Origin of the sequence: Streptomyces longhuiensis, from assembly GCF_020616555.1 — a bacterium.
Classification (GTDB): domain Bacteria; phylum Actinomycetota; class Actinomycetes; order Streptomycetales; family Streptomycetaceae; genus Streptomyces; species Streptomyces longhuiensis.
The window spans coordinates 2,901,748-2,959,418 of record NZ_CP085173.1 but is presented as its reverse complement, the minus strand read 5'-3'; the positions used below and the strand labels follow the sequence as shown (position 1 = coordinate 2,959,418).

Annotated in this window: 49 protein-coding genes and 1 tRNA gene (2 of these 50 only partly in view); 29 read left to right on the top strand and 21 right to left on the bottom strand. The window is 70.7% G+C overall.

The window, feature by feature from the left end; translation table 11 throughout:
* From hsaA to LGI35_RS13825, 5 genes are all read left to right on the top strand, one after another.
* A protein-coding gene (hsaA, locus tag LGI35_RS13845) for a 3-hydroxy-9,10-secoandrosta-1,3,5(10)-triene-9,17-dione monooxygenase oxygenase subunit (RefSeq protein WP_227294157.1) crosses the window boundary here: on the top strand, positions 1–962 show its 3' portion. Its footprint begins 223 nt before the window's first position; only the last 962 of its 1,185 coding nucleotides appear in the window; its start codon lies beyond the left edge, outside the window; it ends in the stop codon at positions 960–962.
* Complete coding sequence (hsaD, locus tag LGI35_RS13840) at positions 959–1,840, top strand: 4,5:9,10-diseco-3-hydroxy-5,9,17-trioxoandrosta-1(10),2-diene-4-oate hydrolase (RefSeq protein ID WP_227294156.1); 882 nt, start codon at positions 959–961, stop codon at positions 1,838–1,840. Before hsaA ends, hsaD begins: the two co-directional genes overlap by 4 nt.
* A gap of 62 nt (positions 1,841–1,902) precedes the next feature.
* Complete coding sequence (locus tag LGI35_RS13835) at positions 1,903–2,799, top strand: VOC family protein (protein WP_227294155.1); 897 nt, start codon at positions 1,903–1,905, stop codon at positions 2,797–2,799.
* On the top strand, positions 2,787–3,275 hold the full coding sequence (locus LGI35_RS13830; protein ID WP_227294154.1) for a flavin reductase family protein: 489 nt from the start codon (positions 2,787–2,789) through the stop codon (positions 3,273–3,275). The genes LGI35_RS13835 and LGI35_RS13830 overlap by 13 nt, the downstream gene beginning before the upstream one ends.
* A complete protein-coding gene (locus tag LGI35_RS13825; protein WP_227294153.1) occupies positions 3,272–4,939 on the top strand; it encodes an FAD-dependent oxidoreductase in 1,668 nt (555 codons plus the stop codon). The genes LGI35_RS13830 and LGI35_RS13825 overlap by 4 nt, the downstream gene beginning before the upstream one ends.
* Here the strand turns inward: LGI35_RS13825 and LGI35_RS13820 are convergent.
* The 3 genes from LGI35_RS13820 to LGI35_RS13810 form a co-directional block, all read right to left on the bottom strand.
* Positions 4,899–6,377: an ankyrin repeat domain-containing protein gene (locus LGI35_RS13820; protein WP_227294152.1), complete on the bottom strand. Its 1,479-nt coding sequence runs from the start codon at positions 6,375–6,377 to the stop codon at positions 4,899–4,901. The two genes, LGI35_RS13825 and LGI35_RS13820, sit on opposite strands and share 41 nt — an antisense overlap.
* 48 nt (positions 6,378–6,425) lie before the next feature.
* Positions 6,426–7,319, bottom strand: a complete 894-nt coding sequence (locus LGI35_RS13815) for a hypothetical protein (protein ID WP_227294151.1) — start codon at positions 7,317–7,319, stop codon at positions 6,426–6,428.
* A gap of 285 nt (positions 7,320–7,604) precedes the next feature.
* Positions 7,605–9,350: a glycoside hydrolase family 35 protein gene (locus LGI35_RS13810; RefSeq protein WP_227300297.1), complete on the bottom strand. Its 1,746-nt coding sequence runs from the start codon at positions 9,348–9,350 to the stop codon at positions 7,605–7,607.
* Positions 9,351–9,536: 186 nt separating this feature from the next.
* Between LGI35_RS13810 and LGI35_RS13805 the strand changes: the two genes are divergently transcribed.
* From LGI35_RS13805 to LGI35_RS13785, 5 genes are all read left to right on the top strand, one after another.
* On the top strand, positions 9,537–10,448 hold the full coding sequence (locus tag LGI35_RS13805) for a helix-turn-helix domain-containing protein (RefSeq protein ID WP_227294150.1): 912 nt from the start codon (positions 9,537–9,539) through the stop codon (positions 10,446–10,448).
* 11 nt (positions 10,449–10,459) lie between these two features.
* Complete coding sequence (locus LGI35_RS13800) at positions 10,460–10,804, top strand: chorismate mutase (protein WP_227294149.1); 345 nt, start codon at positions 10,460–10,462, stop codon at positions 10,802–10,804.
* A gap of 78 nt (positions 10,805–10,882) precedes the next feature.
* Positions 10,883–13,393, top strand: a complete 2,511-nt coding sequence (pepN, locus tag LGI35_RS13795) for an aminopeptidase N (RefSeq protein WP_227294148.1) — start codon at positions 10,883–10,885, stop codon at positions 13,391–13,393.
* Between the two features lie 295 nt (positions 13,394–13,688).
* Positions 13,689–15,134: a pyridoxal phosphate-dependent decarboxylase family protein gene (locus LGI35_RS13790; RefSeq protein ID WP_227294147.1), complete on the top strand. Its 1,446-nt coding sequence runs from the start codon at positions 13,689–13,691 to the stop codon at positions 15,132–15,134.
* The gene (locus tag LGI35_RS13785; protein ID WP_227294146.1) at positions 15,131–16,567 is read left to right on the top strand and encodes a lysine N(6)-hydroxylase/L-ornithine N(5)-oxygenase family protein; all 1,437 of its coding nucleotides are present in this window, start codon (positions 15,131–15,133) and stop codon (positions 16,565–16,567) included. The genes LGI35_RS13790 and LGI35_RS13785 overlap by 4 nt, the downstream gene beginning before the upstream one ends.
* Here the strand turns inward: LGI35_RS13785 and LGI35_RS13780 are convergent.
* Complete coding sequence (locus LGI35_RS13780) at positions 16,564–18,363, bottom strand: 5'-nucleotidase C-terminal domain-containing protein (RefSeq protein ID WP_227294145.1); 1,800 nt, start codon at positions 18,361–18,363, stop codon at positions 16,564–16,566. The genes LGI35_RS13785 and LGI35_RS13780 overlap by 4 nt on opposite strands.
* Positions 18,364–18,495: 132 nt before the next feature.
* Here LGI35_RS13780 and LGI35_RS13775 point away from each other — a divergent pair, with 132 nt between their 5' ends.
* Complete coding sequence (locus LGI35_RS13775; RefSeq protein ID WP_227294144.1) at positions 18,496–19,215, top strand: SIMPL domain-containing protein; 720 nt, start codon at positions 18,496–18,498, stop codon at positions 19,213–19,215.
* A gap of 154 nt (positions 19,216–19,369) precedes the next feature.
* A complete protein-coding gene (gene pyk / locus LGI35_RS13770; RefSeq protein WP_227294143.1) occupies positions 19,370–20,806 on the top strand; it encodes a pyruvate kinase in 1,437 nt (478 codons plus the stop codon).
* A gap of 14 nt (positions 20,807–20,820) precedes the next feature.
* Here the strand turns inward: pyk and LGI35_RS13765 are convergent, their stop codons facing one another.
* Positions 20,821–21,582 carry a helix-turn-helix domain containing protein gene (locus LGI35_RS13765; RefSeq protein WP_227294142.1) on the bottom strand — a complete coding sequence of 254 codons (762 nt, stop codon included), beginning with the start codon at positions 21,580–21,582 and terminating at the stop codon, positions 20,821–20,823.
* Between the two features lie 106 nt (positions 21,583–21,688).
* Positions 21,689–21,763: transfer RNA gene (locus LGI35_RS13760), tRNA-Leu, on the bottom strand.
* A 100-nt stretch (positions 21,764–21,863) separates the two neighbouring features.
* Between LGI35_RS13760 and LGI35_RS13755 the strand changes: the two genes are divergently transcribed.
* Positions 21,864–22,520 (top strand): ANTAR domain-containing response regulator, encoded by a 657-nt coding sequence (locus tag LGI35_RS13755; RefSeq protein ID WP_227294141.1) that lies wholly within the window; start codon positions 21,864–21,866, stop codon positions 22,518–22,520.
* Positions 22,521–22,596: 76 nt separating this feature from the next.
* On the opposite strand, the gene LGI35_RS13750 is transcribed toward LGI35_RS13755, so the two are convergent.
* The 7 genes from LGI35_RS13750 to LGI35_RS13720 all read right to left on the bottom strand — a co-directional run bounded on the left by LGI35_RS13750 (position 22,597) and on the right by LGI35_RS13720 (position 32,945).
* Positions 22,597–23,313, bottom strand: coding sequence for an ABC transporter ATP-binding protein (locus tag LGI35_RS13750; protein WP_227294140.1), 717 nt, complete (start codon positions 23,311–23,313; stop codon positions 22,597–22,599).
* On the bottom strand, positions 23,310–24,164 hold the full coding sequence (locus LGI35_RS13745; protein WP_227294139.1) for an ABC transporter ATP-binding protein: 855 nt from the start codon (positions 24,162–24,164) through the stop codon (positions 23,310–23,312). The genes LGI35_RS13750 and LGI35_RS13745 overlap by 4 nt, the downstream gene beginning before the upstream one ends.
* A gap of 5 nt (positions 24,165–24,169) precedes the next feature.
* The gene (locus LGI35_RS13740; protein WP_227294138.1) at positions 24,170–25,942 is read right to left on the bottom strand and encodes a branched-chain amino acid ABC transporter permease; all 1,773 of its coding nucleotides are present in this window, start codon (positions 25,940–25,942) and stop codon (positions 24,170–24,172) included.
* Between the two features lie 5 nt (positions 25,943–25,947).
* Positions 25,948–26,880 (bottom strand): branched-chain amino acid ABC transporter permease, encoded by a 933-nt coding sequence (locus tag LGI35_RS13735; RefSeq protein ID WP_227294137.1) that lies wholly within the window; start codon positions 26,878–26,880, stop codon positions 25,948–25,950.
* A gap of 192 nt (positions 26,881–27,072) precedes the next feature.
* A complete protein-coding gene (locus LGI35_RS13730) occupies positions 27,073–28,269 on the bottom strand; it encodes a branched-chain amino acid ABC transporter substrate-binding protein (RefSeq protein ID WP_227300296.1) in 1,197 nt (398 codons plus the stop codon).
* Between the two features lie 1,843 nt (positions 28,270–30,112).
* On the bottom strand, positions 30,113–30,574 hold the full coding sequence (locus LGI35_RS13725; protein WP_227294136.1) for a PaaI family thioesterase: 462 nt from the start codon (positions 30,572–30,574) through the stop codon (positions 30,113–30,115).
* Positions 30,575–30,653: 79 nt separating this feature from the next.
* The gene (locus LGI35_RS13720; protein ID WP_227294135.1) at positions 30,654–32,945 is read right to left on the bottom strand and encodes an FdhF/YdeP family oxidoreductase; all 2,292 of its coding nucleotides are present in this window, start codon (positions 32,943–32,945) and stop codon (positions 30,654–30,656) included.
* A 123-nt stretch (positions 32,946–33,068) separates the two neighbouring features.
* Here LGI35_RS13720 and polA point away from each other — a divergent pair, with 123 nt between their 5' ends.
* Positions 33,069–35,795, top strand: coding sequence for a DNA polymerase I (gene polA / locus LGI35_RS13715; RefSeq protein WP_227294134.1), 2,727 nt, complete (start codon positions 33,069–33,071; stop codon positions 35,793–35,795).
* 127 nt (positions 35,796–35,922) lie between these two features.
* On the opposite strand, the gene LGI35_RS13710 is transcribed toward polA, so the two are convergent.
* Positions 35,923–36,801, bottom strand: coding sequence for a DUF4184 family protein (locus tag LGI35_RS13710; protein WP_227294133.1), 879 nt, complete (start codon positions 36,799–36,801; stop codon positions 35,923–35,925).
* A gap of 215 nt (positions 36,802–37,016) precedes the next feature.
* On the opposite strand from LGI35_RS13710, the gene LGI35_RS13705 reads away from it, so the two are divergent.
* From LGI35_RS13705 to pgfA, 3 genes are all read left to right on the top strand, one after another.
* On the top strand, positions 37,017–38,738 hold the full coding sequence (locus LGI35_RS13705) for a lytic transglycosylase domain-containing protein (RefSeq protein ID WP_227294132.1): 1,722 nt from the start codon (positions 37,017–37,019) through the stop codon (positions 38,736–38,738).
* 173 nt (positions 38,739–38,911) lie between these two features.
* Complete coding sequence (locus LGI35_RS13700; RefSeq protein WP_107489191.1) at positions 38,912–39,046, top strand: SPW_0924 family protein; 135 nt, start codon at positions 38,912–38,914, stop codon at positions 39,044–39,046.
* Between the two features lie 21 nt (positions 39,047–39,067).
* On the top strand, positions 39,068–40,069 hold the full coding sequence (pgfA, locus tag LGI35_RS13695; protein ID WP_116502675.1) for a cell envelope lipid trafficking protein PgfA: 1,002 nt from the start codon (positions 39,068–39,070) through the stop codon (positions 40,067–40,069).
* On the opposite strand, the gene hrpB is transcribed toward pgfA, so the two are convergent.
* Together hrpB and LGI35_RS13685 are read right to left on the bottom strand one after the other, a co-directional pair.
* Complete coding sequence (gene hrpB, locus LGI35_RS13690) at positions 40,059–42,578, bottom strand: ATP-dependent helicase HrpB (RefSeq protein WP_227294131.1); 2,520 nt, start codon at positions 42,576–42,578, stop codon at positions 40,059–40,061. The two genes, pgfA and hrpB, sit on opposite strands and share 11 nt — an antisense overlap.
* Before the next feature lie 43 nt (positions 42,579–42,621).
* Positions 42,622–43,563, bottom strand: a complete 942-nt coding sequence (locus LGI35_RS13685; RefSeq protein ID WP_227294130.1) for a class I SAM-dependent methyltransferase — start codon at positions 43,561–43,563, stop codon at positions 42,622–42,624.
* A gap of 224 nt (positions 43,564–43,787) precedes the next feature.
* Between LGI35_RS13685 and rpsA the strand changes: the two genes are divergently transcribed.
* Positions 43,788–45,290 carry a 30S ribosomal protein S1 gene (gene rpsA, locus LGI35_RS13680; protein WP_116502678.1) on the top strand — a complete coding sequence of 501 codons (1,503 nt, stop codon included), beginning with the start codon at positions 43,788–43,790 and terminating at the stop codon, positions 45,288–45,290.
* 86 nt (positions 45,291–45,376) lie between these two features.
* On the opposite strand, the gene LGI35_RS13675 is transcribed toward rpsA, so the two are convergent.
* Positions 45,377–46,342, bottom strand: coding sequence for a right-handed parallel beta-helix repeat-containing protein (locus tag LGI35_RS13675; protein ID WP_227294129.1), 966 nt, complete (start codon positions 46,340–46,342; stop codon positions 45,377–45,379).
* Positions 46,343–46,556: 214 nt separating this feature from the next.
* Here LGI35_RS13675 and LGI35_RS13670 point away from each other — a divergent pair, with 214 nt between their 5' ends.
* The 4 genes from LGI35_RS13670 (at position 46,557) to LGI35_RS13655 (ending at position 49,007) form a co-directional block, all read left to right on the top strand.
* Positions 46,557–47,495: a PAC2 family protein gene (locus tag LGI35_RS13670; protein ID WP_227294128.1), complete on the top strand. Its 939-nt coding sequence runs from the start codon at positions 46,557–46,559 to the stop codon at positions 47,493–47,495.
* Positions 47,496–47,536: 41 nt separating this feature from the next.
* Positions 47,537–48,139, top strand: coding sequence for a dephospho-CoA kinase (coaE, locus tag LGI35_RS13665; RefSeq protein WP_227294127.1), 603 nt, complete (start codon positions 47,537–47,539; stop codon positions 48,137–48,139).
* Between the two features lie 13 nt (positions 48,140–48,152).
* Positions 48,153–48,536: a DUF3592 domain-containing protein gene (locus tag LGI35_RS13660; protein WP_227294126.1), complete on the top strand. Its 384-nt coding sequence runs from the start codon at positions 48,153–48,155 to the stop codon at positions 48,534–48,536.
* 102 nt (positions 48,537–48,638) lie between these two features.
* Positions 48,639–49,007: a tetratricopeptide repeat protein gene (locus LGI35_RS13655; protein ID WP_116502684.1), complete on the top strand. Its 369-nt coding sequence runs from the start codon at positions 48,639–48,641 to the stop codon at positions 49,005–49,007.
* Between the two features lie 45 nt (positions 49,008–49,052).
* Here LGI35_RS13655 and LGI35_RS13650 read toward each other — a convergent pair whose 3' ends face one another.
* Positions 49,053–49,316, bottom strand: coding sequence for a DUF6343 family protein (locus LGI35_RS13650; protein ID WP_227294125.1), 264 nt, complete (start codon positions 49,314–49,316; stop codon positions 49,053–49,055).
* Between the two features lie 264 nt (positions 49,317–49,580).
* On the opposite strand from LGI35_RS13650, the gene LGI35_RS13645 reads away from it, so the two are divergent.
* The 3 genes from LGI35_RS13645 (at position 49,581) to LGI35_RS13635 (ending at position 51,755) form a co-directional block, all read left to right on the top strand.
* Positions 49,581–50,525, top strand: coding sequence for an acyltransferase domain-containing protein (locus LGI35_RS13645; protein ID WP_227300295.1), 945 nt, complete (start codon positions 49,581–49,583; stop codon positions 50,523–50,525).
* Between the two features lie 8 nt (positions 50,526–50,533).
* Positions 50,534–51,211, top strand: coding sequence for a class I SAM-dependent methyltransferase (locus LGI35_RS13640; RefSeq protein WP_227294124.1), 678 nt, complete (start codon positions 50,534–50,536; stop codon positions 51,209–51,211).
* A gap of 97 nt (positions 51,212–51,308) precedes the next feature.
* Positions 51,309–51,755, top strand: coding sequence for a DoxX family protein (locus tag LGI35_RS13635; protein ID WP_227294123.1), 447 nt, complete (start codon positions 51,309–51,311; stop codon positions 51,753–51,755).
* A gap of 38 nt (positions 51,756–51,793) precedes the next feature.
* Here LGI35_RS13635 and LGI35_RS13630 read toward each other — a convergent pair whose 3' ends face one another.
* Positions 51,794–52,330, bottom strand: coding sequence for an RNA-binding S4 domain-containing protein (locus LGI35_RS13630; protein ID WP_227294122.1), 537 nt, complete (start codon positions 52,328–52,330; stop codon positions 51,794–51,796).
* A 132-nt stretch (positions 52,331–52,462) separates the two neighbouring features.
* Here LGI35_RS13630 and LGI35_RS13625 point away from each other — a divergent pair, with 132 nt between their 5' ends.
* Positions 52,463–53,824: a M20/M25/M40 family metallo-hydrolase gene (locus LGI35_RS13625; protein WP_227294121.1), complete on the top strand. Its 1,362-nt coding sequence runs from the start codon at positions 52,463–52,465 to the stop codon at positions 53,822–53,824.
* A complete protein-coding gene (locus LGI35_RS13620; RefSeq protein ID WP_227294120.1) occupies positions 53,821–55,353 on the top strand; it encodes a YfcC family protein in 1,533 nt (510 codons plus the stop codon). The genes LGI35_RS13625 and LGI35_RS13620 overlap by 4 nt, the downstream gene beginning before the upstream one ends.
* 66 nt (positions 55,354–55,419) lie before the next feature.
* Here LGI35_RS13620 and LGI35_RS13615 read toward each other — a convergent pair whose 3' ends face one another.
* Positions 55,420–55,851 (bottom strand): (2Fe-2S) ferredoxin domain-containing protein, encoded by a 432-nt coding sequence (locus LGI35_RS13615; RefSeq protein ID WP_227294119.1) that lies wholly within the window; start codon positions 55,849–55,851, stop codon positions 55,420–55,422.
* A gap of 150 nt (positions 55,852–56,001) precedes the next feature.
* Here LGI35_RS13615 and LGI35_RS13610 point away from each other — a divergent pair, with 150 nt between their 5' ends.
* Complete coding sequence (locus LGI35_RS13610; RefSeq protein WP_227294118.1) at positions 56,002–56,784, top strand: nucleotidyltransferase family protein; 783 nt, start codon at positions 56,002–56,004, stop codon at positions 56,782–56,784.
* Here the strand turns inward: LGI35_RS13610 and LGI35_RS13605 are convergent.
* Positions 56,739–57,368 (bottom strand): 2'-5' RNA ligase family protein, encoded by a 630-nt coding sequence (locus LGI35_RS13605; protein ID WP_227294117.1) that lies wholly within the window; start codon positions 57,366–57,368, stop codon positions 56,739–56,741. The two genes, LGI35_RS13610 and LGI35_RS13605, sit on opposite strands and share 46 nt — an antisense overlap.
* Before the next feature lie 203 nt (positions 57,369–57,571).
* Between LGI35_RS13605 and LGI35_RS13600 the strand changes: the two genes are divergently transcribed.
* Positions 57,572–57,671: the start of an FUSC family protein gene (locus LGI35_RS13600; RefSeq protein WP_227294116.1), read on the top strand. Its footprint extends 1,766 nt past the window's final position; 100 of the gene's 1,866 nt are visible here — the first part of the coding sequence; it begins with the start codon at positions 57,572–57,574; its stop codon lies beyond the right edge, outside the window.

The window sequence follows — 57,671 nt, the reverse complement described above, 5'->3', positions numbered from 1 at the left end:
CCCGCGCCTGTGGCTCCACCGGCTGGGTCGCGTCCGTCGTCGGCGTCCATCCCTGGCACGTCGCGCTCTACGACCCGCGCGCCCAGGAAGAGGTGTGGGGCACCGACCCGTCGACCCGGATCTGCTCCTCGTACGCCCCGACCGGCAAGGTCACGCCCGTCGACGGCGGCTTCCGCATCAGCGGCTCCTGGAGCTTCTCCTCCGGCTGCGACCACGCGGACTGGGCGCTGCTCGGCGGCCTCGTCCTGGACGCGGACGGCCGGCCCGTCGACATGCGGACGTTCCTCGTGCCGCGCGCCGAGTACCGCATCGACGACGTGTGGGACACCGTCGGTCTGCGCGGCACCGGCTCCAACAACGTCGTGTGCGACGACGTGTTCGTGCCCGAGCACCGCGCCCTCAGCTTCGGCCCCGTCACGGCCCTGAACGTGCCGGGCCACGCGGTCAACCCGGAGCCGCTCTACCGCCTCCCGTACGCCGCCGTCTTCACCACCACCATCTCCACCCCCGTCGTCGGCATCGCCGAGGGCGCCCTCGACGCGTACATCGAGGCCACCCGCAAGCGCTTCCGCGTCTCCTACGGCCAGCAGGTCGCCGAGGACCCGTTCGCGCAGGTCCGCATCGCCCGGGCCGCCTCCGACATCGACGCCGCGGGCCTTCAACTCCAGCGCAACATAGCCGAGTTGTACGCCTGCGCCGAGCGCGGCGAGGAACTCCCGATGCCGCTGCGCGCCCGCGCCCGCCGCGACCAGGTCCTCGCCACCGAGCGCGCCGTCGCCGCCGTCGACCTGCTCATGGAGAACGCGGGCGGCGGCGCCATGCGCACGGGCCCCAATCCGGTGCAGCGCGCCTGGCGCGACGTCCACACCGGCCGCGGCCACGCCGCCAACGACCCCGAGCGCGCCCTCCTCCTCTCCGGCCAGAGCGCCCTCGGCCTCGACATCCAGGACACGATGCTGTGAGCACCTCTACCGATACGGTGAACTCCCTCACCCACGAGGGGACGTCGCGGACCGGCAAAGCCGCGGGCCTCACCCTCCACTACCACGAGGCGGGCCCCGGAGCCCCGGACGCCCCCGTCGTGATCATGCTGCACGGCGGTGGCCCCGGCGCCTCCGGCTGGTCCAACTTCGGCCGCAACCTGCCCGTGTTCGCCGGGCACTTCCGTACCCTCCTGATCGATCAGCCCTGCTACGGCGCCTCCGACAAGCCCGAGCTCACCAAGGACTTCTTCTCCTACGCCGCCGACGCGGTGGCCGCCCTCATGGATGAACTGGCCATCCCCCAGGCGCACTTCGTCGGCAACTCCCTCGGTGGCGGCACCGCGACCCGGATGGCCCTCGACCACCCGGACAAGGTCGGCAAGCTCCTCCTGATGGGCCCGGGCGGCATCTCCGTCAACCTGTTCGCGCCCGACCCGACCGAAGGCATCAAGAAGCTCTTCGCGTTCAACGGCTCGGGCGAGCCGACCCGCGCCATGATGCGGGACTTCCTCACCACCCTCGCGTACGACGCCTCGATCGTCACCGACGCGTTCGTCGAGGAGCGCTACGCGCAGGCCACCGACCCCGAGGCCAAGCTCGGCAACGACCGCATGGCGGCGTCCTTCGCCAAGTGGCCCGCCGACACGATGCTGTGGCGCGAGGCCCACCGCATCACCGCCCCCACGCTCCTCACCTGGGGCCGCGAGGACCGCGTCAACCCGCTCGACGGCGCCCTGGTCGCCCTCAAGACCATCCCGGACGCGCGCCTGCACGTCTTCCCGCACTGTGGCCACTGGGCGCAGACCGAGCGGTTCGACGAGTTCAACCGCCTCGCCATCGACTTCTTCCGCCACTAGTCACCAGCTACCAGCCACTGGTCGCCAGCCACTGGTCACCAGCCACCGAAAGGCCCGCAGCCATGGACATCCGCTCTCTGGGCTTCCTCCGCATCGAGACCGCGAAGCTCGCCGAGTGGCGCACCTACGTCATCGACATCCTCGGGATGACGGAGGGCGCCGACTCGACGGACACCGTCCTGCACGCCCGGATCGACGACCGCATCCGCCGCCTGTCCTTCGTGGCGGGCGAACACGACCGCCTTCTGTCCGCCGGCTTCGAGGTCGCGAACGCGCGAGCGCTCGCCGAGGCCGCCGCCGAACTCGAAGCGGCCGGAGTCGCCGTCAAGCACGCCGACGACGCCACGCTCGCCGACCGCCGCGTACAGGGCCTCGTCCACTGTCAGGACCCGGCCGGCAACCCCCTGGAGATCTACTGGGGCCAGGCCCAGGACCACACGCCGCTCGCCGCGCCCTACGGCAACCGCTTCGTCACCGGCGACCACCTCGGCCTCGGCCACGTCGTCATGCCGGCCCCCGACATGGAAGCCACCCTCGACTTCTACGAGAACCTCCTCGGCTTCCAGCTCCGCGACCGCATGAAGCTGCCGCCCGTCGCCGTGCCCACGGGGAAGCCGGGCCAGGACTTCTACTGGATGAACTTCCTCAGCCCCAACTCCCGCCACCACAGCCTCGGCCTGTACCCGGGCGAACTCCCGCCCGGCATCGTGCACTTCATGGTCGAGCTGGAGCGCCTCGACGACGTCGGCTTCTGCCTGGACCGCATGAACGCGGCGGGCATCCCGATCGCCTCCACCCTCGGCCGGCACTCCAACGACCACATGGTGTCGTTCTACGCGCAGGCCCCCGGCGGCTTCCAGGTCGAGTACGGCTGGGACGGTCTCATCGTCGACAAAGCGACCTGGGTGACGAAGGAGATCACCTCCGACAGCTTCTGGGGCCACCGGTGGAACGGCTGACCCCGGACGCGTTCCGCGACGTCCTGGGCCACTTCGCCTCCGGCGTCACGGTCGTCGCCGCCCTCGACGAGGACACCGGCGAACCGGTCGGCCTCGCCTGCCAGTCCTTCGCCTCGCTCTCCCTCGAACCGCCGCTCGTACTGCTGTGCGTCGCCAAGTCGTCGACGAGCTGGCCCAAAGTGCGGCGCGCGGGCCGGTTCGGCGTCTCGATCCTGGCCGACGACCAGCGCGCCGTGTGCGCCGCCGTCGGCCGCAGCGGGCCCGACAAGTTCCGCGACGTGCGGTGGGAGCCGGCCGGAGGCGGCGCGGTCCGCGTGGCCGGCGCCCTCGCCACCGTCGACTGCGAGCTGTACGCCGTCCACGAGGCCGGTGACCACTGGATCGTCACCGCCCGCGTCCTCGGCCTGACCGCACGCGACGGCGGCAAACCCCTCCTCTACTTCCGCAGCGCCTACGCCACCGGGGAGTTCGCATGAGTGACGCCGAGATCGGTTACGACGTGGTGGTCGTCGGCTCCGGCGCCGCCGGGTTCGCCGCCGCGATCACCGCGCGCCTGCGCGGCCTGACCGCCCTGATCGTCGAGAAGACCGACCACTACGGCGGCTCCACCGCCCTGTCCGGCGGCGCGATCTGGGTACCGGGCAACTTCCACCTCGACGCGGCCGGCCTCGGTGACACGTACGAGAAGGCCCGCGCCTACCTCGACGCGACCGTCGGCGACCGCGTGCCGGGCGACCGCAAGGACGCCTATCTGCGGCACGGGCCGCGCATGGTGCGCGAGTTCCACGATCGCACCGCCGTCCGCTTCATGTACACACCCGGCTACTCCGACTACTTCCCGGAGGCGCTCGGCGGCATGGCGCAGGGCCGTTCGGCCGAGCCGTGCGTCGTCGACCTCAAGGAACTCGGCCCGCTCGCCCGGGACCTGCGCCGGGCGGGGCTGCCCACGTACGGGCTGACCATGACGTCGTACGACTTCCGCTTCCTCAACATGGTCGCCCGCACCTGGGCCGGCAAGCGCAGGTCGCTGCGGGTGGGGGCGCGGGCCGTGGGCGCGGCGCTGCGCGGACGCAAGCTGCTCTCGCTCGGCGAGGCGCTCATCGCCAGGATGCGGCTCTCCCTGGAGCGGCTCGGCGGCGACCTGTGGCTGTCCACACCGCTGACCGGCCTCGTCGTGGAGGGCGACCGCGTCACCGGCGTCCGCGTCCTGCGCGACGGGACCGAACACGTCGTGCGGGCCCGCGGCGGCGTCGTCCTTGCCTCCGGCGGTTTCTCCCACGACCAGGCCCTGCGCGAGAAGCACCTGCCGCAGCCCACGAACACCGCATGGACCCACTCCTCCGAGGGGCAGGTCGGCGACGCCCTGCGCCTGGGCGAGGAACTCGGCGCCGCCACCGACCTCCTCGACAAGGTGTGGGGCGCCCCCTCCCTGTGCCCGCCGGGCGAGAAGCCGTTCTTCCTCGTCGCCGACCGGGGCATCCCCGGCATGGTGATCGTGAACGCGGCGGGGGAGCGGTACGCCAACGAGGCCGCGCCGTACCACGAGTTCGTGGACCGCATGTACGCCGCCGACCGCCCCGACGCGACGACCGTCCCGTCCTGGCTGATCCTCGACGCCCGCTCCAAGGCCCGCTACATCTTCGCGGGCCTCTTCCCCGGCCAGGCCTTCCCGAAGCGGTGGCGCGAGAGCGGCTTCCTGAAGGAGGCCGCCACCGTGGAGGAGCTGGCCCGGATCATCGAGACGCCCCAACTGCCATCTGCGATAAGGAGGTTCAACGGCTTCGCCGCCACCGGGAAGGACGAGGACTTCGCACGCGGCGACAGCGTCTACGACCGCTACTACGGCGACCCGACCCTCCAGAACCCCAACCTCGCCCCCCTCGACAAGGGCCCCTTCTACGCCGTCCCCGTCCACCCCGGCGACATCGGCACCAAGGGCGGCCTCGTCACGGATGCGGACGCCCGCGTCCTGCGCGAGGACGGCACACCCGTCGCCGGGCTCTACGCCTCCGGGAACTGCTCGGCGGCCGTCATGGGGGAGACGTACCCGGGGCCCGGCGCCACGATCGGGCCCGCCATGGCGTTCAGCTGGGCCGCCGTCAACGACATCGCGGGAGCGTCCACTCCAGACGGGTCCTGACCCGCGCGTCGGGGACATGGCGGATCGCGTCCCGCGCCGTGTCGTGCGCGTACCCGCCGGGCGCCTGGCAGGCGAGGATCCGCGCGAGCGCCTCGACGGCCCGCGGATCGTGGCGCAGCGCCAGACCGCGGGCCGCCTCCGCCGCGGCGTCCGGGACCGGGTCCTCGAGGAGCGCGGCCAGCGCGTCGCGCACCTCCGCCGTGTCCGCGGGGGCCGCGGCGAGCGCCGCCGCGGCCCAGTTGCGCACATCTCCGTCCGCGTCGCGGGTCAGCGCGACCAGCGCCGCGACGCCCTCGCCGTGACCGGCCGGCACCAGACCCGTCAGGGCGAGCGCCACCGCGCGGCGCACCCGCGGCTCCGGATGCCGCACGTGCAGCAGGATCTCGGGCAGCGCCGCCGGATCCCCGAGATGACCGAGCGCGACGACGGCCGAGCGCAGACCGGCGGTGTCGCGGGCCGTGCGGGCCAGGGCACACAGCACCGGAAGCGACCTGGCCCTGCACCGGCCCCGCGGCCCCAACTGCCCGAGCACATCCGCCCCGAAGGCCCGCCGCGGTGCCTCATCGCTCGCACACCACGCGGCCGCCGCGAGGAACGTCTCCTCGTCGCCACGCGCCCGGAGCACGGCCACCGCCTCCGTCCAGTCGTCGTCGTCCGGGTCACCGCGACGCAGCGCACGCTCCGCCAGCTCGGCGGCCGGTGTGACGACACCCAGGTCCGCCTCCAGGAGCGTGGCGATCGCCGCGTGCCCCGTCTGCATGTCGTTGCCCGACCGCGGCCGCCCCTCCTCGTCGAGCAGCTCCACGACCACGGTCACCCCGCCGTCCTCCACGAACCGCTGCGTCACCGCCTCGCTCCCGGGCCGCTCAAGTCCCGTACGCAGCACCGCCGCCACATCCACACCGCACCAGGCCAGCGCCTCCGCAAGCGCCTCGGTCCGCCCCCGCGCGCCGTGTTCGACGAGCGCACGCACACACCCCGTGGACCCGCGCCGGGCCGCAGCGACCAGCGGAAGACCGCCGCCGGGACCCGGCAGCTGCGGATCCGCACCGCCGTCGAGCAGCGCCCGCACCACCCGCTCGTGCCCGCGCTGCAGCGCCCACGCCATCGCCGTGAACCCGAACTCCTCGCGCAGATCGACCCGCGCGCCCGCCGCGAGCAGCGCCCGCACGACCTCCGTGTGCCCGCCGCACGCCGCCCCGCACAGCGGCAGATCCGTGCCACTGCTCAGCCGGTCCGGGTCCGCCCCGGCCGACAACAGCAGCCGTACGATGCCCGGCTCGTCGCTCACCGACGCCAGATAGAGCGCCGTACGGCCCTCGTCGTCCGGCTCGTCCGCCGCGGCGCCCGCGCGCAGCGCCCGCACCACCGCGTCCTCGTCACCGCCGTACACCGCGTCGAACAGGCCACTCGCGCCTGTCTTCTGCTCTTCGTCCATAGGTCGACCATCGCCCCTCACTCGGGCTGAACGCAAAGCGTTTTGGGGCTATGTGTTGCAATCCATCACGGTGTGGCACAGCGCGCACCGCGCCCGCACCCGGCCCCGCACCGGCACCCTGATCCGCTGATGGCACGTCGGACACGGAAACGTCACCCGCAGCGCGGACCCCTCCGTCGAGAACGCGTACGCACCACCCGGCGCCACCCCGCCCGCCCCGCTCTCCCGCGCCTCGCGCCGGTCCTTCGCGTACCGCCGCCGCCCCGCCCACCCGGCCGCCGTCAGCGGCGGCCGCTGCTCGTCGGCCCGCGCCCGCGCCAGCCCCTTCGTGTACGCGGTGTACGCCTGCGCACTGGTGAACCACGTCTCCGGCGCCTCGCCGAACGCGAGCGACCGCTTGGCCAGCACGTAGCCGAACTCCTCCGGCGTGAGATAGCCGAGCTTCTGCGACGACGCCGCGTCCTCCCGGTACGCGTCGAGCAGCAGCCAGCCCGCCCCCAGATAGGTGGTGGCCGTGTCCGTGAGGATCTCGTTGTCCCGAGTCCCCGGGAACGCGAGACCCAGCCGGTGCAGATAGACGTGCATGACCTCGTGGGCGAGCGCGGCCCCGATGTCCCGCCGGTGCGTACGGAACCGGTCGTTCAGCTCGATGAAGTACTCCGGACCCGCCGCCAGCTCGACACTCGCCGCATGCGTCATCTCGCGGAAACTGACGATCATCCGCGCATCCGGCAGCCGGTAGTGCCGCACCAGCTCACGCGCCACCCGCTGCGCCCCCAGATACAGGTCGTCCTGATCGCAGAACGCCACGTCGACCGGGGCGACACTCGTCTCGAAGGTGTGCACGGTGTCGTACGAGAGCCTCTTGTACAGCGCGGTCACCGCCGCCCGCACCGTCTCCAGATGCGGAAAGCCGTGCTCCACCGGTCCGCCGTTCGCCACGCCCGCACCCCCTGGGGCCGCCGGGCACCACCGCCCGGACACCGGAACTCCACTGTACGGCGGGATCCGACAGGCCCACCGGGCGCGATTAGTCCAAGACCTCTCCCCCTTTTGTCCATGGGCCCACAGGCCCCGCCCGCAGCATCGTGATCACCGCGCCCCACCATGAGCGCAGCGAGGACCGTGCCCGCCGGCTCCCACGGAGAGCGGCCCGCACCCCGTCGCGCGTAAAGAGGGGCCGGTTCCGTGATCCGGAACCGGCCCCGTACGTCTGCCCGGCGGCGCCTACGACAACGTCACACGCGGCTCGCCCGCCGCCTCCGTCTCCAGCACCCACACCTCGTTACGGCCCTCGCGCAGCACGGGACCCGGAACGTACAGCGAGTGCTGCGGCCCCACCGACCAGTAACGGCCCAGGTTGAAGCCGTTCACCCACACGAACCCCCGGGTCCAGCCCGGCAGTTCGAGCTCCGCGTCCCCCGCGCCGCTCACCTCGAACGTGCCGCGGTACAGACCCGCGGCCCCCGCGGAACCGTCCACCGGCGCAAGGCCCCGCACCGCGTCCGCGTCGTCGAACGCGTCCAGGCGCAGCGCCCGCGCCCGCACCCCGTGCAGATACTGCCGCTCGTGCAGCACTCCGCCCGTGACGCCCTTCGACTCACCCGTACGCGGCCCGTAGTTGACCCGGCCCAGCGACTCCACCCACAGCTCGACACGGGCGGGCCCCGCGACAGGCTCCGCGAGGACCGGCTCGTCCTCCGTGAGCACCCCCGCCCGCACCCCGTCCACGTACACCACGGCACGGTCCCGCAGCCCCGCCGCCCGCAGCGGATACGCCCTGCGCGGCCCCGGCACGTCCACGCTGTAGCGGACCAGACCCCGGTCCACATCGAGCTCCTCGAAGCTCGGCGGCACCGCGTACTCGGCCTCCGCCGAACCGAGCCCGTCCAGGACCGCGTCCAGCGGCACGTACGACGTCAGCTCCGCCGTCACCGCGCCGGCCAGCGCCGCCGGCTGCTCGGGAACGTCCGGCAGCGGCCCGTCCGCGTACTCGGCGAACACCTCGCGGAAACGCCAGAACTTCTCCGTCGGCCGCCCGTGCTCGTCGACCGGCGCGTCGTAGTCGTACGACGTCACATCGGGCTGGAGGAGCCCCTCGTGCAACTGCCCCGCACGGTTCGCCCCCGCCCAGCCCCCGAAACTCGTCCCGCCGTGCGCCATGTACAGATTGACCGACGCCCCGCACTCCAGGATCTCCCGCAAAGCCGCCGCCGCGCCCTCGGCGTCCCGCACGACATGGTCCGCGCCCCAGTGGTCGAACCAGCCGCACCAGAACTCCATGCACATCAGCGGCCCCTTGGGCCGGTGCCGGCGCAGCGTCTCGAAACCGCCCCGCGCGTTCGACCCGAAGTTCGCCGTCGCGAGGACACCGGGCACCGAACCGCCCGTCAGCATGTGGTCGTCCGGACCGTCCGACGTGAACAGCGCCGCCGTCACCCCGAGCCCGCGCAGACCGTCCGCGAGACGGGCCAGATACACCTGGTCCGAGCCGTACGAGCCGTACTCGTTCTCCACCTGCACCATGATCACCGGGCCGCCCCGGTCGTACTGCCGCTCCACGACCTGGGGGAGCAGTGCCGCGAACCAGCGGTCCACCGCCGCCAGGAACTCCCCGTCCCTGGTCCGCACCCGCGAGCCCAGCGGACCCGTCAGCCAGTGCGGCAGCCCGCCGTTCTCCCACTCGGCACAGATGTAGGGCCCCGGACGCACGATCGCCCACAGTCCCGCCTCGCGCACCGCGTCCAGGAACCGGCCCAGAGCCCCCACGTCACGCAGCTCGCCGGGGCGCGGCTCGTGCAGATTCCACGGCACGTACGTCTCCACACAGTTCAGGCCCATCGCCCGCAGCATCGCGAGACGGTGCCCCCACTGCTCCTCGTGCACCCGGAAGTAGTGCAGCGCCCCCGACAGGAGCCGCACCGGCCGCCCGTCGACCTCGAAGTCGTCCTCGCCCACTCTGAACCCGGCCATCATGTCCCTCTCGTTCACCGAGAGCCCTTCCCCGCGCTGCGGACGGGCGCAATGCGAAGACAGGCTCTTACTGCCCGCCACGATCACCTCTGGCGGGCAGCAGGGTCCATGGACAAAGATCAGCCCTGTTTGGACGCAACGCGCGCACCACCGGCACCACACCCGCCCAGGAAGGAACACAAGCGGATGTACCACACCTGGATGCGGTATTTCACTCCCAGTCCGGCCCACCACCGCCTCGGCCTCGTCTGCCTCGGCGTCGGCCTCCAGTACGGCGCCCTGCCCACCGTCGGCCCTCGCACCCTCGACCACCACGTCGCCGTCGTCATCACCGCCGGACGCGGCTGGTACCAGGCCCCCGACGGCCGCCGCACCACCCTCACCGCACCCGCCCTCATCTGGGTCACCCCCGGCGTCCCCCACCACTACGGGCCCGACCCCGACACCGGCTGGGACGAATGCTTCGTCGACTTCACCGGCCCCGCCGCCACCACCTACACCGAACTCGGCTACATAGAACCCGAGCGCCCCGTCGTCCCCCTCTCCGACGCCGCCCACGCCCGCACCGCCGTCGGCCGCATCGCCCGCGCCGCCCGCCGCGGCAACCCCCTCCTCGAGGTCGAGACCGCCGCCGCCGTCCACGAACTCCTCGTCGCCCTGCGCCGCGCCCGCGCCGACATGGCCCCCGACGGCGACCCCGTCCTCCAGTCCCTCGCCCGCGACGCCTTCCAGCCCCTGACCGTCGCCGAACACGCCGCCCGCCACGGCATGACCCCCGCCGAACTGCGCACCGCCGTCCGCCGCGGCGCGGGATGCAGCCCCAAGGACTACCTCCTCGGTATCCGCCTCGGCCGCGCCAAGGAACTCCTCGCCGCCACCGAACTCCCCGTCGCCGCCGTCGCCCGCCGCGTCGGCTACGACGACCCCGCCTACTTCTCCCGCCTGTTCACCCGCCGCGTCGGCACCGCACCCGTCCGCTTCCGCGAACAACAGGGCCGCACCGTCCCCGGCGGCTGGTCGAACACCGTCCCCGACCCCGACGACCCCCCGATGCTGCGCTCCCCGGGCGCCACGATCGAGCGCCCACGCGCCACGTAGGGTTTCCTCCCATGACCAACAGCAACGCCCGCGACGCCGTGGACCCCGCCGTCCGCGCCGAACTCGCCCGCCTGCGCGACAGCATCGACAACATCGACGCAGCCGTCGTCCACATGCTCGCCGAACGCTTCAAATGCACCCAGCAGGTCGGCCACCTCAAGGCCGAACACGCCCTGCCCCCGGCCGACCCCGCCCGCGAGGCCAGCCAGATCACCCGCCTGCGCCAGCTCGCCGAGAGCGCGAAACTCGACCCCGCCTTCGCCGAGAAGCTCCTCAACTTCATCATTTCCGAAGTGATCCGCCACCACGAGCAGATCGCCGACGAGGCCGGCGTCACGAGGACAGCCACCACCTGACACGAGGCCCACGGCCCCACCACCCGGCGCGGCGGGCGGCCCCTGTCCCGCCCCGCGCCCATCAGGCAGCATGTCCCCATGTCCGTACTGACGCGCGACGAAGCGCAGACCCGAGCCCGGCTCATCGACGTCCAGCGGTACAGGATCGACCTCGATCTCACCCGCGGAGCCGACACCTTCGACTCCACCACCGTCATCGGCTTCACCACCCGCACGGCCGGAGACACCTTCGTCGAGGTCAGGCCCGCCGCCCTGCGATCCGTCACCCTCGACGGACACGCCCTGGACCCCGCCGCACTCGACGACAACCGGCTCCCCCTCACCGGCCTCACCCCCGGCCCCCACGAACTGCGCGTCGAAGCCGCCATGGCCTACTCGCACACCGGCGAAGGCATGCACCGCTTCACCGACCCCACCGACGGCGAGACGTACACCTACACGCAGCTGTTCATGGAAGACGTCCAGCGCGTCTTCGCCGCCTTCGACCAGCCCGACCTCAAGGCCGTCTTCGACCTCACCGTCACCGCCCCCGACGGCTGGACCGTCCTCGCCAACGGCGTCACCGAACACCTCGGCGACGGAACATGGCGGGCGGCCACCACCCCCCTCCTGTCCACCTACCTCGTCGCCGTCGCCGCGGGCCCCTTCCACTCCGTACGCACCGAACACCGCGGACTGCCCTTCGGCATCCACTGCCGCCGCTCCCTCGCCCCCTACCTCGACGCCGACGCCGAGGAAATCCTCGACATCACCCGCGCCTGCTACGACCGCTACCACGAGAAGTTCGAGGAGCCCTACCCCTTCGACTCCTACGACCAGGCGTTCGTCCCAGAGTTCAACGCCGGCGCCATGGAGAACCCCGGACTCGTCACCTTCCGCGACGAGTTCATCCACCGCTCCGCCGTCACCGACACCGAACGCCAGACCCGCGCCATGGTCATCGCCCACGAAATGGCCCACATGTGGTTCGGCGACCTCGTCACCCTCCAATGGTGGGACGACATCTGGCTCAACGAGTCCTTCGCCGAGTACATGGGCTACCAGACCCTCACCGAAGCAACCCGCTTCACCGGCACCTGGGTCGACTTCGGAGTGGCCCGCAAGGCCTGGGGATACGACGCCGACCAGCGCCCCTCCACCCACCCCGTCGCCCCCGACGCCGACGCCGTCCCCGACACCGCGTCCGCCCTGCTCAACTTCGACGGCATCTCCTACGCCAAGGGCGCCTCAGCACTGCGCCAACTCGTCGCCTGGCTCGGCGAGAAGGACTTCCTCGCCGGCATCAACACCCACTTCAAGCGCCACAAGTTCGCCAACGCCACCCTCGCCGACTTCATCGCCTCCCTCGCCCACCACACCGACCGCGACGTCCACGCCTGGGCCGACACCTGGCTGCGCACCACCGGCGTCGACACCCTCACCGCCACCGTCACCGAACACCCCGGACAGACGGCACTCACCCTCACCCGCGACGGCAGTCGCCCCCACCGCGTCACCGTCGGCATCTACGACCGCGACCTCATCGACGGCGCCACCCTCGTCCGCCGCGAACTGAGCGCCATCGACATCCCGGACATCCCCGCCGACGGCGAACACCGCCTCCCCGGCCCCCGCCCCGCCCTCGTCGTCCCCAACGACCAGGACCTCACCTACGCCAAGATCCGCCTCGACCCCCACTCCGAGGAAGCCGCCCTGCGCGGCCTCTCCCGCGTCCCCGACCCCCTCACCCGCGCCGTCCTGTGGAACTGCCTGCGCGACATGGTCCGCGACGGCGAACTCGAACCCCTCACCTACCTCGAGGCCGCCCGCGCCCACCTCCCCGGCGAAAGCGAACTCGCCAACGTCCAGGGCGTCCTCGCCTTCGCCCGCACGCAGATCGCCGACCACTACACCACCCCCACCGAACGCCCCGACGCACTCGCCCTCCTCACCGACCTGTGCACCGACCTCATCCGCCGCACCGAGGACGGCAGCAACCCGGGCCTGCGCCTCACCGCCGTGCGCACCCTCATCGACAGCGCCGCACACGCCGACACCATCCGCGACTGGTACGACAGCGGCAGCGTCCCCGGCGGCCCCGAACTCGACCCCGAACTGCGCTGGCGCATCCTCGGCCGCCTCTGCGTACTCGGCGCCGTCGACGACGCCGTCATCGAGGCCGAACTCACCCAGGACCCCAGCGCCACCGGCCGGCAGGGTGCCGCCCACTGCCGCGCCGCCCTGCCCGACCCCGAGGCCAAGCGCGCCGCCTGGGACGCCATGTTCACCACCGACGAGCTCTCCAACTACCTCTTCACCGCCACCGCCCAGGGCTTCTGGCAGCCGGAACAGAGCGACCTCCTGCGCCCCTACGTCGCCCGCTACTTCCCCGACGCCGTGGCCGTCGCCCACCGCCGAGGCCCCGCCATCGCCGACGCCGCGGGACGCCACGCCTTCCCCGCCCACGCCATCGACGCCCACACCCTCGCCCTCGGCGAGAGCTGCATCGAGGACGACAACCCCATCCCCGCCCTGCGCCGCCGACTCGCCGACCAACTCGACGACCTCGCCCGCGCCTTGAAGATCAGGACAGCCACCGCCGCCAAGTAGGGCCGGACAGGTACGGGGCCGGGGTCCAAGGGCCGGACAGGTACGGGGCCGGGCTCCAAGGGCCGGACAGGTACGGGGCCGGCCTCCAGGGACCGGTCAGGTACGGGGCCGGGCCCAAGGGCCGGTCAGGTACGGGGTCCGGCCGCACCGGACCCCGTACCACCAACCACCCCGCCCCCGCCCAATCCCCGTACGGCAGTACCACTTTCGGGTTCCGATCGTTGTGATCACCGGGCACGTCACCGCCACCGCAGACAGGCTGGAGGCCCCACCCGCGCACCCGAAGGACACCGCCATGAGCAACCCGCCCCTCGCCGGAGGCCCCCAAGGCCCCCAAGCCCTGCGGCCGTTGCTCGACATCGTCCTCGACGCACTCCACGACGGAGCCATCGCCCGGGGCGGCCCCCTCCCCGCCGGCGGCCCCGGCACCGTCACCACCCGCCTGCGCGAACTCGCCGGCGACCCCCTGCCCCACCACGGCACCGGCGCCGACACCGCGCTGCGCGCCCTCGTACAGGCCCTCGCCGAAGGCGCAGCCGACCCCGCCGACCCCCTGTGCGCGGCCCACCTGCACTGCCCACCCCTCGCCCTCGCGACCGCCGCCGACCTCGCCGCGTCCGCCCTCAACCCCTCCATGGACTCCTGGGACCAGGCCCCCGCCGCGTCCGCCCTCGAAACCCTCGTCACCGACGCACTCGCCCACGAGGTCTACGGCGCCGCAGGCCACCCCGGTCAGCCTGGCAACGCCGGTCAGTCAGGCAGGCCCGGTCAGTCAGGCAGGCCCGATCACCCGCAGGCCCTGGTCACCACCGGCGGCACCGAAGCCAACCAGCTCGCCCTCCTCCTCGCCCGCGAGAGCCACGCCTCGGAGGGCCCCCTCCAGCTCATCACCGGCGCCAACGCCCACCACTCCCTGCCGCGCGCCGCCTGGCTCCTCGGCCTCCCCGACCCCGTCGCCGTGCCCGCCCCCACCGGCACCCTCGACCCCGCGGCGCTCGACGAAGCCCTCACCGACCTGCCCGGCCCCAAACTCGTCGCCGCCACCGCAGGCACCACCGACGCGGGCCTCATCGACCCCCTCCCGGAGATCGCCGACGTCTGCGAACACCACGGCGCCCGCCTCCACATCGACGCCGCCTACGGCGCCGGGCTCCTCTTCAGCCCCGCCCGCCGCACCCAGCTCACCGGCCTCGACCGCGCCGCCACCGTCACCCTCGACCTCCACAAACTCGGCTGGCAACCCGTCGCCGCCGGCCTCCTCGCCGTACGCGACCCCGCGGACCTCACCCCCCTCACCCACCACGCCGACTACCTCAACGCCGACGACGACACCGAAGCCGGCCTTCCCGACCTCCTCGGCCGCTCCCTGCGCACCACCCGACGCCCCGACATCCTCAAGATCGCCGTCACCCTCAAAGCCCTCGGCCGCACCGGACTCGGCTCCCTCGTCGACCAAGTCTGCGACCGGGCACAGGAGTTCGCCGCCACCCTGCACGCCCACCCCGGCTTCGACCTCTACGACACCCCCACCCTGAGCACCGTCCTCTTCCGCCCCCACGGCGCACCCGACGAACACATCGCCCACATCCGCCGCACCCTCCTCACCCAGGGCCGCGCCGTACTCGGCCGCGCCCGCATGGACGGCCGGCTCTGGCTCAAAGCCACCCTGCTCAACCCGCACACCCAGCCGGGCGACCTGGCCCAGCTGCTGAAACTGGTGGAAGGAAACACAGCCCGATGACCACCGCGTCCACCCCCAGGGCCCCGCACCCCGAAGCACCCCGCGACCTCGTCGGTATCGGCATCGGCCCCTTCAACCTCTCCCTCGCCGCCCTCGCCCACCCCCTCACCGAACTCGACACCGCCTTCTACGAACAACGCCCCGGCTTCCACTGGCACCCCGGCGTCCTCATCGACGGCGCCACCCTCCAAGTCCCCTTCCTCGCCGACCTCGTCACCCTCGCCGACCCCGCGAGCCCCTGGTCCTTCCTCAACTACCTCAAGACCCGCGACCGCCTCTTCCCCTTCTACTTCGCCGAGCGCTTCCACATCCAGCGCGCCGAATACGACGCCTACTGCCGCTGGGTCAGCGAAAACCTCCCCGGACTCCACTTCGGCCACCAGGTCGACGCCGTCCGCTGGAACCCCGAACGCCGCCTCTTCGAAGTCGACTTCACCCAACTCGACACCGAAGGCGAAGCCGAAGCACTCGGCCGCACCTACACCAGGAACGTCGTACTCGGCGTCGGCACCGCCCCCTACATCCCCGAACCGCTGCGCCCCCTCGCCGAAGCCCCCACCGTCCCCGTCATCCACTCCGCCGACTACCTCACCCACCGCACCGAACTCCTCGCCGCCGACCACATCACCGTCATCGGCTCAGGCCAGTCCGGCGCCGAGATCTTCCTCGACCTCCTCAAGAGCCGCCCCCACGGCCGCGAAAAACTCCACTGGCTCGCCCGCAGCGAAGCCTTCGCCCCCATGGAGTACTCCAAGCTCGGCCTCGAACACTTCACCCCCGACTACACCCGCTACTTCCACCACCTCCCCGAAGACGTACGCGACGGACTCGTCCCCGCCCAATGGCAGCTCCACAAAGGCATCGACGCCGAAACCATCGCCGCCATCCACGACGAGCTCTACCAGCGCACCCTCCACGGCGGCTGGCCCGACGCCACCCTCACCCCCGGCGTCTCCGTCCGCACCGCCGGCCGCGTCGCCACCACCAAGGTCGAACTCCACCTCGAACACCGCCGGCAGAACACCCGCTCCCGCCTCACCACCGACGCCGTCGTCCTCGCCACCGGCTACCGCGAACGCCCCCTCGACCAGATCCTCACCGGCCTGGACCCCCACCTCCGCCGCGACAACGCCGAACGCCCCCGCATCGACGAACAGTTCCGCCTCGTCCTCGACCCCACAGTCACCGGGACCGGCAGCAACGTCTACGTACAGAACGCCGAACGCCACACCCACGGAGTCGGCGCCCCCGACCTCGGCCTCGCCGCCTGGCGCAGCGCCACCATCCTCAACACCCTCACGGGCAAGGACCCCTACCCCCTCCCACAGCGCACCGCCTTCACCACCTTCGGCCTCACCCCCAACGAAAACCGCGCCCCCCGGACCCAGTCCGGAGAACGCGGCAACACCCATCTGATCGAGCTCAAGAACTAGAACACGGGCGTTCCGTCCCGCGTCAGACGCCAGTCCACCGAAGCGAACTCCGCCGGGTCCAGGGTGCCCTTCGCGGTCACCCACTCGGCGATCCGCGTACGGATCTCCGTCGACTCCGACCACAGCTCCTGCGCCGACGCCACATGCGGGAACGCCCCGCCACCGTTCGCCCGGTAGTTGTTCACCGCGAACACGAACTTCTGCGTGTCGTCCAGCGCCGCACCCTGATACGTCAGGTTCTTGATCCGCGAACCCGCCGCCTGCGCGACGTCGATGTCGTACGAAAGCCCCGACACATAGTCGTAGTTGTAGTCCGGACGGTTGTTCGCGTTCGTCAGCTTGTCCACGTCCACGACCGCGCCCGCCGCCGTCTGCACGAAGTACTCCGCCGAGAACTCCAGGTACGCCCGCACCTGCGCACCCGTCATCAACTTCGCGACCAGCGTGTTGTCGTACACGTACAGACCCGACAGATCCCGGATCGTCACCTCGCCCGCCGGAATCGACGACGTACGCGAGAACGGCGAAGCCTGCGAAAGCACCGGCAGCGACGCGTACTCCGTCGACGCCAGCGCCTTCTTCACCACATCCGCCTGCACCGCGTTGATCAGGTCGATGATCGGCGCGTCCTTGTACCGCGCGTCGACCGTCGTCAGCTCCACCGTCGCCCGGCCCACGACCTGATTCACGTACTTCACCACCGCGGCATGCTCGTCCCGCAGCAGCTTCGTGATCTTCGGATCGTCCGCCACCGTCCTGGAGTCACGCAGCGACGCCTTGACGGACTCGACCGACCAACGCCCCTTCTCCCACACCAGATCGAAGTCGAACAGCGTCAGCCGCTCCGCGAAACACAGCGGCTCCGACAGCACGACCGCCTTGCCCGTCTTCTCGTTCGTCACCAACTGCTGCGGGATCTCCACATGCGCATGCCCCACGAGAATCGCGTCGATCCCCGGCACGAGCCGCGCCACATTCGCCGCCGCGTTCTCCACATACGGAACCTGATCCCCGTACGACGACGTACCCGAAGCCCCCGAATGCGCCGACACGATCACCACGTCCGCACCCATCGACCGCAGCTTCGGCACCCACTTCGCGGCCTGCTCCTCGAGGCCGGGGAACTTCAACTTGCCCTGCACATAGGCCTTGTCCCAGATCGCGATCCCCGGATTCGTCAGCCCGAGCACCGCCACCTTCACGTCCTTGCCGTGCGGCGTGCGCAGCCGCTTCATGAAATACGGCGGGAACGCCGGCCTCTCCGTCTTCGCATCCACCGCGTTCGCGCCCAGCAGCGGGAAGTCGCACTGCGACTCGAACTTGCGCAGCGTCTCGATCCCGTAGTTGAACTCGTGGTTCCCCAGCGCCACCGCGTCATAGCCGATCGAATTCATCGCCTGAGCCATCGGATGCACCGGACCACCCTTCGCGGTGATCGGATCCACCTTCGCGAAGTAGTACGTCAGCGGCGTCCCCTGGATCGTGTCCCCCGCGTCGATGAGCAGCGTGTTCCGCCGCCCCCGCTCCGCACGGATCTCCTCCACCAGCGTCGAGATCCGCGACAGACCCATCGCGTTACCCGCCGGATCCGAGTACTCCGCGTCCTTGAAGTAGTCCCAGTTGAAGACATGACCATGCAGGTCCGTCGTCCCCATGACGGTGAACGAGTACCGCTTGCGACTCTTCGGCCGGCCCCCGTGCGCCTGCGCGGCCGGCGCCGACACCGCCCCGGTCAACGCCACGGCCGCACCCGTAGCAGCGGACTTGCCCAGAAACTTCCGGCGATTCAACGGCATCTCAGATCCCCTCCGGCACCACTCATCGACAGTTGCAACGCGCGTAGATTCTGGCCCCTCAACTCAACACGCAACAGACCCACGAGGTTTCAATCCGATGACTGTCCGATGCGCTGCTGCCAGAGTGACTGCATGACCCCCGACGAAACGCCCCCCGACGGACAACCCACCCCCTACGGCACCCCCCAAGCCCCCCGCATCGCCGTCCGCGGCGAAGCCCGCATCGAAACCGACCCCGACCTCGCCCGCATCGGCATCACCCTCAGCGCCCGCGGCACCGACCGCCGCGAAGCCCTCACCGACCTCACCCGCCGCAACACCACCACCCTCGACCTCATCAAAAGCTACGGAGAAGCCATCGAAAAACTCGAGACCGGCGCCTTCTCCATCACCCCCGAACTCACCCGCCACGGCCGCACCGAACGCATCCGCGCCTACCACGGCCGTGTCCTCATCACCGCCGAACTCACCGACTTCACCGCACTCGGCGAACTCACCACCCGCCTCGCCGACCAGGACCTCACCCGCATCGACGGCCCCTGGTGGTCCCTGCGCCCCGACTCACCCGTCCACCGCACCGCCCGCCAACAAGCAGTCCACGAAGCGGTCCAACGCGCCCGCGAATACGCCGAAGCCCTCGGCACCCGCCTCGCCGCCCTCATCGAACTCGCCGACACCGGAGCCGAGGACCCCGACCGCTACGGACCCGTCCCCGGCGCACCCCACATGCGCATGGCCGCCTACTCCGGCGCCCCCGACGACACCCCTGCACCCCTCGACCTCGAACCCCAGCGCCAAACCGTCTACGCCAACGTCAACGCCCGATTCACCATGCACCCGCCCGAGCTCTGAAAGCCCCGCCCTCCGAACAAGCGCACCGAAATACATGCTCATCGGAGCACCCCCATGCACAATTCAACACTTGTCAATAACCCTTCACTCAAAGGTGGTTGGGTAGTCACGCACAACCAATTCCCTACCCACCGGTAAGCCCTAGGCTCGAACCATGCGCCGAGCAAAGATCGTCTGCACCCTGGGCCCCGCCACCGACTCGTACGAGCAGATCAAGGCACTCGTCGAAGCCGGAATGGACGTAGCCCGCTTCAACCTCAGCCACGGCACCTACGCCGAACACGAGGAGCGCTACCACCACGTCCGAAAGGCCTCCGACGAAACCGGCCGCAGCGTCGGAATCCTCGCAGACCTTCAAGGCCCGAAGATCAGACTCGGACGCTTCCGTGAAGGCCCCGTACTCCTTGAACGCGGCGACGAATTCACCATCACCGTCGAACCCGACATCCAAGGCGACCGCCAGACCTGCGGAACCACCTACAACGGCCTCGCCACCGACGTCACCACCGGCGAACGCATCCTCGTCGACGACGGCAAAGTCACCCTCGAAGTCACCGGTGTCGACGGCCCCCGCGTCCACACCACCGTCATCGAAGGCGGCATGGTCTCCGACCACAAAGGCCTCAACCTCCCCGGCGTAGCCGTCTCCGTCCCTGCACTCAGCGACAAGGACCAGGAAGACCTCCGCTGGGCCCTGCGCACCGGCGCCGACGTCATCGCCCTCTCCTTCGTCCGCAGCGGGCGCGACATCGAAGACGTCCACCGCATCATGGAAGAGGAAGACCGCCGCCTCCCCGTCATCGCCAAGGTCGAAAAACCCCAGGCCGTCGACAACATCGACGACATCGTCGCCGCCTTCGACGGAATCATGGTCGCCCGCGGAGACCTCGGCGTCGAAATGCCCCTCGAACAAGTCCCCATCGTCCAAAAGCGCGCCATCAAACTCGCCAAGCGCAACGCCAAGCCGGTCATCGTCGCGACCCAGATGCTCGACTCGATGATCGACAACTCGCGCCCCACCCGCGCCGAGGCGAGCGACGTCGCCAACGCCGTCATCGACGGCACCGACGCCGTCATGCTCTCCGGCGAGACCAGCGTCGGCAAATACCCCGTCGAAACGGTCCGCACCATGGGCCGCATCATCGAAGCGGCCGAGGAAGACATCCTCGCCAAGGGGCTCCCGCCCCTCACCGAACGCAACAAGCCCCGCACCCAAGGCGGAGCCGTCGCCCGCGCCGCGGCCGAAATGGGCGACTTCCTCGGCGCGAAATTCCTGGTGGCCTTCACCCAGTCCGGCGACACGGTCCGCCGCCTTTCCCGCTACCGCTCACCCATCCCGCTCCTCGCCTTCACCCCGACGCCGTCCACCCGCTCCCAGCTCAACCTCACCTGGGGCGTGGAGACCTTCCTCGGCCCCCACGTCGACTCCACCGACGCGATGGTCGACCAGGTCGACGAACTCCTCCTCCAGTACGGCCGGTGCCGGAAGGGCGACATCGTCGTCATCACGGCCGGCTCCCCTCCCGGAGTCTCCGGCTCCACCAACCTGGTCCGCGTCCACCACATCGGCGAGGACGACAGCCCGAAGTAGAGGTCAGGGCCAGGTCAGTATTTGGGGCCTATGTGGGTGTCCATGAGGGCGACCGAGGCTTTGCGGGCGATGGAGATGTTGCGATGGTTCGCCTGTTGCCACTCAACGCCCACGCTGTCCAGGGTGTCGGTGAAGAGCGTGATGATGTCGTCCGACAGGTTGGTGAAGAAGTACCGGGGATATTCGTAGCGCTTGAGCTCGCCGGCGATGACCTTCTCGGTCCAGTTGATGATCCGGCAGCCGTCGGAGTGGATGAGTCCTCGGACGAACTCCCACGGATGAGTGTCGACGATCTCCTGCTGCCAGGGTTCCAGCACGATCTTCCGGTCGTGCTTCTTGCCGGGACCGTGCTGAGGGAAGAGGCAGGGCCAGTGTTTGCTGGTGGCGGTGACTGCGACGCAGCCCTGCTTCTTGACGCGACACACACTGTTGTCCGGGCGGACCGATCGCATGGCCGCTTCGCAGGCGTCGACAAGACCGGGCCAGGCATTGTCCATGACGATGCGCAGGCAGTGGACGCCCCGTCGCTGTTCGTTGATGCAGCCATCGCCCAAATAGAGGCCCAACAGGTAGGAGTACGCCGCTTGGTCCGCCGGCAGCCCTGGGGCGTCGCCGCATCTGGGGCAGGGAAGACCTGAGCGCTTGCGCGGTTCGACGTTGACCTGCCAGGAGCGGATTGCGGCCCGGGAGACCCCGGTCTCCTTGCTCACCGAGTTCAGGCTGCGCCCCTGGGAGACCAGGGACAGAACTCGTTTACGCGTGCCCATGTCGTACATGTGGCCACTCTGTGCGACTGATCGCTACGGCACGCAGCAAAAAGCGGAGGTTCACGGGAAGGTGAACATTCGCTTCGGTGTTGCGACCTTGGAATCCAAGGAAAAGTGCCCCGAGTCGGACTCGAACCGACACTGTATGGGTTTTGAATCCATTGCCTGCTGCCAATTGGGCTACCGGGGCCCACGGAATCGAAGGTTTACCCCGACCCGCTGCCCGACCACCTTACCGCAGCTGGGTACGCTCTTGGGAGCAGTACCCGTGCCCTGAACTAGGAGCTATCGTGACCGCCCCCGAGTCGCCCCAGCCCGTAGACGCGCCCGACGACGACAAGTCGCACGTCCCGCCGCTGACGACCCGTGTCGTCATCGCCGAGGACGAGGCTCTGATCCGCCTCGACCTCAAAGAGATGCTCGAGGAAGAGGGCTACACCGTCGTCGGTGAGGCCGGTGACGGTGAGCAGGCGGTCGAGCTGGCGCGTGAGCACAAGCCCGATCTGGTGATCCTTGATGTGAAGATGCCGAAGATGGACGGCATCTCGGCGGCGGAGAAGATCGCCGAGGAGTCGATCGCTCCGGTGCTGATGCTGACGGCGTTCTCGCAGCGCGATCTGGTGGAGCGGGCGCGGGACGCGGGTGCGATGGCGTATCTGGTGAAGCCGTTCAGCAAGAGTGATGTCGTTCCCGCCATCGAGATGGCGGTGTCGCGGTTCCAGGAGCTGCGGACGCTGGAGAACGAGGTCGCGGATCTGACGCAGCGCCTCGAGACGCGGAAGCTGGTGGACCGGGCGAAGTCGGTGTTGCAGACGCAGTACGGCCTGACGGAGCCGGCGGCGTTCCGGTGGATTCAGAAGACGTCGATGGATCGTCGGCTGTCGATGCAGCAGGTCGCTGAGGCGGTTATTCAGGACGCCGAGGAGAAGAAGGCGGCGAAGGGCTGAGTTCCGCCCCCGCCGGTCGTGGCTGAGGCCCGTACCCCTTCGGGGGTACGGGCCTCAGTCGTAGGTGCGGGCGGGCTCAGTCTTCGCCGAGGTACGCCTTGCGGACGGATTCGTCGTGGAGGAGGTCCTGTCCGGATCCGGAGAGGACGACGGTGCCGACTTCCATGACGTGGCCGTGGTCGGCGAGGGAGAGCGCGGCCTGGGCGTTCTGCTCGACCAGGAGGATGGTCGTGCCCTGGGACTTGAGTTCGGCGATGGTCGCCATGATCTTCTGCATCATGATCGGGGAGAGGCCCATGGAGGGTTCGTCGAGCATGAGCAGTTTGGGCTGGGACATGAGGGCGCGGCCCATGGCGAGCATTTGCTGTTCGCCGCCCGAGAGGGTTCCCGCGGCTTGCTTCCGGCGTTCGCCGAGGATGGGGAACAGGTCGTAGGCGCGCTGGATGTCTTTTTCGATGCCGGCGGTGTCCTTGCGGAGGAACGCTCCGAGCTGGAGGTTCTCGGCGATGGAGAGCCGGGGGAAGATGCGTCGGCCTTCGGGGGAGTGGGCGAGGCCCATGGCGACGATCTTGTGTGCGGGGATGCCGGCGAGGGGTTTCCCGTCGAAGGTGATCTTGCCGCTGAGGGGCTTGAGGAGCCCGGACAGGGTGCGCAGGGTGGTGGTTTTGCCGGCGCCGTTGGTGCCGATGAGGGTGACGACTTCGCCCTCTTGGACGCTGAAGGAGATTCCCTTGACGGCTTCGATCTTGCCGTAGGCGACCTTGAGGTCTTCTACTTCGAGGAGTGCGCTCACTGGTCGTCTCCTTCCGTGGCGTGTGCTTCCGCGGCTTCGACTGCGGCTGCGGCGGTGTCTTCGGGGGCGCCTTCGAAGGGTTCGCCGAGGTAGGCGGCGATGACGCGTTCGTCGCCCTGGACGACTTCGGAGGTGCCTTCGACGAGCTTTTCGCCCTGGACGAGGCAGGCGACGCGGTCGCTGAGGTTGAAGATGAAGCGCATGTCGTGCTCGATGACGAGGACGGCGATGCCGCGGTCGCGTATGGCGAAGACGAGGTCTTCGGTGGCGCGGGTCTCCTGCGGGTTCATGCCGGCGGTGGGCTCGTCGAGGAGGAGCAGGCCGGGCTCGCTGGCCATGGCGCGGGCGATTTCGAGCTTGCGCTGTTCGCCGTAGGGGAGGTTGCGGGAGAGGTGGTCGGCCTTGTGGGCGAGGCCGACGAACTCCAGCAGTTCCATGGCGTGTTCGCGGGAGGCTGCTTCTGCCTTGCGGAAGCCGGGGCCGCGGAGGATGGCGGACCAGAGGCCTTCCTTGGTGCGGGTGTGGCGGCCGACGAGGACGTTTTCCAGGACGGTCATGTTGGCGAAGAGCCGGATGTTCTGGAAGGTGCGGGCGATGCCGGCGCTGGTGACCAGGTGCGGCTTGGGGGGCAGCACGGTGCCTTTGTAGGCGACTTTGCCCTCGGTGGGGACGTAGAGGCCGGTGAGGCAGTTGAAGAAGGTGGTCTTGCCCGCGCCGTTGGGGCCGATGAGGCCGACGATCTCTCCGGCGTTGACGGTGAGGTCGACGTTGCGTACGGCGGTGAGGCCGCCGAAGCGCATGGTGACGCCGGTGGCTTCGAGGACGGGGCTGAGGGCTGTGGTGGTGGTCATGGTGGTTACGCCCCTGCCTTGGTGACGCCGACGGTGGAGTCGGGCAGGCCTTGTTCGGGGATGTGGACGGAGTCGTCGCTCTCGTGGAACTCGAGTTGGCGGCGGCGGTTGGCGATGATGCCTTCGGGGCGGAACCGCATGAGGAGGACGAGTGCGACGCCGAAGGCGAGGAGCTGGTACTCCTTCAGGAAGCTGAGCTTCTCGGGGAGCATGTAGAGCAGGGTGGCGCCGAGGATGGGTCCGTTGACGGTGCCCATGCCGCCGAGGACGACGGCGGCGAGGAGGAACGCGGAGTTCGGGGGCACGGAGCCGGCGAACTGGTACGGGGCCGGGTTGACGCTGTAGCCGACGTGGGCGCTGACGGTGCCGGCGAGGCCGGCGAGAGAGGCGCCCAGGGCGAAGGCGATGAGCTTGACGCGGAAGCCGTTGATGCCCATGGCGGTGGCGGCGGTCTCGTCCTCGCGGATGGCGATCCAGGAGCGGCCGATGCGGGAGTCCGCGGCGCGGTTGAAGACGAGGACGACGATCGCGGTGATGAGCAGCATCAGGAGGAAGTAGTTCGCGAAGCGGCCGAGGGAGAATCCGCCGATGTCGTGGTTGCTTCCGAAGTTGAACCCGAAGATCTCGAGGTCCGGGATCATGGAGATGCCGTTGGGGCCGTTGGTGAGGTTGGGCCCGGAGGTGCCGTCGAGGTTGTTGACGGTGATGCGGAAGATCTCTCCGAAGCCCAGGGTCACGATGGCGAGGTAGTCGCCGCGCAGACGCAGGGTGGGGGCGCCGATGAGGACGCCGAAGACGAGCGACGCGAGCATGCCGGTGAGCATGGCGGCCCAGAAGGGGAACTGGACGCCGGCGAAGCGGGAGAACTCGGATCCGGAGACGAGGGCGGCCGCGTAGGCGCCGACGCCGAGGAAGGCGACGTATCCGAGGTCGAGGAGGCCGGTGAGGCCGACGACGATGTTGAGGCCGAGGGCGACGGTGGCGACGACGAGGATGTTCACGCCGAGGTTGGAGTTGTGCTCGTTGTTCTCGACGAAGGGGAAGAGGGCCGCCGCGAGGAAGGCCATGGAGGTGGCGAATCCCTTGTGGCCGGCGTTGAGCTGGGCGAAGCGGTCGAAGAGTCCCGCGGTGAACAGGGACCAGGTGCCGAGGACGACCAGGAGGATGTAGCCCAGGAACGTTTCGCTCGCGTCGGGGTCGACGCCGACGCCGTAGGCGAAGACGATCAGCGCGAGGGCGGTGGCGGCGGTGATGACGAGGCGTTCGCCCCAGGCCGGGAGCTTTGCGGCCGGGGGGATGCGTCCGGGCTTGGTGACGTAGTCCTTGAAGGTGTCACCGGGCGTGGGGAGCGCGAGCGCGCCGACCAGGGCGATGGCGGATCCGACGGCGGCGATGTACGCGCCGGGGTCGAGTGCGACGAGGCCCTTGAGGTCGACGGCGATGGCGATGGCGCTGAACCAGCTCACGGCGAACGCGGACGCGGTGGCGAGCAGGACGGGCTGGGTGGCGCCTGCTGGGTTGAGCCAGCCGAGGCCGCGGACACCGAAGAGGGTGAGCGCGAACAGGAGGGTCAGGACGCCGGCGACGAGGGCGAGGATCTGGAGTCCGGCCGGGGAGCCGTAGTAGGTGAGGTCCCCGGGGAAGTCGGACGTGTAGGTCCAGGACATGAAGGTGCTGGCGATGGTGGCGACGGCGCCGACGGCGACGAGGGTGCGGGCCGCGGTCTGGGGGAGCGCGATGAGACCGCGGGCGGGGGTGGTGGTGTCTGTGGTTGCCATGGTGCTCACGCCCTGTCCGCGACGCGTTCGCCGATGAGGCCTTGTGGCCTGAACAGCAGTACGAGGATGAGGAGTACGAAGGCCCAGACGGAGGACCAGCCGCCGCCGCCGAGCTGCTGCATGCCCGGGATGCCGTCGATGTAGCTGGTGGCCATGGTTTCGGCGAGGCCGAGGACCAGGCCGCCGATCATGGCGCCGTAGATGTTGCCGATGCCGCCGAGGACGGCTGCGGTGAAGGCCTTGAGGCCCATCTGGAAGCCCATGTCGTACTTGACCGTGCCGTAGCGCAGGCCGTACGAGACGGCTGCGACGGCGGCGAAGAAGCCGCCGATGGCGAAGGCGATGACGATGATGCGGTTGGTGTCGATGCCCATGAGCTGCGCGGTGTCAGGGTCCTGCGCGGTGGCCTGCATGGCGCGGCCGGTGCGGGAGAGGCTGACGAACAGGGCGAGGGCCGCCATGCAGAGGGGGGCGGCGATGATGACGAAGACGCTGCCGCTCTGGATGCTGATGGAGCCGATGTGGACGGGTCCGAAGGGCAGTTGGGGGAACTTGAGGTCGTTCTTGGCGTTCGGGTACCAGTTGAAGACGAGCTGCTGGAGCGCGAGCGACAGACCGATGGCCGTGATGAGCGGGGCGAGGCGTGGTGCTCCGCGCAGTGGTCGGTAGGCGAAGCGTTCGGCCCCGACGGCGATGAGGACGGAGACGATTCCGCCGCCTATCAGCATCGCGGGGAGGGCTATCCACATGGATGTGCCGTTGGGCAGAACGTAGAGGTAGACCGTGAGTGCGCCGAAGCCGCCGGTCATGAAGATCTCGCCATGGGCGAAGTTGATGAGCTGGACGATGCCGTACACCATCGTGTAGCCGATGGCGATCAGCCCGTACATCGAGCCGAGGAACAGCCCGTTGGCCAGCTGCTGCGGCAGGGTGTTCACCGCATGGCCTCCATGTGGTGGGGAGAGGTTGAGCAGGGCGTATGAAGCGGGCCGCGCGGTGACGGGTGGTCATGGCCGCGCGGCCCAGAGGTGGTGCTGAGGGCCTGTCCCGGTGATGTGGACCGGGTCGGCGGTTCGGTCGGGCCGTGGCCCTTGGTGACCGAACCGCCTGGTGGCCCGGGGTGGTTCGGATCAGCCGTTGAACGTGCCGCTCTTGACGGCCTTCCACTTGCCGTCGACGACCTGGTAGACGGTGAGCTGCTTGTTGGTGGTGTCGCCGTACTCGTCGAAGGAGACGGGTCCGGCGATGCCGTCGAACTTGGTCTTCTGGACCTCGCCGACGATCTTGGTGCGGGCGTCGGAGGGGACCTTGCCGTCCTTCACGACGTTGCCGATCGCCTTGATGATGGCGGTGGCGGCGTCGTAGGAGTAGCCGCCGTACGTGCCGTAGTCGCCCTTGAGGCCGGAGGCCTTGTACTTCTTGATGAAGTCGGCGGCGGAGGGCAGGGAGTCGACGGGCTGGCCGACCGAGGTGGCGAGGTCGCCTTCGGAGGTCTTGCCGGCGGTCTGGATGTAGGTGTCGCTGAACATGCCGTCACCGCCGAACAGCGGGACCTTGGCGCCGCCGTCCTTGAGCTGCTTGGTGAGCTTCTCGGACTCGTCGTACTGGCCGCCGTAGTAGACGAGGTCGGCCTTGGAGTTCTTGATCTTGGTGACGAGGGCGGAGAAGTCCGTGTCGCCGGTGTTGACGTGGTCCTGGCCCGTGACCTTGCCGCCGGCCTTGGTGAAGCCCGCCTTGAAGAGCTTGGCGAGGCCGGCACCGTAGGTCTGCTTGTCGTCGACCACGAACACCTTGCGCTTCTTCAGCGTGTTGTAGGCGTAGTCGGCCGCGAAGCCGCCCTGCAGGGCGTCGGTGGTGGCGGTGCGGAAGTAGGTCTTGAACGGGCGGGACTTGGAGGTCTGCCAGTTCTTGCCCTGGGTGAGCTCGGGGGCCGTGTTGGACGGGGAGACCTCGACCAGGTTGGCGGTGGCGAAGACCTGCTGCATCTGGGTGGCGACACCGGAGTTCAGCGGGCCGACGACGCCGAGGACCTTCTCGTTCTGGACGAGCTGGGTGGCGTTGGACTGGCCCTGGGCCGGGATCGCCTTGTCGTCGAGCGCCTGGACCTTGAACGTCACGCCGGGAACGGTGTTGTTCTTGTTGGCGTCGTTCACGGCGATCTGCACGCCGCCCTGGATGCCGAGGCCCGTGGCCGAGTTCTGGCCGGTGAGCGGGGCGTCGACGCCGATGATGACGGTGGTCTTCTTGCTGCTGTCGCTGCCCTTGTCGTCGTCGCGCGATCCGCAGGCGGTGAGCGTGAGTGCTCCGGTGGTGAGCACGCTGGTCATGATGAGCAAGGAACGGTGTCGCACGATCAATCCTCTCCCTGGCGCGGCTCCCGCGGTTGGGGGCCGTGTGTCTCGCCGGGCCGTACTGGGGTGGTACAGGGCCGTGCAGCAGACGCGCCCGGCGGCGCGGTGACTGGCCGTGACTATAAGCGCAGGTGGGTGGGGTGGGGAGCTGAGGAGGGAAGGATGTGACGCTCTTGTTATGACGCGGTGCTCGTCGGTGGGTGCAGTGGGGGCGATTGGGACTTTTGGCCGGAGGGTGCCGGCGCTCGCATGGGGAGAACATGCTGTTCCGCTAAGGAACTTGGGGTGATCTTGGTCCTTGCGGGTGGAAGTGTGCCGCTGGGGAGGCGGATGCCGGGCGCTTCGGGGGCGGTGGCTCGCGCTCCGCATTGCTCTGTTGCGACAGAGGTAACCGAGTGTTACTTCCATGTGAGATCCGTTCGCGGTCCGCGGGGCGGCCCGGAGTGCCCTTCGGCGTCCCGCAGGCGGCGTGCGGACAGGCGGCGAGGTCGCGGGGGCGGGCGCCGCCGAAGTGGTGGCTGTGCTGCTGCTGTGCCTGACGGTTCCGAAGGCCGAGGGCGAGGTGCGGCAGGGTGAAGCCGGGCGGCAGGGTGGCGCGCTTGTGTACGGAGATGCGACAGTGAGGGGTTTCGGGGTGCCGCCCTTCACTGTCAGTGGCAGCGCGGGGATGACGCGGGTATGCAATCCCGGTAGTGCGACTTGTATTTGACGGATGATCACGGGCTGGGTGTCGCGCACGGAGACGGTGAGGCGGAAGGTGGCGGATCGCGGGTGGTGCGGGTCCGGCGCGCCGCTTCCCTCGTAGTGCCGGAAGGTGACCTGGGAGGGGTAAGGGATCGGGGAGGGTGCGGCCGGGGGTGGTGGTGAGGGCGGTGTGCGCGTAGGCGCCCCGCGACGGTCACTGCGACGAGCAGGGCTTGCAGGGTGCGGCGCAGGCGTGACGGAAGCGCCGCCCAACGCTCTTAAGGGTGGAGGGAGTTGGGGGGCGGCCCACAGGGTGTCGGTGTGGGCTTGGGCGTGCATGTGGGTGTGCGGGGCGCCGTCGTCGGAGGGAGGTTCTGGCTCGACGAGGGGCCGATACCGGCCATGCTCAACGCCGGTGCGGAGGGGGAGAGTCCGCCAATGCGGGCGACGGCCTCAACTGCTGTTCTGCGTCGGGTAGTTGAGTGGTGGGTCGCGACTTGGTGAACGTCTGCGCCGAGGCGTCCGGTGGGGCGGTGAGGCCTGTCGGTGGGCGGGCCGGACTCGCGTAGGCGGCGGCCAGGTGCCGTGCTGGACGGCTCCCGTCCCGTGGGGGACGCCTGCGCTGCCCGGCGCGGCGACGGTGGCCGTCCGTGCCGGGAACAGCGGCGTGGAGCGTCGTGATCGTGGTCGCGCCCTGTGACGGACCGGCCCGGTCAGGACCGGACCAGCCTGGTCACGGACGAGCTCTGGCTTGGACGAGCCCTGTCACGGACGAGCCCTGTGGCGGGTCAGCCCTGTCAGGACCGGACCAGCCTTGTCACGGACGAGCCCCGTGGCGGGTCAGCCCGGTCAGGACCGGACCTGTCACGGACGAGCTCTGTCATGGACGAGCCCTGTCGCGGACGAGCCCCGTGGCGGGGCAGCCCTGTCAGGACCGTCCTTGTCAGGACCGGACCAGCCTTGTGGTGGTGGATCGGCTGGATCGGCCTGTCGCGGACCGGCCCGGTGACGGGCGAGCCCTGCGTCGGACGAGCCCGGGGCCGGACGAGCCCTGCGTCGGACGAGCTCGGCGCCGGACGAGTCCTTCGCCCGATGTGTCCTTCGCCGGACGGAGTCCCGCGTCGGACGTGAGGCCTCAGCTCTTGGGCATGTCCTTGAGGAGGCAGGTCAGGCGGGCCGAGCAGACCCGCCGGTCCTGCTCGTCGGTGATCACGATCTCGTACGTGGCCGTGGAGCGGCCGCGGTGTACGGGGGTGGCGACGCCGGTGACGAGGCCGGAGCGGGCGCCGCGGTGGTGCGTGCAGTTCAGGTCGACGCCGACGGCGATCTTGGCACTGCCGCCGTGGAGCATCGAGCCGACGGAGCCGAGGGTCTCGGCGAGGACCGCGGACGCGCCGCCGTGCAGGAGACCGTAGGGCTGGGTGTTGCCCTCGACGGGCATGGTGCCGACGACGCGCTCGGGGGACGCTTCCTTGATCTGGACGCCCATGCGGGTGCCGAGGTCCCCCGCGGAGAACAGGGCGGGCAGGTCGACGCCGAGCGCCGCGTACTCGTCGATGATCTCTTGCGGGAACTTCACGCTGCTGTGCTCGCCCATGGTGCCCGGCTCCGTTCGTCGTCTGTCGGTGTTCGTGCGTGGGGTGCTGTTCTGCCTGGTCGGCTGCCTGAGCAAACGCTCAGTCGGTCGCCGATTGTTCCAGGCGGACGACGACGGACTTGCTGGTGGGGGTGTTGCTGGTGTCAGCGGTGGAGTCCAGCGGGATCAGGACGTTGGTCTCCGGGTAGTACGCGGCCGCGCAGCCGCGGGCCGTCGGGTAGTGAACGACGCGGAAGCCGGGGGCGCGGCGCTCCACGCCGTCCGTCCACTCGCTGACCAGGTCGACGTAGGAGCCGTCCGCGAGGCCCAGGCCCTGGGCGTCGTGGGGGCTGACGAGGACGACCCGGCGGCCGTTCCTGATGCCGCGGTAGCGGTCGTCGAGGCCGTAGATGGTGGTGTTGTACTGGTCGTGCGAGCGCAGGGTCTGCAGCAGCAGCCGGCCCTCGGGGAGCTTCGGGTACGCGACGGGCGCGGCCGTGAAGTTGGCCTTGCCGGTGGCGGTGGGGAAGCGCCGCTCGTCGCGCGGGCCGTGCGGCAGCGTGAAGCCGCCGGGGTGGCCGGCGGAACCGGTCACGCGCGCGTTGAAGTCCTCGAAGCCCGGGATGACCTTCGCGATGCGGTCGCGGACCGTGGCGTAGTCCTTCTCGAACTCCTCCCAGGGCGTGCGTGACGCGTCGCCCAGGACGCGGCGCGCCAGGCGGGCCACGATCGCCGGTTCCGACAGGAGGTGCTTGCTCGCGGGCGCGAGGCGGCCGCGTGAGGCGTGGACCATGCTCATGGAGTCCTCGACCGTCACGAACTGCTCGCCGCTGCTCTGGAGGTCCCGCTCAGTGCGGCCGAGCGTCGGCAGGATCAGGGCGCGCGCGCCGGTGACCGCGTGGGAGCGGTTGAGCTTCGTCGACACGTGCACCGTCAGGGCCGCGCGGCGCATCGCGGCCTCGGTGACGTCGGTGTCGGGGGAGGCCGCCACGAAGTTGCCGCCCATCGCGAAGAACACCTTCGCCGCGCCGTCGCGCAGCGCCTCGATGGCCCGTACGACGTCGAAGCCGTGCTCGCGGGGCGGTGCGAAGCCGAACTCCTTCTCCAGGGCGTCCAGGAAGGCGGGCGCGGGGCGCTCGAAGACGCCCATGGTGCGGTCGCCCTGCACGTTGGAGTGGCCGCGCACCGGGCACACGCCCGCGCCGGGGCGGCCGATGTTCCCGCGCAGGAGCAGGAAGTTGACCACTTCGCGGATCGTGGGCACCGAGTGCTTGTGCTGGGTGAGGCCCATCGCCCAGCACACGACGGTGCGCTCGGAGGCGAGCACCAGGGCGAGGGCCTCCTCGATCTCGGCGCGCTCCAGGCCCGTCGCCGTCAGCGTCGCGTCCCAGTCGGCGGCGCGGGCGGCCGCGGTGAACTCCTCGTAGCCGTGGGTGTGTTCCGCTATGAAGGTGTCGTCGACGGCGCCTTCGGTCTCCAGGATCAGCTTGTTCAGGAGGCGGAAGAGGGCTTGGTCCCCGCCGAGGCGGATCTGGAGGAACAGGTCGGTCAGGGTGGCGCCCTTGAGCATGCCCTGCGGGGTCTGCGGGTTCTTGAAGCGTTCGAGTCCGGCCTCGGGCAGCGGGTTGATCGTGATGATCTTCGAGCCGTTCGCCTTCGCCTTCTCGAGGGCGGAGAGCATGCGCGGGTGGTTCGTGCCCGGGTTCTGCCCGGCCACGATGATCAGGTCGGACTTGTAGAGGTCCTCCAGGGAGACGCTGCCCTTGCCGATGCCGATGGTCTCCGTGAGCGCGGAACCGGACGACTCGTGGCACATGTTCGAGCAGTCGGGCAGGTTGTTCGTGCCGAACTCGCGGGCGAACAGCTGGTAGAGGAACGCCGCCTCGTTGCTCGTGCGGCCCGAGGTGTAGAACACGGCCTCGTCGGGGGAGGCCAGGGCGGTCAGCTCCTCGGCGATGATGTCGAAGGCGCGCTCCCAGGACACCGGCTCGTAGCGCTCGGCGCCGTCCGCGAGATACATGGGGTGCGTGAGGCGGCCCTGCTGGCCCAGCCAGTACCCGGAGCGGGTCGCGAGGTCGGCGACCGGGTGCGCGGCGAAGAAGTCGGGCGTGACCCGGCGCAGGGTGGCCTCCTCGGCGACCGCCTTCGCGCCGTTCTCGCAGAACTCCGCCTTGTGCCGGTGCTCGGGCTCGGGCCAGGCGCAGCCCGGGCAGTCGAAGCCGTCTTTCTGGTTGACGCGGAGCAGGGTGAGCGCGGTGCGGCGCACGCCCATCTGCTGCTGGGCGATCTTGAGGGAATGGGCGACGGCGGGCAGTCCGGCGGCGGCGCGCAGCGGCGCGTCCACCTGCGGCGCGTCCTGGACCGGATCCCCCGTGGGCGGCTTCGTTGCCATCGTCTGTTCCCCTTCGAGCACGCGTGTGAGGTACGTCGCCGATCCTCGCACGCACGACTGACAGCTCTCATCGGAGGCCCGTGACGGACCGGACTGTCAGTGGGGCGTGGCAGGATCGGGGGCGTGGCAGAGACAGCAGCGAAGAAGACCGAGAAGAAGACCTCAGGCAGCCGGCCGCGGCTGATGCTCATGGACGGGCATTCGCTGGCGTACCGCGCGTTCTTCGCGCTGCCCGCGGAGAACTTCACGACCGCGACCGGACAGCCGACGAACGCGATCTACGGCTTCGCGTCGATGCTGGCGAACACGCTGCGCGACGAGGCGCCCACGCACTTCGCGGTGGCGTTCGACGTCTCGCGCAAGACGTGGCGCTCCGAGGAGTTCACGGAGTACAAGGCGAATCGTTCGAAGACCCCGGACGAGTTCAAGGGGCAGGTCGAGCTGATCGGCGAGCTCCTCGACGCGATGCACACCCCGCGCTTCGCGGTCGACGGGTTCGAGGCGGACGACATCATCGCCACGCTCGCCACCCAGGCCGAGGCCGCCGGGTTCGACGTGCTGGTCGTCACCGGCGACCGGGACTCGTTCCAGCTCGTCAGCGATCACGTCACGGTGCTCTACCCGACGAAGGGCGTCTCCGAGCTGACGCGGTTCACGCCGGAGAAGGTCGAGGAGAAGTACGGGCTCACGCCGGCCCAGTACCCCGACTTCGCGGCGCTGCGCGGCGACCCGTCGGACAACCTGCCGGGCATCCCCGGCGTCGGCGAGAAGACCGCCGCGAAGTGGATCAACCAGTTCGGTTCGTTCGCCGAGCTCGTGGAGCGCGCCGAAGAGGTCAAGGGCAAGGCCGGGCAGAATTTCCGCGACCACATCGAAGCCGTCAAGCTGAACCGCCGGCTCACCGAGATGGTGCGCGACGTCGAGCTCCCCCAGACGGTCGAAGACCTGGAGCGCGCCGCGTACGACCGCACGGCCGTCGCGATGGTCCTGGACACCCTGGAGATCCGTAACCCGTCGCTGCGCGAGCGGCTCCTCGCCGTCGACCCGGGCGCCGAGGAGGCCGAGCAGACGCCCGCCGAGCCCGGCGTCGACGTCGACGGTTCGGTGCTCGGCGCGGGCGAGGTGGCCCCGTGGCTCGCCGAGCACGGCGACGCCGCCCTGGGCCTCGCCACGGTCGACACCTGGGCGCTCGGTGCGGGATCCGTCACCGAGGTGGCGCTCGCCGGCGCCGGGGGAGCCGCCGCCTGGTTCGACCCCACCCAGCTCGACGAGGCCGACGAGAACGCGTTCGCGGCGTGGCTCGCCGACGCCGCGAAGCCCAAGGTCCTGCACAACGCGAAGAACGTCATGCGGGTCTTCGCCGAGCACGGCTGGACCGTGGACGGCATCACCATGGACACGGCGCTCGCCGCGTACCTGGTCAAGCCCGGCCGCCGCTCCTTCGCGCTCGACGCGCTGACCCTGGAGTACCTGGGCCGTGAGCTCGCCCCGGCCGCGGCCGACGGACAGCTCGCCTTCGGTACGGAGGACGACGACCAGGCCGAGGCCGACGCGCTCATGGTGCACGCCCGCGCGATCCTCGACCTCGGCGAGGCCTTCGGCGGGAAGCTCCGGGAAGTCGGCGCGGCCGATCTCCTCAAGGACGTCGAGCTGCCCACGTCCACGCTCCTCGCGCGCATGGAGCGGCACGGCATCGCCGCCGACCGCGCCCACCTGGAGGCCATGGAGCAGATGTTCGGGGGCGCCGTCCAGCAGGCCGTGAAGGAGGCGCACGCCTCCGTGGGCCACGAGTTCAACCTCGGCTCGCCCAAGCAGCTCCAGGAAGTCTTCTTCGGCGAGCTCGACCTCCCCAAGACGAAGAAGACGAAGACCGGGTACACGACGGACGCGGACGCGCTCGCCTGGCTGGCCACGCAGACCGACCACGAACTCCCCGTGATCATGCTGCGCCACCGCGAGCAGGCCAAGCTTCGGGTCACCGTCGAGGGCCTCATCAAGACGATCGCCGCGGACGGCCGCATCCACACGACGTTCAACCAGACCGTCGCCGCGACGGGCCGGCTCTCCTCGACCGACCCGAACCTGCAGAACATCCCGGTCCGCACCGACGAGGGCCGCGCCATCCGCCGCGGCTTCGTCGTCGGCGAGGGCTTCGAGTCGCTCATGACCGCGGACTACAGCCAGATCGAGCTGCGCGTCATGGCGCACCTCTCCGAGGACGAGGGCCTCCTCGAGGCGTTCACCTCCGGCGAGGACCTGCACACCACGGTCGGCGCGCAGGTCTTCGGAGTCGAGCGGTCCGCCGTCGACGCGGAGATGCGCCGCAAGATCAAGGCCATGTCGTACGGGCTCGCCTACGGCCTGTCCGCGTTCGGCCTGTCCGGGCAGCTGAACATCGAGCCGGGCGAGGCGCGGGTCCTCATGGACACGTACTTCGAGCGGTTCGGCGGCGTGCGCGACTATCTGCGCCGCGTCGTCGACGAGGCGCGCGCCACGGGCTACACCGAGACGATGCTCGGCCGACGCCGGTATCTGCCGGACCTCAACAGCGACAACCGCCAGCGCCGTGAGATGGCCGAGCGCATGGCGCTCAACGCGCCGATCCAGGGCACGGCCGCCGACATCGTCAAGATCGCCATGCTGAACGTGGACAAGGCGCTCAAGGACGCGAAGCTCAAGTCCCGGCTGCTGCTCCAGGTCCATGACGAAATCGTCCTGGAGATCGCCCCGGGCGAGGCCGCGGCGGCGGAGGAGCTGGTCCGGCGCGAGATGGCCGGGGCCGTGCATCTGCGGGCGCCGCTGGACGTGTCGGTGGGCGTCGGCCCGGACTGGGAGTCCGCGGCGCACTAGCCTGCGGCCGGCCGTGGTTCGAGCTGTCGCCCGGACCGTAGTTCGGGCTGCTGTTCAGGTGAGCCGTAGTTCAGGTAAGGGGCGGAGCCAAGGGGCTCCGCCCCTTACCGCGTTCACCGCTGTCGTATCACCGTTGTTGTTGTCTCACCGGAGCCGGCGCCACCTCGCGTCCGGCCGGACCTCGACGTCCCCGCACGAGCAGCGCGTACACGACCAGACCGAGGACGAGGCCCGCGCCCCCGCCGAAGCACAGGGTCGGGATGATCTCCCACGGCTTGGCGACCGCGCCCCAGTACGTCCACCAGCGCACCGTCCGCACCCCCGCGGCCACCGCCACGCACCCGCCGATCACGAGCGCCGCCACCCACCTCTCACCCACGGAGAGCTGAGGCAGCGCGGCGCGGGCGTCGGCGGCGGCCGCCGAGGGGACACGGCGCACCGCCGACACCACGAAGAGCGCGATCACCACGAGCGCGACCGCCGAACCCCCGTACTGCGCGTACCAGTAGAGAGGGGAGCCGGCGATCTCCTCGCCGAGGACCGGGAAGACGCGCATGCCCCACCGGTCGAGATGCGTGAACGCGTCCCACACCACGTGCGTCGTCGCGCCCAGGACGGCGGACACGTACCACCACCACACCGCGGCCACCGGCCGCCGCTCCCACGCGAAGGCGCCGGCCGGACGCCCGGTGCCCGCACCTCGCGCCACCACGAGGACCTGCCCCCGCACCCGCCCCGGCAGCAGCGCGATCACCGGTTCCCGCAACAGGCGCCACAGACCGACCAGTACAGCGGCGACGGCCACGTCGATCGTGAAGACGCCCGGGAAGGAGTGGGTGAAGTCCCCGAACTCCATCGCCCCCGGCACCGCGCTCGCCGCGAAGTACGTCACGTCGGGCGCGAACGAGCCCGCCACCAGCAGCGAGGGCACGAGCGCGCCGCGCCCGGTACCGTCGCGGCGGACGGCCGGCAGCACGGCCGCGGCATGGCTGATCGTGAACGGCAAGTGGTCCCCCTCGGACGGTTCCTGATGCGGCGCCTACGCGGTGCCGCTCAGTATGGCCCGTGGCGACCGCGGTAACGCCTACATGGCCAACCGGCAAAAATCGGGCACGAACGGGTGCCTGGGCGCCGGAAGTTGTCGTAGTGTCGCCTGGGTCACTCCGCGCCGGGGAGCGCGGACTGACCCGTAAACGGTCGGCAATCGGAGGGGCTCACGGTATGGCGGCGCTATTCGGAAAGCGGTTGCGCAGGTCCGCGATGACGACCGCTGTGGCGGCTGCCGCCGTGGCGGCACTTTCCGCGTCCCAGGCGCCCGGCTTCACGGACACGCAGAACGGCAGACAGTCCGCCGCCGACGCGGCGCCCTCGCCCGGCGACTCGGCGACCGGCAACTCCCCGTACTACACCGATCTGCCGGACCTCAACAGCCCCACCGCGCCGCCCAGTACGGGTCCCGGCAGCCCGGGCGGCACGGGTACCGGCGCGAACGAGTCCGGTATCCCGGCCACCGTCCTCGACGCCTACAAGAAGGCCGAGGCGGAGCTCGCCGCGACCAAGCCGGGCTGCAATCTCCCCTGGCAGCTCCTCGCCGCGATCGGCAAGGTCGAGTCGGGCCAGGCACGCGGCGGCAACGTCGACGCGAACGGCACGACGCTCAAGCGGATCCTCGGCCCGCCCCTCGACGGCAACGGCTTCGCGAGGATCACCGACACCGACAACGGCGCCTACGACAACGACACGACGCACGACCGGGCCGTCGGCCCCATGCAGTTCATCCCGTCGACCTGGGAGTGGTCCGGCCGCGACGGCAACGGCGACGGCAAGAAGGACCCCAACAACATCTACGACGCCGCCCTCGCCGCAGGCCACTACCTGTGCCGCGGCGACCGCGACCTCTCCCAGAGTGGCGGCCTGCACGCGGCGATCCTGAGCTACAACCACTCGCAGGAGTACCTCAACACGGTCCTGAAGTGGTTCGAGTTCTACCGCAAGGGCACCCACGAGGTCCCGGACGGCACCGGTGTCCAGCCCGGCGACCGCAGCGACGGCAGCCCCAGCCCCTCGCCCTCGCCGAGCAGCCCCGGCACGACCAGCCCGTCTCCCGGAGCCTCCACGTCGCCCAAGCCGAGCAAGCCCGGCGGCGGTTCGAGCACCGACCCGTCGAAGCCGGGCGGCGGAGGCTCCACGAGCCCCGCACCGCCCACGGCCGCCGAGACGGTCACGCGCATCGAGGACGCCGGAACGGGCACGCTCGGTGCGACCGCCGGTGACGCCTTCGCCGAACGCGTCGCCGTCCGCACGGAGAACGCCGCGGGCAAGGGTGTCGGTACGGTCAAGGTGAAGCTCACCGTCGTCGGCGACACGGACCTGGCCTTCAGCGGCGGATTCAAGACCGTCACCGTCGTCACCGACAGCACCGGCAAGGCCACCGCGCCGCCGCTGCGGGCGGGCGAGGACACCGGCGAGTTCACCGTCCGCGCCACCGTCGTCGACCGGAAGCTGCCCGGCCTCGACTACACGGCGACCGTCTCCGCGCGCCAGGCCGACGCCCTCACCAGGACCGACAGCACGGAACTGACCTGCGAGGCCGGCGGCCAGTTCGCCGACCCGGTCCAGGTCAGGGCCACGTACAAGGGCGACGCCGCCGACGGGGTCGCCACCACTGCCACGCTGATCAAGTCCAAGGACGACGCGACCGAGAACGACAAGGGCCCCTATTTCAAGGACGCGGACGGCAAGGCGATCCGCACCCTCAAGGGCCTCAAGACCGACGGCGACGGCCGCCTCCAGCTGCCGAGGATCTACGCGGACGACGCGACGGGCACGTTCCTGCTCCGCGTCAACACCACCGGCGGCGCGACCCTCACCGTCGAACTGAAGGTGACCGCGGCCGCCGCCACGGCAACCCCGTCCCCGTCCGCCTCGCCCTCGGCGACGTAACTCCCGTACGGCACAAGCCGTATGCGCACGCCCCGCGCCGCCCCCTCGCCGTTCACCGGCCGAGGGGGCGGCGCTGTTGTGCAACGTGTTCTCATCTCGGCCGCGCGTTGCTACGGTGCCCCAGCCCTGACGCCCTATCAGATTCCAGATCCGGTGATCCGCCGGGAGGCTGCATGCGTGCCCTGATCGCCGCCGCGACCGGTCTGGCCGTGGCGCTCGCCCTCGTCATCACGATCTCGGCGATCGGCTCCCCGCCCGGCGAGACCTCGCCCAAGCCGCTGCTGACCACCGTCCCCAAGCACCCCTGACCTGCCGAGGAGGCCGCCGCGATGCGCCGCAAGGCCAGCCTGATCCTGCTCGCCCTCGCCGTGTTCTGCACGGCGATGTCCCCGCTGATGCGCTGGTACGCGTTCCCGCGCCTCGCGAAGATCCCGGCCGGCCAGTACCAGAACGCCGTCCTTGAGGCCAAGAACCCGACCCTCCTCGACTACGGCTCGATGCAGTCGAAGAAGGTCTCCAAGGTCACCGTCGTCCAGACGCTCAAGGGGAACGTGGAGGCCTCCGAGCAGGTCGAGAAGAGCGCGGGCCGCGACGTCGTCGTCTGGGACTCCCTCTCCTACATCGTCGGCCCCGACGGCAAGATGGTCTCCCAGGTCCCCGAGCGCTACGTCTTCGACGCCCACAGCCAGGCGCCCGTCCACCCCACGGGCAAGTACGCCGAGACCGTCGACGGCGACAAGGTCAGGCGCGACGGCATCGAGTTCAAGTGGCCCTTCCTCACCGAGAAGCGGGACTACGAGTACTACGACGCCCAGGCCCGCGTCACCCGGCCGATCCACTACAAGGGGACCCAGACGTTCCGCGGCCTGAAGGTCTACTACTTCGAACAGACCATCCCGTGGATGAAGGTCCCCCTCCCGAAGACGATGCCCGTCAAGGGCATCACGCCGGAGTCCGTCGCCAAGACCGGCACGACCCGCTGGTACACCACGGTCCGTAAGTTCTGGGTCGAGCCGGTCACCGGCGCCCCCGTCTACGGCGAGGAGATCCAGCACAACGAACTCCGCGGCGGCACGCTCCTGGGCGGCCGCGACAAGGTGACGGTCTTCGCCGGGCACGTGAAGATGCGCGAGGACTACATCAGGTCGACGGTCGCCCTCGTCAAGTCCAACCGTGTCCTGGTCGTCCTGCTCACCTCGTATCTGCCATGGGGCTTCCTGACCCTCGGCCTGCTGCTGCTCGCGCTCTCCCTGTGGCTCGAGGCCCGCAGCCGCCGTCCGGGCGAGCCGGAGGCCGCCCCGGAGCACGAGCCGGAACCCGTCAGCGCCTGAGCCGCGCGCTCGTGTGCCGCGTCGCGACCGCGTCCGCCGGATCCTCCGGCCACGGATGCTTCGGGTACCGGCCGCGCAGCTCGGCCCGCACCGCCCGGTACCCCTCGCGCCAGAAGGAGGCCAGATCCGCCGTCACCGCAGCGGGACGCCCCGCGGGTGACAGCAGATGCACCAGGACCGGCACACCGGCCACACGCGGCGACTCGTGCAGCCCGAACATCTCCTGCAACTTCACGGCCAGTACGGGCTGTTCGGGGTTCGCGTAGTCGATCCGGATCCGGGACCCGCTCGGCACCTCAAGGCGCTCCGGGGCGAGCTCGTCGAGGCGGGCGGCGTCACCGCCCGCCCAGGGAAGCAGCCGCCGCAGCGCCTGCCCCGCGTCGATCCGGCCCAGATCGGACCGGCGCCGCGCCTTGCCGAGTTCCGGCTCCAGCCACTCGTCCACGCGCGCGTGCAGAGCGTCGTCCGACACGTCCGGCCAGGGCGCCCCCAGTGTCCGGTGCAGGAAAGCGAGCCGCTCGCGCAGCTCCCCGGCCTCCCGTGACCACCGCAGCAGCCCGAACCCCTCCCGCCGCAGCCCCTCCTTCAACGCCTCCCGTACGAGAGCGGGGGCGGCCTCCTTCAAGGGGCGCACGGCGAGCTCCACCGCGCCGAGGCGCTCGACGTGCCGCGCCACCAACTCCCCGTCGGCCCACGCCACTTCGTCCCCCTCGGTACGCAGCGGAGCGGCGGCCCGCAGCGCGACCTCCTCGGCGACGACCGCGGCGAGCCGCACGCGCGCGTGCCCGGCGCCCACGGGCCGGTCGGCGACCGCGACGGCGATCCACGGCGCGCCCCGCAGCCGTGACCCGTCCGCGAGCGCGGCCCGCGTCCCGGACACCATCAGGTACTCGCCGTCGCGCCCACGCCCCACCCGCTCCGGAAAGGCGAGCGCGGCGACGACTCCGGCGACCCGGTCCTCGGACAGGTCCCCGGGAGCGTCATCCCGCGCGGGGTTCTGCCCGGCCGCCCCCGTGAGCCGCCGCACCTCCGTCTTCCAGCGCGCGGCGTACGCGTCGGCGCCCCGGCGCGCGGTGCGCCACGCCGCGGCCAGGTCGTCGCCGTAGTCGCGGGGCGGCTCCTCGCTCAGGAGGGCGACCACCTCGGCCGCGCGGCGCGCACCCACCACAGGGGTCGCGTCCAGGAGGGCGCGGGCCAGGCGCGGATGCAGGCCGAGGCCCGCGAGGCGGGCGCCGCGCTCCGTGGCCCGGCCCGAGTCCGCCTCGACCGCCCCGATCGCCGTCAGGACGGACCGGGCCGCCGCCATCGCCCCGGCCGGCGGAGCATCCAGGAGCGCGAGGCCCGAGGCGTCCGGATCGCCCCAGCACGCCGCCTGCAACGCGAACGCCGTCAGGTCCGCCACCTTGATCTCCGGCGCCGGGAACCGCGCGAGGCGAACGTCCTCCGCCTCCGCCCAGCACCGGTACACCACCCCGGGAGCCTCGCGTCCGGCACGCCCCGCCCGCTGCCGCCCCGCCGCCTGCGAGGCCCGTACGGTCGTCAGCGCGCTCAGCCCGCGCGCGTGGTCCACCCGGGGCTCCCGCGCAAGGCCCGAGTCCACGACGACCCGCACACCCGGCACCGTCAGCGACGACTCGGCGACGGACGTGGCGAGCACCACCCGCCGTCGCGCGCCCGCCGAGAGCACCGCGTCCTGTACCGCGGCGGGCGCCCGCCCGTGCACCTGCAACACGTCCACGTCACCCGGATCGCCCAACTGCCCGGCCACGCGCGCGATCTCACCGACCCCCGGCAGGAAACACAGCACATCCCCGCCCTGCTCCCGCAGCGCGCGCCGCACCACCGACGCCACGTGCGTGAGCAACGCCGGATCCACCCGCATCCCGTGCGGCGGCCGCACCGGACGCGCGGGCGGCGCCCACACCGTCTCCACGGGATACGAGATTCCCTCGGCCTCGACCACGGGCGCCCCGCCGAGGAGCCGCGCCCACCCCTGCGCGTCCGTCGTCGCCGACGCCGCCACCAGCCGAAGCTCGGGCCGCAGCGCCTCGCGCACGTCGCACAGGAACGCCGCGACGGTGTCCGCGTCCAGATGCCGCTCGTGGACCTCGTCGAGCATCACGACATCCACGCCGGCCAGCTCCTGGTCGCGCTGGAGCCGTTGCAGGAGCACACCCGTCGTGACGACCTCCACGCGCGCGTGGCGCCCCATCACCCGCTCGTCGCGCACCGTGTAGCCGACGCTCTCGCCGGCCTTCTCGCCGAGCAGCCACGCCATCCGCCGCGCGGCGGCCCGCGCCGCGATCCGCCGCGGTTCGGCGACGACGACACGCCGAGCGGGCCCGTCACCGACGAGCCCGGAGAGCACCAGCGGCACCAAGGTCGTCTTGCCGGTCCCGGGCGGCGCCACGAGAACGGCGCTGCCCGGCGCCGCGGGCCCGTCGAGGGCATCGCGCAGGCCGGGCAGCGCACTGCGTACAGGCAGGTCGAGAGCGTCGTCACGGATCACACGCTCAGTCTCTCCCCCGGCCCGCGGCCGAGGGAGCCCCGGTCTAGCTTCGCTCGCAGACGAAGATCGCCGTGCCCGGGATCAGGTTTCCGCGCAGCGGGGACCAGCCGCCCCACTCCTGCGTGTTCCACGCGGGCCACTGCGGCTCGACGAGGTCCACCAGGCGGAAACCGCCGGCCACGATGTCGCGCACCCGGTCGCCGACCGTCCTGTGGTGCTCCACGTACACGGCGCGTCCCTCGTCGTCCTGCTCCACATAAGGGGTGCGGTCGAAGTAGGAGGCCGCCACGGACAGGCCCTCCGGGCCCGGCTCGTCCGGGAACGCCCAGCGGATCGGATGCGTCACCGAGAACACGAACCGGCCGCCGGGCCGCAGCACCCGGTGCACGTCCCGGAGCACCCGCACGGGATCGGCGACGAAGGGGAGCGCGCCGTACGCCGAGCAGGCCAGGTCGAACGACCCGTCCGCGAACGGCAGCGCGCCCGCGTCCGCCTCCACCAGCGGCACCGCGCCGCCGTCGATGCGCAGGGCGTGCTGGAGCTGCCGGTGGGAGAGGTCGAGGGCGACGGGGTGCGCGCCCTGCGCGGCGAGCCAGCGCGAGCACTGCGCCGCGCCCGCGCCGATCTCCAGGATCACCTTGTCCTTCAGATCCTCCGGCGGGCCGAGCAGCTCGGCCTCCACCTCGTCGAGGCCCTCGGGGCCCCATACGAAACGGTCGTCCCCGAGGAAGGTGCCGTGCTCGACCTGGTAGTCGTCCGCGTTCTTGTCCCACCAGCCCCGATTGGCACGGGAACTCTCCGTGCCGTCGGCGTCACGCCGGGTGGCTTCGGGCTCGAACGGTTCAGGCTCTTGGATGATGGGCTCCCTAGTCGTACTCTTCCGTTCAACCCGTCGCGGCGGAACGCCGAGCGGCCCGTGTGGCCTCGTGCGACAGGTTTTGTGCCGGGTATGCGAAGTTCGCCCCGGGTGTGCGCCTTCGCGCATTGACCCTGTCCGGCTGCCCCCGTATGCTACAAGTTGCGCTGCGAGCCTGCGCTCCTCAGACATAGCAGGCTGCGCTCGCATCTGTATGTATGTCCCCTCGGTTATCGAGGCGCCCCCTTCGGGAGTGGCGCTTCCTGAGCTGTCCGGCCTTCTGCAGTGCGATCACGGGCTCCCGGCGTAGCAGTACCTACGACTTCAATGTCCGTACCGGAGCCCTTACCCACATGACGAGCAGCACCGAGACCACCGCCACCACCCCGCAGGTAGCGGTCAACGACATCGGTAACGAGGAAGCCTTCCTCGCCGCGATCGACGAGACGATCAAGTACTTCAACGACGGCGACATCGTCGACGGCGTCATCGTGAAGGTCGACCGGGACGAGGTCCTGCTCGACATCGGTTACAAGACCGAAGGCGTCATCCCGAGCCGCGAGCTCTCGATCAAGCACGACGTCGACCCGAACGAGGTCGTCAAGGTCGGCGACGAGATCGAGGCCCTGGTTCTCCAGAAGGAGGACAAGGAAGGCCGCCTGATCCTGTCCAAGAAGCGCGCTCAGTACGAGCGTGCCTGGGGCACGATCGAGAAGATCAAGGAAGAAGACGGCATCGTCACCGGTACCGTCATCGAGGTCGTCAAGGGTGGTCTCATCCTCGACATCGGCCTCCGTGGCTTCCTGCCGGCCTCCCTCGTCGAGATGCGTCGCGTCCGCGACCTCCAGCCCTACGTGGGCAAGGAGCTCGAGGCCAAGATCATCGAGCTGGACAAGAACCGCAACAACGTGGTCCTGTCCCGCCGTGCCTGGCTCGAGCAGACCCAGTCCGAGGTCCGCCAGACGTTCCTCACGACCCTCCAGAAGGGTCAGGTCCGCTCCGGCGTCGTTTCCTCGATCGTCAACTTCGGTGCCTTCGTGGACCTGGGTGGCGTCGACGGTCTCGTGCACGTCTCCGAGCTGTCCTGGAAGCACATCGACCACCCGTCCGAGGTTGTCGAGGTCGGCCAGGAAGTCACCGTCGAGGTCCTCGACGTCGACATGGACCGCGAGCGTGTCTCCCTGTCGCTGAAGGCGACGCAGGAAGACCCGTGGCAGCAGTTCGCCCGTACGCACCAGATCGGCCAGGTCGTCCCCGGCAAGGTCACGAAGCTGGTTCCGTTCGGTGCGTTCGTCCGCGTGGACGAGGGCATCGAGGGTCTGGTCCACATCTCCGAGCTGGCCGAGCGCCACGTGGAGATCCCGGAGCAGGTCGTCCAGGTCAACGACGAGATCTTCGTCAAGGTCATCGACATCGACCTCGAGCGTCGCCGCATCAGCCTCTCGCTGAAGCAGGCCAACGAGGCCTTCGGTGCCGACCCGTCGACGGTCGAGTTCGACCCGACCCTGTACGGCATGGCCGCGTCTTACGACGACCAGGGCAACTACATCTACCCCGAGGGCTTCGACCCCGAGACCAACGACTGGCTCGAGGGCTACGAGACCCAGCGCGAGGCCTGGGAGACCCAGTACGCCGAGGCGCAGCAGCGCTTCGAGCAGCACCAGGCTCAGGTCATCAAGTCCCGCGAGGCCGACGCCCAGGCCGAGGCCGAGGGTGCTGCCGCTCCGGCCGGCGCCCCGGCTGCGTCCGGTGGCGGCGGTTCGTACTCCTCGGAGTCGGACGACAACTCCGGCGCGCTTGCTTCGGACGAGGCGCTCGCCGCGCTCCGCGAGAAGCTGGCCGGTGGTCAGAGCTGATCTGAACCCTTCGGGGTTCGGTAGGTAGTTGAGCGGGCTCGCACCCTTGGGGTGCGGGCCCGCTTCTCTGTGTCCGCGGGCGTTTCCTACGGCGTGACCGGTACGTTCGTCAGGCCCTTGCCGCCCGTCACCGTGTTGCTTGCGTACACCGTCGTTCCGCAGCTTCCGCCGGCGTTCGTCACGTTGATCGCCAGTTGCTTGTCGCCCGTCGCGCCGCGCAGGTCCGACGTGTTGGAGCGGAAGACCGTGCCGCAGCCCCAGCCGGACTGCTGGGTGTGGGTCTCGTAGCCGTTGTTCGTGGTGGCGCTGCCCTTGTTGTTCTCGACCAGGACGTCGTTGCCCTTCACGTCGACCCAGGAGTCGTCGAAGTTGGCCCCGGTCAGGCCGCTGCCGTCGAACGTGTTGCCGACGATCCGCGCGCCCGTCGTGCCCTCCTTGATGTCGACGTTCTCGCCGCCGACGTCCGGGCCGATCGTGTTGCCGGTGATCTGGATGCGGTCGCTCTTGTCCGAGGTTCCGCCGGCCGTGCCGACGTAGACGCCCTCGCCCATGCCGCGGCCGTCGTTGCCGGTGTCGTAGATCCGCGAGTCCTTGATCGTCCCGTCGGTGCTGGAGTTGCGGAAGTGGACGCCCTCCATGTCGAGCCCGTGGACGGTGACCGTGTCGACGACCACGCCCTTCGCCGAGTCGATCATGATGCCCTTCTGGCCGCCGGTGACGGTGACGCCCCGGATTGTCCAGTACGAGGCGCCGTTCAGATGCAGGCCGTAGCCGCCGCCCGCCGTGAGGACAGCCTTCGCGGAGCCGGTCAGGGTGATGCGCGAGCCGGAACTCGCGGCGGTCGACGTCTTGAAGTTGCCCGAGTACGTGCCGTCGGCGAGATGGATCGTGTCGCCGGGCGCGGCCGCCGTGAGCGCCGACTTGAGCTGGGCCGCGGTGGAGACCTCGATGACCTGAGCGGCTCCGGCGGCGGGCGTCGCGAGGGCCGTGACGGCTCCGGCGACGAGTGCGGAGGCGGTCAGAGCGGGCAGGGGCGCGGAACGCATGCGCATGTGGGGGTGCCTTCCCGTCGGTTCGTGCAAAGGGAAATTCTTGTACGTGAACTCTGGGTGCACATATGAACGTAGAGGCGTGGCATGGCTGCGTCAAGGTCTGTACCAAGGGGGCGCCCTCGGCCGCCAAAAGCCGCCTGGGAGGGGCGTGGAGAGGGAATGCGCGCGCCCCAACAGGCGTTCTGGGTAAGGAACACGAGGAGGAGCGGTCACAGTGCTTGATCCGCAGGGTTTGTACGCATGGGAGCCGAAGGGCCTGGCCGTGGTGGACATGGCACTCGCCCAGGAGTCGGCCGGACTGGTCATGCTCTACCACTTCGACGGATACATCGACGCGGGGGAGACCGGCGACCAGATCGTGGACCGGGTCCTCGACTCGTTGCCCCACCAGGTCGTGGCGCGGTTCGACCACGACCGGCTCGTCGACTACCGGGCCCGTCGCCCGCTGCTCACCTTCCGGCGCGACCGCTGGACGGACTACGACGTGCCCGCCCTTGAGGTGCGGCTCGTCCAGGACGCCACGGGTGCGCCGTTCCTGTTGCTTTCCGGCCCCGAGCCCGACGTCGAGTGGGAGCGTTTCGCGGCCGCCGTGAAGGAGATCGTCGAGCGGCTCGGCGTGCGCCTCGCGGTCAACTTCCACGGAATCCCGATGGGCGTCCCGCACACACGGGCCGTCGGCCTCACGCCGCACGGCAACCGGACCGACCTCGTTCCCGGCCACCGCAGCCCCTTCGACGAGGCGCAGGTCCCCGGCAGCGCGGAGTCCCTCGTGGAGTACCGCCTCATGGAGGCCGGACACGACGTACTCGGTGTCGCCGCGCACGTCCCGCACTACATCGCGCGCTCGCCGTACCCCGACGCCGCGTTGACCGTCCTCGAAGCCATCACGGCGGCGACCGGCCTGGTGCTGCCCTCGGTGGCGCACGGGCTGCGCACGGAGGCGCACCGCACGCAGACGGAGATCGACCGGCAGATCCAGGAGGGCGACGAGGAACTCGTCTCGCTCGTCCAGGGACTTGAGCACCAGTACGACGCGGCCGCGGGCGCCGAGAGCCGCGGGAACATGCTGGCCGAACCGACCGACATCCCGTCCGCCGACGAGATCGGCCTCGAGTTCGAGAAGTTCCTGGCCGAACGCGAGGGCGACGCATAGGGGCTGTGGTCAGCGATGGGGCCCTCGCCTAAGCTGCCCGCATGCTGAAGGTGGGTCTGACCGGCGGAATCGGCGCCGGCAAGAGCGAGGTGTCCCGGCTGCTCGTGGAGCACGGGGCCGTACTGATCGACGCGGACCGCATCGCGCGGGAGGTCGTGGAACCCGGAACTCCCGGACTCGCCGCGGTTGTCGAGGCGTTCGGGGGCGACGTGCTCGCCCCGGACGGCTCCCTGGACCGGCCGGCGCTCGGTGCGATCGTCTTCGCCGACGCGGACCGCCTCGCCGTCCTCAACTCGATCGTGCACCCGCTCGTCGGCGCCCGCTCCGCCGAACTCGAAGCCGCCGCCACCGGTGACTCCGTCGTCGTGCACGACGTACCGCTGCTCGCCGAGAACGGCCTGGCGCCGCTGTACGACCTCGTGGTCGTCGTCGACGCGAGCCCCGAGACCCAGCTCGACCGCCTCGTGCGCCTGCGCGGCATGAGCGAGGAGGACGCCCGCGCCCGCATGGCCGCCCAGGCCACCCGCGACAAGCGCCTGGAGATCGCCGACATCGTGATCGACAACGACGTACCGCTCGACGAGCTGCACCGGCGGGTCGACTCCGTCTGGGCGGACCTCGCGCAGCGGGCGGCCGCGGCCTAGAAGGGGGACGGGCGTGGTCGTACTGGCGGCGTTCACCTTCCTCGGCGGCCTGGTGGCGATCCTCGCCGGGGCCTATGGGCTGCGCCGGACCCGGCGGATCAGCGAGGCCGGACGCGTCACCCGGGCACTCGTGAAACCCCCGCAGGCGGGTTCCGAGCGGCCCCTGCTGCAGTTCGAGACGCACGACGGCCTCGTCGTCGAGGTGCCGTCCCCCGCGCCGCCCACGCGGCGGCTGCCACTGCCGACGGGCGGCCTGGTCGGTATCGCGTACGACGTCGACGACCCGCGCGAGACCGTGCTCATCGGCGGCGAGCGCCCCGTCCTCGACTGGGTGTTCGTGGCTGCGGGCGTGGCGCTGGCCGTGCTCGGCGCGGTACTCGCGGTGACCGGGCGCTGAGCCTTCGACTCGGCCGGACGCACGTACGTCAGGGCGTTACGGGGGAGGAATAGGGCCGACAGTCCACGCCGTTGACGTGGATGACGAAGGAGGGAGACCGCTGTGCCCCACTCCAACCCGGAGACGCACGTCATCGACTTCCGCGCCGCTGAGCAACTGCTCGCGGCGCGTGACCCGCGAGGCGCGGTGAAACTGCTCGACCCGGTCATCGCGGCGCACCCCGAGAACACGGCGGCGCGGCTGCTGCGCGCCCGCGCGTTCTTCGCCGCGGCCCAACTGCGCGCGGCGGAACTCGAGTTCACCATCGTCCTGGAGCGCGAGCCGGACAACGCGTTCGCGCACTTCGCGCTCGCCCGCACCTATCAGCGTGCGGCGCGGCCGGACCAGGCGAGGCGCCACTTCCGGCTCGCCGCGGCGCTCGACCCGCAGCCGGACTACGTGGCCGCGGCCGCGTTCGACGACGCTCCGTAAGACGATGCTTCGTAGGGAGAGGCCCCTGGGGAGTTCCAGGGCGGTCTAGGGGTTGTCGTCGGGGGGATCGTAAGGCGGTACGTCGGGGCCCGGCTGATAGTGCGGGCCCTGCCGGATGTGGCGGGTGATCACGAACAGGTCGACGGTCACGATCACCCACAGCACCCCGCACGCGAGTGCCCACCACGGGCGGTCCGTGAGGATGAACGCGACCGTGCCGAAGATCGACCAGGCCAGACCCCAGATGCTGAGCCAGAGCCGGGCGCGAAGGGCACTGCGCGCGGTCACCGGTTCACTGCCCGTACGCATCGTCACCACCTCCGCCCGTGAAGAGGTACCCCCTCAAGGGTGCCTCTTCACGGGCGCAGGCGTCGGGTACGTCCGCACCCTCGCGCGGCGCACCCGTTCCCTGAAAAGGTGAGGTGATTTCCGGTCGCCGGAGTTCGGTCGCCGGGGTTCGGTCGCCGGTGGTTCGGCCGGCGGAGGGGAGGACGCGTGCTGGACGGGCGGAAGAGCGGCGAGCGGCTCGCGGGATGGGCGGAGGCGCTCGACGGTCAGGGGCGGGCGGAGGCGGTGATCCCCGACGCGGAGGACCTGCCCGAGGTGCTCCTCGACCTCGGGGTCGCCCATGAGGACATCAATGAACTCGTGGCGCTGCGCCCCCGCGTGGCCGACGATCCCGGAGTGCGCGATCTCCTGGAGCGGGCCGTGGCCGCCGTCACCCGGGACATGGGCACGGTCGGCGGAAGCCCTCCCTTCCCGTCCCCGCCCGACGGCGGCGACCTCCTCGAACGCTGCTTCTCCGTGTACGTCTACGTGGCGGCGCTGCCCGCCACGCGCGCGTACCACCGCGGTCTCGGGGTGCCGGACGACGTCTCGCGGCGCACCCTCGCCGACCTGGGTCGCCACATGGCCGTCCACCGCAGGCGGTACGGCAGTTGCGGCATCCACGCGGTCGCCTGGCTCGGCCTGCACTTCCATGGCGAGCTGTACCAACTCGGCCGGCTCCAGTACCAGCGGGCCCGGCTCGGCGGGCGCTCGGGAGCCGGGGTCGCCGCCGCCGGCCTGCCGCTGACGTCCGGCGACCCGTGCCTCAGCCTCCACATCCCCGACTTCCGGGGCCCGCTGTCCGCGCGCGCGTGCGACCGGTCCCTGGCCCTGGCCCAGGAGTTCTTCGCGCGCCATCACCCCGATGAGCGCTACGAGATCGCCGTGTGCCACTCCTGGCTCCTCGACCCCCAGCTCAAGGACCTTCTGCCGAAGGACTCCAACCTGGTGCGCTTCCAGGAGCGATTCCGGGTCGCGTGGGAGAACACGGAGCCGGACGACCGGGTCCCCGTCGGATTCGTGTTCGGCGACCCCGGCCTGCCGATAGAGGACCTGCCGCGCCGCACGAGCGTGGAGCGGGCCGTCGGCGACCATCTGCGGCGGGGCGGGCACTGGTACGGAGGGCATGGCTGGTTCCCGTTGCCGTGGTCGGGAACTGCGGCCTCGGGACGGCTCGTTGAAGGGGCATGAGCCTTGAGATGCGTGAGGGATACGGAGGGACGGGACCCGGCGCCATCACGCCGGACGGCTGCGCGGTCGATCTGTACGCGCGCCTGCCCGTAGGGGAAGAGCCCGACATCATCGCCGCGGCCGTGCCCGCGGGAGCGAGCATCCTCGAACTGGGCAGTGGCGTCGGCCGGATGACGCACCCCCTCATCGAGCGCGGCTTCACGGTCACGGCCGTGGACGAGTCCGCCGAGATGCTGGAGCGCGTGCGCGGGGCGCGGACGATCTGCGCGCCGGTCGAGGCGCTGGACGCGGGCGGGACGTTCGACGTGGTGCTGCTCGCGTCGTTCCTCGTGCACGCCGGGGACGTGGCGGTGCGGCAGGGGATGCTCGACACGTGCCGGCGCCATGTCGCGGACGGGGGCTGCGTACTGATCCAGCGCGAGGGCCCGGACTACCACACGAACCTGCCGCGCGAGCGCGTGGACCCGAGCGGTTTCACGGTCCGCATCGTGTCCGCGGAGCCCGTCGGGGACGGGGTGAACTCGGTGCGTGCGGAGTACGAGTTCCCCGACGCGGCCTGGACGCACACGTTCCTGGCCCGGCCCCTGACGCGGGAGCAGTTCGAAGTGGCGCTCGCTCAGGCGGGGTTGAAGGTCGACCGGTATCTCACGGATGACCAGGTGTGGGTGCGGGCGGTGCCTGCATAAAGGTGCCGGGCGACCGATGAGTTGCCCGGGGTGCCGCCGTCTACCTCTGTGACAGCCGGACAGCAGGGCCCGGCGCCGACCCACCGAGGAGCACCCCATGTCCGAGACCACCGCCCCCGTCACGACCGCCGCCTCCGTCACCGCCCCGGCCGCCGGCAGGGCCCGCGCCGCCCGCATCGCGCTGCGCACGCTCACGGTGCTGCTCGCGCTGTTCTACGGCGTCGCGAGCGCCCTGCCCAAGCTGATCGCGCACCCGTCGGCGGTCGAGTCGTTCGACACGATCGGGTGGGGGAGCGCGGCGATGTACGTCATCGGCGTCCTCGAACTGGCGGGCGCGATCGCCCTGTTGGTGCCGGTTCTCTCCGGGGTCGCCCCGATCGCGCTGGGCGCGCTGATGGCCGGCGCGTTCGTCGTGCAGATGTCGTACTTCGACGGGGAGAACGCGGCGACGCCGCTCATCCTGATCGTCCCGCTGGCGCTCCTCGCCTGGACACGGCGCCGGAGCAACGCGGATCTGGTCCGCCTCGTCAAGCGCCGGGCGTGACCCGCGCGGCCGGAGGCTGACCCCGTCGACGTACGGGGTCAGCCTTTTTCGCGTCCGTCCGCGTGATCCTGCCCCGGGGGTACGGGGCCCGCGCCGAACGTCGCGCGCAGCCGGTCCATGTCCCTGCGGTCCCGCTTCGTCGGGCGGCCGGCGCCGCGGTCGCGGATGGCCACGGGGGCGACGGCGGCGCGCGGCGGGGGCGGCGGGCTGTTGTCCACGTAGCACTCGACGGCCACCGGGGCGCCCACGCGCTTGCGGATCAGGCGCTTCACGATCACGACCCGCTCGTGCCCGCCGGCCTGCCGCACCCGCACCTCGTCGCCCACGCGCACGTTGTACGCGGCCTTCACGCGCTCACCGTTCACCTTCACATGCCCGCCCCGGCACGCCGTCGCGCCCGCCGAGCGCGTCTTGGCCAGCCGTACGGACCAGATCCAGCTGTCGATCCGCACGCTCTCACCGGCGCCGGGACCGGCCGCCCGCGCCGCAGCCGCCGCGTTCGAAGCCGTATCCGAACCCGAACCAGTACCCGAACCGGAACCCGAGGCGGTATCCGAAGCAGTATCCGAAGCCATGCCTCGACCTTAGTCCCGGATTGCCCCGATCCGGCGAGTCACCCGGACGCCACACGCCGCCCCGACGAATAATCCGGACAAATTGCCATGTATCTCAAGGGCAGTCGCCGGACAGCGAGGGGTGTGGACGCCATGGACGCCAGGGACCTGCAAACCGAAGTCGACGGCCTGATGGATGGGCTCCGCGCCGATCTGGAGCGGCTCGCCGCCATCCCGTCCATCGCCTTCCCCGGCTTCCCGGCCGAACCCGTGCGGGAGGCGCACGACCTGCTGGTCGGGCTGCTCGAGGATGCCGGTGTCGAGCGCGTCGAGCGGATCGACCTGCCCGACACGGCCCCCGTCATCTTCGGCGAGATCCCGCCACCGACGCCGGACGCGCCGACCGTCCTGCTCTACTCGCACTACGACGTCCAGCCCGCCGGTGACGAGAAGCTCTGGAAGTCCCCGCCCTTCGAGCCGACCCCCGTCGAGGGCGGACTGCGGGCGCGCGGCATCGCCGACGACAAGTCGAACGTCATCGCGCACCTGGGCATGCTGAGGGCCTTCAAGGGCCGCCCGCCCGTGGGCGTCAAGATCGTCTTCGAGGGGCAGGAGGAGTACGGCAGCCCTTTCGACGCCTACCCGCCCACCGACCCCGAAAGGTTCGCCTGCGACGCCATGGTCATCGCCGACCTCGGCAACCTCCGCCCCGGCACCCCCACCCTCACCACGGGTCTGCGCGGCGCGTCCGAGGTCGTCGTCGAGGTCCGCACCCTCGAAGAGCCCCGCCACAGCGGCGAGTTCGGCGGCGCCGCGCCCGACGCCCTGCTCGTCCTGCTCAAGGCCCTCGCCACCCTGCACGACGTGCACGGAGACGTCGCCGTCGAGGGCCTGCGCCGCGAGGAGTGGACCGGCACGAGCTACACCGAGGACGAGTTCCGCTCCCTCGCCGGCGTCGAGGACGGCGTGCCGCTGATCGGCAGCGGCACCCTCGGCGAGCGCCTGTGGAGCGGCCCCGCGATCACTGTCATCGGCCTCGACGCCCCCGCAGTCGAACACGCCGCGTCCGCCGTCGTGCCGTACGCCCGCGCCAAGCTCAACCTGCGCTTCCACCCGCTCCAGGACCCGAAGGAGGCGCAGGCCGGGCTCGTCGATCACCTGCGCTCCCTCACGCCCTTCGGTATCCACCTCACCGTCACCCCCGGCGACACCGGCCCCGGCTACGAGGCCACGACCGGCGGCCCGGCCTACCGCGCCGCGCTCACCGCACTCAAGGAAGCCTGGGGAACGGACGCCTCCTACGTCGCGACCGGCGGCTCGATCCCGCTGGTCAACGGCCTGGCGAAGGCCGCGCCAGGCGCCGAGGTACTCCTCTTCGGCGCCCAGGACAGCATGTGCAACCTGCACGCCCCGAACGAGCGCGTCCTGTTCTCCGAGCTGCGCAGCACCGTCGTCGCGATGTGCGCGTTCGTCCGCGAGTACGCCGCCGGCTTCCGCGCCGGAACCGCCTCATGAGTGCGCCCACCGACACGCAGGCACCCCAACAGCCGCAGCCGAAGCGCAAGTTCACCTTCCCGAGCGCCCTGACCGTCCTCGTGATCGTCACGATGGCCGTCTGGGTGCTCGCCTTCCTCATTCCCTCGGGCCAGTACGACCGCGACGACTCGGGCGCTCCCATCCAGGGCACGTACCACCGCGTCGACTCCGGGCGGTCCTTCGTCGACCGCCTCAACGACCTGTTCCTGTCCCCGGTCAACGGCCTCTACGGCATCCAGGACACCAAGACGTCCCTGGTCGCCCCGGACAACACCGGTGACCTGTACGGCAGCGCGGGCGTCTTCCTCTTCGTGCTCGCCATCGGCTCCTTCATCACCGTCGTCTTCGCGACCGGGGCCCTCGACCGCGGCATCGGCCGGCTCGCCCACCGGCTGCGCGACCGGGGCGCGCTGCTCATCGCGGGCGTCATGGTGGTCTTCTCGGTCCTCGGCACCGTCGAGGGCTTCGCCGAGGAGACCCTCGGGTTCTACGGCCTGATCGTGCCGTTGATGCTCGCACTCGGCTACGACCGCATGACCGCCGTCGGCACGATCATCCTCGGCGCGGGGATCGGGGTGCTGTGCTCGACGGTCAACCCGTTCGCCACCGGCGTCGCCTCCTCCGCCGCCGACATCTCGCTCGGCGACGGCATCGTCCTGCGCTTCATCATGTGGATCGTGCTGACCGCCGTCACGGTCACCTACGTCATCCGCTACGCGAAGCGCGTACAGAAGGACCCCGAGCGGTCCCTGTCGGGGTTCCTGCCCGGGGACCGCGACCAGGAGGAGGCCGAGGCCCACGCGGTCGAGGTGCCGGAACTGACCGGCCTGCACAAGGCGGTCCTCACCGTCACCGCCCTCGTGTTCGCCTTCATGATCTTCTCGGTCGTGCCGTGGTCGAGCGCCCTCAGCGGGAAGGCCGACGCGACCCCGTACGGCTTCGAACTCGGCTGGTCCTTCCCGGAGTTGGCGGCACTGTTCCTCGTCGCGGCCGTGCTCGTCGGCCTCGTGGCGCATCTGGGGGAGCAGAGACTCAGCTCGACGATCATCCAGGGCGCGGCCGACTTCATCTCACCCGCGCTCGTCATCCTGCTCGCCCGCGGCGTCACCGTGATCATGAACAACTCGAAGATCACCGACACGGTCCTGCACTCCATCGAGGGCATTGTGAGGGGCACCTCGTCCGGCATCTTCGCGATCATCGTCTTCGTCGTGAACCTGCCGCTCGCCTTCCTCATCCCCTCGACCTCGGGCCACGCCACCCTCGCCATGCCTGTCCTCGCGCCGCTCGCCGACTTCGCGGGCGTCTCGCGCGCGGTCGTCGTCACCGCCTGGCAGGCCGCCAGCGGCTGGATGAACCTGTGGGTGCCGACCACGGCCGTGACGATCGGCGGCGTGGCCCTCGCCAAGGTCGGCTACGACAAGTACCTGCGTTTCATCTGGCCGCTGCTGGCCGTCCTGTTCGTGCTGATCTGCGGGTTCGTGGCGGCGGGGGCGGCGTGGACGTGACACCGCGTTCGTGGCGGTGAGGGCGGCGGGGACGTGACGGGTACGCGTTCTTCGGGCCTTCGGCCGTCAGCGGCGCGTGCGGCGGCGGGTCCGTTCGCCGGGGGTCTCGATGAACTGGAGCTCCAGGGCGGCCGGGGCCGCGGCGATCCCGGGGCCGCCTGCTTCGGCCCAGCCCAGGATCTCGTCCGTCGCGTCGTCGCCCATCGACCAGCCCACCCATGCGGGGCGTCCGCCCCGCCGCCGGCCCTCGCCCGACGGCTGCACGACCATGACGTTCGCCTGGTCGCACGGGCCCAGACAGTCCGTCACCCGCACCGCGACCCGCCCACCGGACGAGGCGGCCGCGGCCCGCAGCCGCTCCAACTGCCACGCGTGGTCGTAGCCGGGGTACTTCGCCGTGTTGCCGCAGCAGCAGCCCCTGCACACCACGAGGGTGCAGGGTCGGGTGCGGGCGGCACCGATGACGGAACGGGTGGGTCGGTCGGGTCGGGCGGGCACAGAACTCCTCGTCGCCTTGTCGGGGCGGGCACGGAACGCGTATGGGTACGGGGCGATTCTCCGTCATGTACGCGTCCGCCCCCAAGTACGCGCCCCGGGCGCCCCGTAATGGAGTCGCCCGCCCTCACGCACCGTCGATAGCGTGGCCCCATGCCTGCCGCGCCCGAAGCAATGACCGACCGCGTCTTCCTCGACCACGTCGCCGACCGGCTATCCGCGCTTCCCGGTGTGCGGGCCGTCGCGCTCGGCGGATCTCGGGCCCAGGGCACTCAACGACCCGAAAGCGACTGGGACTTCGCGATCTACTACCGGGGGGATTTCCGGCCGGACGACCTGCGGGGCGTCGGGTGGGAGGGGGAGGTCTCCGAGATCGGGGGGTGGGGTGGCGGGGTCTTCAACGGCGGGGCCTGGCTGACCGTCGACGGGCGGCGCGTCGACGTCCACTACCGCGATCTCGACGTGGTGGAGCGGGAGTTGGCCGAGGCCGAGCGCGGGCGCGTCCGCTGGGAGCCCCTGATGTTCCATCTGGCCGGGATCCCGACCTACCTCGTCGTCGCCGAACTCGCCGTCAACCAAGTGCTGCGCGGTGCGGCGCCCCGGCCCGCCGGCTACCCCGCGGCGCTGCGGAAGGCGGCCCCCGAGATGTGGTGGGGACGCGCCCTGGGCACGCTCCAGTACGCCAGGGCCAACAACGCGCCCCAGGGCGGCAGGACCGAGGTGCACGGAGCGGTCGCTGTGGCCGCGATGTCGGCCGCCCACGCCGTACTCGCCGCGCGCGGCGCCTGGGTCACCAACGAGAAGCGGCTCCTGGAGCGCGCGGGCCTGCTGGGTGTGCACAGCCTGCTCGCAGGGGCGTCGGGCGACCTGGTCGACGTGGTCGACCGGACTCAGCTCCTCCTGGAGCGCGCCGTCGGCTCCGCGCGCAGGAGCTGAGTGGGCGGAGCCGGCCGTACAGGCCGGCCGGGCGGGATCAGGGATGCGGGCTGCGCGGGTGAGTGTCCCAGCTCGTACACCGCGCTGTCCTCCCACACCCGCCCGTCCGTCACGATCAGGCGCACCGACCCGACGCGCGCCGTCACCGGCAGCATCGGTCGCAGTTCCCGCTCCAGCGCGTCGTACGCCGCCTCGTACGTCCCGGGTCCCTCGTCGTTCGCGAGCGTGAGGTGGGGATTCAGACCCTCCGGCCCGAACACGCCCCGGTAGGGAACCGCCTCCGGCCAGCGCTCCCGCAAGGACTTCGTGAGGGCGTGGACGGGTTCCTCGGGAGACGGCGGGAGATAGAGGACACCCGGGTAGCGGCGGAACTCCGCGAACGTCAGATCGAACGGGTCCCGGTCCGCGAACAGCGCCGACAGCTCGGCATGGACCTCCGGCGTGATCCGCGCGGCGGGGAGAAAGGGGTACAGCACCGTGATGTGGGCCGGGAACGGGCCCCGCACGAAGGCGTCCGCCTCCGGTATCCGAATCGTCAGGGCCGTGTCGCCGGGCACGTCCGGCCAGCCGTCCTCACTGCTCACGGCGCGCAATCCTGCCATGGCGCCACCAGGGTGACCTGTGGCGGGCCCGTTCCGAGGAGTCCCGCACGAAGTCCCGCACATCGTCACATCGTGGAAACGCGCACGTACCTTTCCCTCCGAATGCGCCACCTACCGTTGACGCATCAGCCCAGGCCGACGTCGTCCCGCGGCACCCCCGCCCCGGACCCGCCGACAGGAGCACCGTGCGCACCACCCCCCGCCCCCTTCCGCCCTGGCTCGGCCACGCGCTGCGCGCCCAGCGTGGCCCCGTCCCATGGAGCGCCGTCGTGCGCGGCGCACTCG

Coding starts and splice junctions, on each gene's coding strand:
- LGI35_RS13835 (WP_227294155.1), top strand. CDS start 1,903: ATGGACATCCGCTCTCTGGGCTTCCTCCGCATCGAGACCGCGAAGCTC.
- LGI35_RS13825 (WP_227294153.1), top strand. CDS start 3,272: ATGAGTGACGCCGAGATCGGTTACGACGTGGTGGTCGTCGGCTCCGGC.
- LGI35_RS13820 (WP_227294152.1), bottom strand. CDS start 6,377: ATGGACGAAGAGCAGAAGACAGGCGCGAGTGGCCTGTTCGACGCGGTG.
- LGI35_RS13810 (WP_227300297.1), bottom strand. CDS start 9,350: ATGGCCGGGTTCAGAGTGGGCGAGGACGACTTCGAGGTCGACGGGCGG.
- LGI35_RS13805 (WP_227294150.1), top strand. CDS start 9,537: ATGTACCACACCTGGATGCGGTATTTCACTCCCAGTCCGGCCCACCAC.
- LGI35_RS13800 (WP_227294149.1), top strand. CDS start 10,460: ATGACCAACAGCAACGCCCGCGACGCCGTGGACCCCGCCGTCCGCGCC.
- pepN (WP_227294148.1), top strand. CDS start 10,883: ATGTCCGTACTGACGCGCGACGAAGCGCAGACCCGAGCCCGGCTCATC.
- LGI35_RS13790 (WP_227294147.1), top strand. CDS start 13,689: ATGAGCAACCCGCCCCTCGCCGGAGGCCCCCAAGGCCCCCAAGCCCTG.
- LGI35_RS13785 (WP_227294146.1), top strand. CDS start 15,131: ATGACCACCGCGTCCACCCCCAGGGCCCCGCACCCCGAAGCACCCCGC.
- LGI35_RS13780 (WP_227294145.1), bottom strand. CDS start 18,363: ATGCCGTTGAATCGCCGGAAGTTTCTGGGCAAGTCCGCTGCTACGGGT.
- LGI35_RS13775 (WP_227294144.1), top strand. CDS start 18,496: ATGACCCCCGACGAAACGCCCCCCGACGGACAACCCACCCCCTACGGC.
- pyk (WP_227294143.1), top strand. CDS start 19,370: ATGCGCCGAGCAAAGATCGTCTGCACCCTGGGCCCCGCCACCGACTCG.
- LGI35_RS13765 (WP_227294142.1), bottom strand. CDS start 21,582: ATGTACGACATGGGCACGCGTAAACGAGTTCTGTCCCTGGTCTCCCAG.
- LGI35_RS13745 (WP_227294139.1), bottom strand. CDS start 24,164: ATGACCACCACCACAGCCCTCAGCCCCGTCCTCGAAGCCACCGGCGTC.
- LGI35_RS13740 (WP_227294138.1), bottom strand. CDS start 25,942: ATGGCAACCACAGACACCACCACCCCCGCCCGCGGTCTCATCGCGCTC.
- LGI35_RS13730 (WP_227300296.1), bottom strand. CDS start 28,269: ATGACCAGCGTGCTCACCACCGGAGCACTCACGCTCACCGCCTGCGGA.
- LGI35_RS13725 (WP_227294136.1), bottom strand. CDS start 30,574: ATGGGCGAGCACAGCAGCGTGAAGTTCCCGCAAGAGATCATCGACGAG.
- LGI35_RS13720 (WP_227294135.1), bottom strand. CDS start 32,945: ATGGCAACGAAGCCGCCCACGGGGGATCCGGTCCAGGACGCGCCGCAG.
- LGI35_RS13705 (WP_227294132.1), top strand. CDS start 37,017: ATGGCGGCGCTATTCGGAAAGCGGTTGCGCAGGTCCGCGATGACGACC.
- LGI35_RS13700 (WP_107489191.1), top strand. CDS start 38,912: ATGCGTGCCCTGATCGCCGCCGCGACCGGTCTGGCCGTGGCGCTCGCC.
- pgfA (WP_116502675.1), top strand. CDS start 39,068: ATGCGCCGCAAGGCCAGCCTGATCCTGCTCGCCCTCGCCGTGTTCTGC.
- LGI35_RS13685 (WP_227294130.1), bottom strand. CDS start 43,563: ATGCGCGAAGGCGCACACCCGGGGCGAACTTCGCATACCCGGCACAAA.
- rpsA (WP_116502678.1), top strand. CDS start 43,788: ATGACGAGCAGCACCGAGACCACCGCCACCACCCCGCAGGTAGCGGTC.
- LGI35_RS13675 (WP_227294129.1), bottom strand. CDS start 46,342: ATGCGCATGCGTTCCGCGCCCCTGCCCGCTCTGACCGCCTCCGCACTC.
- coaE (WP_227294127.1), top strand. CDS start 47,537: ATGCTGAAGGTGGGTCTGACCGGCGGAATCGGCGCCGGCAAGAGCGAG.
- LGI35_RS13650 (WP_227294125.1), bottom strand. CDS start 49,316: ATGCGTACGGGCAGTGAACCGGTGACCGCGCGCAGTGCCCTTCGCGCC.
- LGI35_RS13640 (WP_227294124.1), top strand. CDS start 50,534: ATGCGTGAGGGATACGGAGGGACGGGACCCGGCGCCATCACGCCGGAC.
- LGI35_RS13635 (WP_227294123.1), top strand. CDS start 51,309: ATGTCCGAGACCACCGCCCCCGTCACGACCGCCGCCTCCGTCACCGCC.
- LGI35_RS13630 (WP_227294122.1), bottom strand. CDS start 52,330: ATGGCTTCGGATACTGCTTCGGATACCGCCTCGGGTTCCGGTTCGGGT.
- LGI35_RS13625 (WP_227294121.1), top strand. CDS start 52,463: ATGGACGCCAGGGACCTGCAAACCGAAGTCGACGGCCTGATGGATGGG.
- LGI35_RS13620 (WP_227294120.1), top strand. CDS start 53,821: ATGAGTGCGCCCACCGACACGCAGGCACCCCAACAGCCGCAGCCGAAG.
- LGI35_RS13610 (WP_227294118.1), top strand. CDS start 56,002: ATGCCTGCCGCGCCCGAAGCAATGACCGACCGCGTCTTCCTCGACCAC.